Origin of the sequence: Rhabdothermincola salaria (assembly GCF_021246445.1) — a bacterium.
GTDB lineage: Bacteria > Actinomycetota > Acidimicrobiia > Acidimicrobiales > Acidimicrobilacustridaceae > Rhabdothermincola_A > Rhabdothermincola_A salaria.
In genome coordinates this window covers 922,747-977,875 of sequence record NZ_JAJQXW010000001.1, presented here as the reverse complement: position 1 = coordinate 977,875, position 55,129 = coordinate 922,747, and the positions used below count along the sequence as shown (strand labels likewise).

Here is a 55,129-nt window from a genome sequence, read left to right as displayed (position 1 = left end):
GGCGGTCGTGGGCACCGGCGCCAGCGCCGTGCAGTTCGTGCCCGAGATCGCCCCGGTGGCCTCGCTGGTCACGGTGTTCCAGCGCACCGCACCGTGGGTCGTGGGGCGAGAGGATCGGCCCGTGCCGGGCTGGAAGCGGCGGCTCTACCGACGGGTCCCGGTCCTGCAACGGCTGCACCGCTGGCGGATCTACGCCCGTCAAGAGCTGCTGGTGCTGGCCTTCCTCGGCCACCCTCGCGTCACCGACCGGGTGAGACGGATGGGCACCGAGCACATCGCCGAGTCCATCCACGATCCCTCGTTGCGGGCCGCGGTCACCCCCACCATCACGCCGGGGTGCAAGCGGCTCCTCATCTCCGACGACTGGTACCCCACGCTGGCCCGCTCCGACGTCGAGCTCGTCACCGACCCCATCCAACAGGTGACCGCCACCGGGGTGCGCACGGTCGACGGCGTCGACCACCCGGCGGACACGTTGATCCTCGGCACCGGGTTCGCCGCCACGGACTTCCTCGCGCCCATGCGGGTCGTGGGCCGGGGTGGGGTGGAGCTCTCGGAGGCGTGGCGCGACGGGGCCGCCACCCACCTCGGCATCACCGTCGCCGGTTTCCCCAACCTGTTCCTGCTCGCCGGCCCCAGCACCGGTCTCGGGCACAACTCGATCGTCTTCATGATCGAGGCCCAGCTCCACCACGCGGTCACGGCGCTCGATCACCTCCGACGCGCGGACGCCGACGTGGTGGAGGTGCGAGCCGACGTGCAGGCCGAGGCCTACGCCGACGTGCAGCGCCGCATGCGGGGCACGGTGTGGGCGTCGGGCTGCGACAGCTGGTACCGCTCCGCCGATGGTCGGGTGGACACCCTGTGGCCCGGATCCACCCTGTCCTACTGGTGGCGCACCCGGCGCTTCGACCCCGGGGCCCACGAGGTGCGCCGGGCCGGTCCCGGTGCGGTCGGGGCCCGATCGGCCGATTCGGAGACCGTGGCGCGAGACGGCTAGGGTGTCGCCTCCACGGGCTGTGGCGCAGCTTGGTTAGCGCGTCGGTCTGGGGGACCGAAGGTCGTGGGTTCGAATCCCGCCAGCCCGACCAACATTCCGCAGGTCAGCCGCCCGCAGGGGCGGCGGCCTCGGCCCCCGAAACAGCCCGATGTCAACGGTCTGTCGACACCGTCCTGTGAGCCCCTTGTCCCGCCGGTGTCGCTGGGCATGCGTCAGCTCGAGCACGCTGCGGGGACTGATCGATCCAACCTCGTCGTCGACGGAGACGTCGACGGTCTCGCACTGCCGTGGGCACACGGTCTCGAGGTGCAGGTCATGAACCGCTCGGTTCGAGATGAGCAGACGGGGGAGCTGGTCGACCTCGCTGTTCAGCTCGGCGATTCGCTCGCCCGTCGTTGCTCCTCGTCGGCGAAGCCGGGTTTCGGCGCCACGGCTCCCATGAGTCACAATCTCCTTCGTGGTCAGGAACGCCTCGAGACCGATCAGTTCGGCGCGGCTTCGCCGATGACTCGACGGCAGATCATGGGGCCGGTGGGTTCGGCACGCCGGGTGACGATCGTGGCGGCGCTGGCCGTGATCGCCGCAGTCCTGCTCGGCCCGTCTCCCGCGCACGCGCAGGAGAACCCGCTGGAGCCGCTGGACACGTCAAGCCCGCAGGCCACTTATCTGTCGTTCGTGGCACAGGTCGAACTCCTCGAAGAACTCCTGCTCACGTACGAGCAGGACCGCTCCGAAGCAAACCAAGCGGCGTTCGACTCGGCGCTGGAGAGGACCGAGCAGCTGTTCGACTTCTCCGAGGTGTCCGAAGCGAATCAGGGCGAGGCGATCGTGGTCTCCTTCACCAGCCTGGCTGACATCCTGAACCGCATCCCGCCACCGGCTGTCGACGAGATCCCCGACGCCGCAGAGGTCGAGGCTGCCGCTCGGGCAACCGAAGAGTTCACGTTCCCCGAAACCGACGCTCCGTTCCTCTTCACCGGCGGTGGAATCACGGGCTACACGCTGCCGGGGACGGAGATCAAGATCACGCGCGTCGACGAGGGAGCGCGCGCCGACGACTACGTCTTCTCCGCAGAGACCGTCTCCCGGCTCCCCGGTTGGCGCAAGGACGTCGACGGTCTCCCGCCCAACGAGGAGGTGGAGGTCCGCAACTGGGTTCAGGAGGAGGCCAATTTCACAGGCCATCTCGTACCGCGCTCCCTCGTCGATTCTCTCCCGGATGGGTTCGACCGCGACTTTCTCGGCTCGCCGCTGTGGAAGTTGATCGTCGACGTGGTCGTCCTCGGCTTGGTCGTAGTGACCATCGGGCTCTGGCAGCGGTGGGTCGGGAGCCGGGGCACACCAGGCACACTCAGCGGGTACGTGCACCAGCTGACGACGCCGGTCCTACTGCTCATCCTGATCGGGGTCGCTCGGCGATTCATGGACGAGCAGGTCAACCACAGCGGCAACGCCGCAACCATCGCCAATGTCCTCGTGACGTTGGTGATCTGGGCGTCGATGGCTTGGGCGTTCTGGGTCGTCACCAAGCTCGCCGTCGAATGGATCATCGCCACGCCGGCGATCCGCGACGAGAGCATCGACGCACACCTGTTGCGCCTCCTCGCCAAGGTGGTCAGTCTCGGTGGCGCGTTCTCTCTCGCACTCATGGGCTTGTCCCGCGTCGGGGTCCCAACCATCGGGCTGGGGGTTGGCGCCGGCGTCGCCGGCCTCGCCGTGGGACTCGCGGCGACGAGCACACTCGAGAATCTGCTCGGCGGCATCACCGTGTATCTGGACAAGCCGTTCCGGGTCCACGACGACATTCGAGTCGACGACGAGTTCGGCACCGTCGAGGCGATCGGCCCACGATCGACGCGGATTCGACGGTTGGATGACACCCAGGTGACCTTGCCGAACGCCGACCTCAGTCGGGCCAAGGTGACCAACTACAGCGAGCGTAACCACATCCTCTTCGTCCACACGGTAGGTGTGCGATACGAAACCACGGTCGACCAACTGCGGACGATCGTCAGCGCGATCGATGCCCGATTCCGATCTCACCCCATGGTGCTCGACAAGACGGACTTCCCACGGGTGCGCGTCTGCGGGTTCGGGGCGTCGTCGATCGACATCGAAGTCCGCGCCCACATCGGCACCGACAGGTACAGCGTGTTCACCGAAGTGCAGCAGGAGCTGCTGTTGCTGATCCACGAGATCATCGAAGCCGCCGGCAGCGGATTCGCCTTCCCCTCCACCACGACCTACCTCACCGATGACGCAGGCCTGTCCAAACGTCGAGACAGCGAACTCCTCGGCGGCCACGACGGGAGCGTCGCCACGTCGGCGGCGCACCGGTGAGGGCCTGCCGCCGCGCCGGCTGCCGCGCATCGCCTGATGGTCGAATCCCGTGGGACCGGAGGGGGGGGGGAGCCGTCCGCGAGACCTGCGCACAGGCCAAGACGACGCGGAGGCTCCATTCGACGAGCGGGTTGGTCAGAGGGCTGCCGGCCCGCTTGTGCAGATCGAAGGCCGGGGCGGCCACCCCATGTGTGGCGGCACCACCGGTCGGCGGCTCAGCCAGCCGATGACACCCAGGTCTCACGGCACGCCACCAGCAGGTTCGGCGCATCGGGGCCCTGGTCGATGGCCTACACGCAGATCGTGTGCGGTCCCGACGACACCGGGAAGGTCACGTCGAAGCCCCGGTACGCCCCGAACTGGGGGAGGGCGAGCGCCACGTCGGGGCGATGGCGGTCGGCGGTGAACGCTCCGCCCCAACGGTTGTCGACGTAGAGGTGGATGTCGGTCGTCGTGCTGTCGGGGTCGGCCGCCCACCCGACGATCCGCGCTCAACCAGGGCCGACGCTCACCGAGTCCAGCGGCCGCTGTATGGGGCTTCCCGGGAACGAGGCGGCCGCACGATCGATGAGGTCGAGGTAGGCCGCGCAGCCCAGCGCCGAGTGGTGCACGTTCCCCGGAGCGACGAAGTAGTCCATCCGTCCAGCCGACTCGCTGGCCCAGTCGGCGTAGAGCGTCGTACCCGGGACCCGCCCGGATGCGGCCAGCTCGACCACGGTGATGAGGTTGATCCACGGTCCTACGACCCGGTGGTCCCCGTCGGGCCCCCAGTAGCCGTTGGTGGTGGTCACACCCACCCAGACGAGGAACGGCACGTTGCGCAGGATGTCGAGGGTCACGCGCACGTCGCGGCGGTACTCGTCGTAGGTCTGCAGCCCCTCGCTGATCTCGCGGATGTCGTTGGCGCCCAGCGCAATCACCACGACCTGTGGGTTCGTGGCCGCGACCTTGCGGATCGTGCCCTCGTGGTCCTGCACCGTGTACCCGCCGAGCGCGGTGACCGACACGTGCCAGCCCTCGTAGAGGAAGCGGTCGTTGGCCTGGCGTTCGATGTCACAGACGAGGCTGTCGCCGACGATGGTCAGCTGGGGGCCGTCCGGCGACCCCTGGTAGGGGTTGGGGTCGCACGAGGCGACAACGAGGAGCGAGAGCACGAGCAGGGCGAACAGCCCGGGTCGGCGCCAGCGGTGGGAGCGAACCGCCGAGGGTGCGCCGCCACCCCTTGCCTGACGCTCGGTCAGGGAACCCCGGGCGGATGGGCGGGCGCGCATGATGCACCTCCGACACTGCGTCGACCAGCGCCGCCCGCTCGGACGGCGGAAGGGCCGGTCGCCTACTTCGACTGTCGATCCCGGCACCCGTCCTCACCAGGGTCCTGGGTCATCTCCTTTGCCAGATCGGCTCGAACGGCGCCCGCCCCGGCGGGCGGTCGCTGGGCTCCGAGGTCGCCGGAAAGCGGCGACGAGGGGGCCGGGTGAGAGTCGAGCGGGCCGATCCCCGACGCTGGTCGTGGACAGGTCGATGCCGAGCGAGCACGCTGGGAGCGGTCGGATGACGATCTGTCGTGGAGGATGTCGTGGTCGCCATGTCCGAGTTGCAGGCCGCCGTCGCACCGCTCGCGACCGAGTGGCGCGAGCAACGAGCCGAACGCCTCACCCGCCGCCACCTCGACCCTGCCGACTTCCGCGCCCTGGCCGACGCCGGCTTCCTCGCCGCGTGTGCGCCGGTCGTCGCCGGTGGGGGCTTCGAGGACGTCGTCCGCTCCGTTCGCCCCTTGGCCGGTGCCTTGCGAGATCTGGGCGGGGCCGACCCCGCCGTGGCGCTGGTGGCCGCCATGCACCCCGCCGTCCTCGCCTACTGGGCGGCGACCGCAGAGGGGGACGCATCGGAGTGGGCCGAGCAGCGACGGGCCGTCTTCGCATCAGCCGTGTCCGGGTCCCAGTGGGGCACGATCACGTCCGAGCCCGGCAGTGGCGGCGACATCTCGAGGACGCGGACGGTTGCGACGCCCGATCCGGCGGTCGACGTGGGCCTGCCGGGACACGGCTATCGCCTGGTGGGTCAGAAGCACTTCGGGAGCGGCTCGGGCATCGCCGACTTCATGGTCACGACCGCGGTCGCAGAGGGCGAGGACAGCCCGTCGCTGTTCGTCCTCGACACGAGCGACCGCTCCTGGGACGGATCCGGCGGCATGCGCCTCCTCGCCGAGTGGGACGGGACCGGCATGAAGGCCACCCAGAGCCACGCCATGGACCTCGAGGGGGCGCCAGCCGTCCGAGCGGCGTACCCCGGACCGCTCAGCGACCTGACGCAGAACAGCGGGGCCTACATCTCGTGCCTGTTCACGGCCGTGATCCTGGGTCTTGTCGACGAGGCGGTGGCCACCGCGCGTCCGACGATCGCCGCCAAGGCGCAGGACCTCCGCGCCTACGAGCAGGTGGAGTGGACTCGAGCCGAGACTGAGCACTGGCTCATGGTCCAGGCCTTCGAGGGTGGCGTCCGGGCGACGGAGACGGGAGACCCCACCGTCGCCATCCACGGGGCGCTGCGGGCCAAGCAGGCAGGGGCCGAGCTGGCCGAGGACGTCGTGCGCCGCCTTGGTCGGGTCCTCGGGGGAGGGACCTATTCGCAACGGTCGCCCTTCGCTCACTGGTTCGAGGACGTGCGCGCCCTCGGCTTCCTCCGTCCACCGTGGGGTCTCGCCTACGACGGCCTGTTCGCCACCTCGCTGTCCTGACCCGGGTCGCCCCCCGGGGCCGACGGTGAAGGTCCCGCGTCGTCCCGATCACGGGGATCGTCGTCCCCGGCCGCATCCGGCGCATCGCCCAGGGCTCTGCTCATCGACGGCCCGGCCTGCAAGGTGACGATCGGCCAGGGCATGGAGAGCCCGGCTCGGTCGAAGGCGGCCTTCGTCGCCAGCACCACCTGGTGCTGGGTGCGGCGGACCTCGATCTGGTGCGGGTCGCTCCAGAACCAGAGCTCGAGGGTGATCGTCGACTCCCCGAACTCGCACAGCAACGCCTCCGGAGGTGGCTCGCGAAGGACGCCGGGGCACGAACGCAGGGCCGTCAGGGCCGTGGCCGTCACCACCTCGAGGTCGTCGTCGTAGCTGCAACCGACGGTCAGCTCGCTGCGCACCGCCGGGTGCGCGGTCTGGATGACGACCGCCCCCTGGTAGACGTCGCGGTTGGGGATGAGGACGCGGCGGCCGTCGAACGTGGTGATCGAGGTCTCCCGGATGGTGATGCCCTCGACGGTGCCGTGGTGGTCGTCGACCTCGATCTGATCGCCCGAGATGAAGGGCTGGCGGACGATGAGGAGCAGACCGGCCAACAGGTTGGACAAGATGTCCTGGAAGGCGAAGCCGGCCGCGACCGAGACGATGCCGAGGCCGGCGACCATGTCGACGGGATCGATGCTCGGGAAGCCGACAACGAGGGCGACCAACATCCCCAGCCCGACGATCACCCAGCCGACCAGTCGGGACATGACGGCGGCGAAGCTGGGCGTCCGCGTGCGCCGCCAGCGGTAGGCGAGCAGGTGGCGGACGCCGACCGAGACCCCCCACATGACGAGGAGCACCCCGACGGCGATGCCGATGCGGGGCAGTGAATCGACGGCTCGGTCGATCCAGCTCTGGGCTTGTTCCTGCACGTCGGCGATCTCGTCGCCGGCCTGGGCGAGCAGCCACCGGTGGGTCATGGCAGCAGGGTCGGCATCGGCTGGGCCACGGGGTTCACCCTCCAGGGTGGGGCTCGGACAGGCGTCGGTCGCCCCCGGGTGGGAGCGGTGTTGACGAGGTCCTACCCCTCCCGAGCGGAGCGAACCCCCACCTCGGGGTCCGGTCGCCATCCGATAGTGTCGATCCGACCGAGGGTGCGGCTCGACTGGGCGCCCCCGACCAGATCTGCGCTGCGGGGTGCCCGTCGGCACCCCGCCGTCGCGCTCGCCGCCGTCGTCTGCTGCTAGGAGCCCCCATGACCCCCGATGCCACCACGAGCGGCGCCGACGACGCCGAGGTCGTCGAGGAGCTCAGCGACGCCGAGGCGGCGGTCGAGAGGGCGTCGATCCGGGCGCAGCGCCTGGACAAGGTGGCCGCCCTGCGCGAGCGCGGGATCGATCCCTACCCCTACCGCTTCGACCGCGACCGCACCATCGGGGAGCTGCGGGCCGAGTTCGAGGGCCTCGAGGACGGGGTGGAGACCGACGTCGAGGTGCGCGTCGCCGGCCGCTTGATGCTCAAGCGGGAACAGGGGCGCCTCACCTTCGGTCAGCTGCGAGACCGTTCCGGGGAGGTGCAGCTGTTCGTGTCCGCCGGGGTGCTCGGCAAGGAGCGGATGCCCGACTTCAACGACCTCGATCGAGGCGACTGGGTCGGGGTCGAGGGCACGGTCATGGTGACCAGGAAGGGCGAGCTGTCGGTCAAGGTGACCGACTTCGTCCTGCTCTCCAAGGCGGTCCGGCCCCTCCCGGACAAGTGGAAGGGCCTGTCCGACGTGGACACGCGCTTTCGTCAGCGCTACGTCGACCTCACCGTCAACCCCGACGCTCGGCGGGTGTTCGAGGTGCGCGTCGCCGCGGTCGATGCCGTCCGCGCGGTGCTGCGCCAGCGGGAGTACCTCGAGGTGGAGACGCCGATGCTGCACCTCCAACAGGGCGGGGCCACGGCCCGGCCGTTCGTCACCCACTACAACGCCCTCGATCTCGACACCTACCTGCGCATCGCCCTCGAGCTCCCGCTCAAGCGGCTCCTGGTGGGCGGGTTCGAACGGGTCTTCGAGATCGGCCGCGTGTTCCGCAACGAGGGCATCGACACCCGCCACAACCCCGAGTTCACCATGCTCGAGGCCTACGAGGCCTTCGGTGACTACAACGAGATGATCGAGCTCACCGAGGCGCTGGTGGGGGCGGCCGCCCAGGCCGCCAACGGCACCACCACCGTGGAGTGCCGGGGACGCACGATCGAGCTGGCCGGACCGTGGCGCAGGGTCACCATGGTCGAGCTCATCGCCGAGACCGTCGGCGTCGACATCCACCCGGCCATGCCGGTGGCGGAGGCGCGTGCCGTCCTCGACGGCCTGGGCCTGGCCTGGGACGACTCGTGGGGCGCGGGGCGCTGCACCCACGAGGTCTACGACGAGCTGGTCGAGCCCAAGGTGGTGGAACCGACGGTCGTGCTCGACCACCCTCGCGAGACGTCGCCGCTGGCCAAGCCCCATCGAGACGACCCGACGTTGGTCGAGCGCTTCGAGGTGATCGTCGACGGTCGCGAGCTGGCCAACGCCTACAGCGAGCTCAACGACCCCGCCGAGCAGCTGGCCCGGTTCCGCGAGGAGGCGGCCCACAAGGCCGCCGGCGACCCCGAGGCCGCCGACGTCGATCTCGACTACATCCGGGCCCTGGAGTACGGCATGCCCCCGGCCGGTGGGATGGGCATGGGCATCGATCGCCTGGTGATGCTGCTGGCCGGCGTGGAGAGCATCCGAGAGGTCATCTTGTTCCCGACGTTGCGCCCCGAGGTCGGCTTCACCGACGCCGACGTCGACCCCGCCTGACCCCCTTGCGGTCCCGCCCCGGGCCACTACCGTCACGACCATGTGCGGCCGCTTCGTCTCTGCCTCCCCGCCCGGGGAGATCGCTCGGTACTTCGATGCCGAAGCCCCCGAAGCGGCCCTCGAACCCAGCTACAACGTGGCCCCGACCAACGACGTCTACGTCGTGCTCGCCGACGGCCGGACCCGGCGGGTCACCCCCATGCACTGGGGCCTGGTGCCGCGTTGGGCCAAGGACCCGTCGGTGGGCAACCGGATGATCAACGCCCGAGCCGAGACCCTCGCGTCGAAGGGGGCGTTCAAGCCGGCCTTCCAGAAGCGGCGGTGCCTGGTCCCGGCCGACGGCTTCTACGAGTGGAAGGCCGTCCCGGGCCAGAAGCGCAAGCAACCCGTCTACATCCACCGACCCGACGGCGAGCCGTTGGCGTTCGCCGGCCTCTGGGAGGTGTGGCGTGACCCCGGCGCCTCGGACGCCGAGCGTGAGGCCGGCGGGGGGTCGCTGCGGTCGTGCACGATCATCACCGGCGAGCCCAACGAGACGGTGCGTCCGGTCCACGACCGGATGCCGGTCATCCTGCCCCGGTCGCAGTGGGACACCTGGCTCGACCCCGACGTGCACGATCTCGAGGTCCTCGGGCGGCTCCTGGTGCCGGCGCCGCCCTCGTTGGTGGCCCTGCGACCGGTGAGCACCGAGGTCAACAACGTGCGCAACAAGGGCGCCCACCTCGTCGACGAGGTCGACCCGGTCCCGGAGGGTGAGCTCCCCGGGCAGTCCAGCCTGCTCTGACGGGCGAGCCGTCCTACTGCCCGCGCTCCACCTCGGCCCGCAGTGCATCGGCGACGGCGTCGAGCTCCTCGGCCGGGACGTCGCCCTGGGCCTTGGCGAAGTCCATGTCGCGCTCGCTGCGGATGGGCAGCACGTGCAGGTGGGTGTGGGGCACCTCCAGCCCGGCGATCATCAGGGCCACCCGATCGGCGCCGAAGGCCCGCTTCTGGGCCTCGCCGACCTTCTTGGCCACCACCATGAGGTGGGCGACCACCTCGTCGTCGAGATCGGTCCAGTGGTCGACCTCGGCGACGGGGACGACGAGGGTGTGGCCCTTCGTGATGGGGGCGATGGTGAGGAAGGCGGCACAGGTCTCGTCACGGTGGACGAAGCGCCCCGGGAGCTCGCCGGTGAGGATCTTGGTGAAGATCGTGGTCATGGGACGGTGATCGTAGAGTGCGAACCATGCCCGCGTCCCCGCCTCCGGACCCCGTGCGACGCGGCGCACGCCCGGTCAGCGCCCAGGCCGCCTCCGAGAAGCACGCCATCGAGGTCCACCGCGACGACGTGGCCGGGGAGGACCGCATCGTCACCGTGCCCAACGTCATCACCTTCGTCCGCCTGGCGCTGCTCCCCGTTTTCGTGTGGCTGCTGCTCGGCCAGGGGGACCAGGGCGCGGCCGCCTGGCTGCTCGCCGGACTCGGGGCAACCGACTGGGTCGACGGGTACATCGCCCGCCGCTGGCACCAGGTGTCGACGCTCGGGAAGGTGCTCGACCCGGTGGCGGACCGCCTGCTGTTCTTCGTCGCCATCGTGGCCATCATCATCGACGGCGCCGCCCCGCTGTGGTTGTGCGTCGCCGTGCTGGTCCGCGAGGGACTGGTGGCCGGTGCCACCCTCACGCTGGCCGCGCTGGGTGCCGTTCGGATCGACGTCACCTGGTTCGGCAAGGCCGGCACGTTCGCCTTGATGTTCGCCTTCCCGCTGTTCCTCGCCGGAGCCAGCACCATGTGGTGGGCCGACGAGGCCGCGGTGATGGCCTGGGCCTTCGCCGTCCCGGGCCTCGTCCTCAGCTACTACGCGGCGGTGATGTACGTCCCGGCCGGGATCCGCGCCCTGCGGGAGGGCCGAGCCGCCCGGGCAGGGTAGGTTCGCAGGCATCAGGCCGCCGTGGGGCGGCACCTGCGCCGAGGGAGGACGTTCATGAAGGCGGTCATCATGGCGGGTGGCGAGGGAACCCGGCTCCGGCCCCTCACCTCCAACGCTCCGAAGCCGCTCCTGCCCCTGGTCAACCGGCCGATGATGGAGCACGTCATCGACCTGCTCAAGCGCCACGGCATCGACGAGATCGTGGTGACGGTGGCCTTCATGGCCAACGCCATCCGCGACTACTTCGGCGACGGCTCCGACTTCGGCGTGAAGATCGCCTACGCCACCGAGGAGACCCCCCTCGGGACCGCCGGCTCGGTGCGCAACGCCATGGAGCACCTCACCGAGCGCTTCCTGGTGATCTCCGGCGACGTGCTCACCGATGTGGACCTCTCCGCCATCATCGACGTCCACGAGGCGAACCAGGCGATGGCCACCATCGGACTGGCCCACGTCGACAACCCGCTCGAGTTCGGCATCGTGATCACCCGTGAGGACGGCAGCATCGAGCGGTTCCTCGAGAAGCCCACGTGGGGGCAGGTCTTCAGCGACACCATCAACACGGGCATGTTCGTGCTCGAACCGGAGATCTTCGACTACATCGAGCCCGATCGCTCGGTCGACTTCTCCAGCGAGGTGTTCCCGAAGCTCCTCGCCGAGGGCAAGCCACTCTTCGGTGCCATCACCGAGGGGTACTGGGAGGACGTGGGCACGCTCGAGGCCTACGTGCGGGCCCACAAGGACATCCTCGACCGCAAGGTGGAGGTGGAGATCCCCGGGTTCGAGATACGTCCGGGCGTCTGGCTGGCGGAGAACGCCGAGGTGAACCCCGATGCCACCATCGCCGGGCCCGCCGTGATCGGGGAGAACTGCCGCATCGAGGCCGGCGCCGTGATCGGGGAGTACTCGGTGCTCGGCGCCAACGTCCGCGTGCGCAACGACGCCTTCCTCGAGCGCACGGTCGTGAACGACAACGCCTACCTCGGCGAGGCCGTGCGCCTGCGGGGCACCGTGGTGGGTCGCTCGTGCGACCTGCGCAAGGGGGTGCGCACCGAGGAGGGCGTGGTCATCGGCGACGAGTGCTTCCTCGGCGAGGAAGCCAGCCTGGGCTCGGGGGTGAAGGTCTACGCCTTCAAGACCGTCGAGCCCGGCGCCGTCGTCAACGAGTCGATCGTGTGGGAGTCGCGTGGCGCCCGCAGCCTGTTCGGCCGGATCGGCGCGTCGGGGTTGGCCAACGTCGACATCACCCCCGAGTTCGCGGTGCGGGTGGCCATGGCCTACGGCGGTCTGCTCAAGAAGGGCACCACCGTCGTCACCTCCCGTGACTCCAGCCGCTCGTCCCGCATGCTCAAGCGGGCGCTGATGGCCGGACTCAACAGCGTGGGGATCAACGTCGAGGACCTCGAGGTGGCGTCGGTCCCGGTGACCCGCTTCGTGATGCGCCGTCCGAACATCCGCGGTGGCCTCACCGTGCGCCTGGTGAAGGGCGACCCGCAATCCGTGGCGGTGCGCTTCTTCGACGAGGACGGGCTCGACATCACCGAGGACGTGCAACGCAAGATCGAACGCCTCTACGCCCGCCAGGACTTCCGCCGGGTCTTCCCGGGCGAGATCGGCGACATCGGCTTCGCCTCCCGGGCCCTCGAGCACTACGCCGACGCCCTCGGTGCCACCGTCGACATGAGCCGCATCCGAGCCGCCCGCTCCAAGGTCGTGATCGACTACGCCTACGGCTCGGCGTCCTTCGCCATGCCCAACGTGCTGTCGAAGCTCGGCCTCGAGGTGCTCGCCGTCAACCCGTTCATCTCCACCGCCGGAGTGCTGCGCGACGACCTCGACGGGCACGCCACCGCCGTCGCCGACCTGGTCCGCAGCTCCGGCAGCCAGCTCGGCGCGGTGATCGACCCCGATGGCGAGCAGCTGCGCCTGGTCGACGACGAGGGCCACGTCCTCACCCATTCCGAGAGCCTGCTCTCGTTGCTGACGCTGCTGCCCGGCACGCTCTTCGGCGACCGGGTGGCCCTGCCGGTGAACACCTCGCAGGCCGCGGTGCGCATCCTCGAGGAGCACGGCATCAAGATCCGCTGGACCAAGCTCTCCAACCCGGCCCTCATGGACGCCGCCACCGAGGCCGGGGTGGGCTTCGCGGGCAACCAGTCCGGCAACTTCATCCTCCCCGGCTTCATGCCGGGGTTCGACGCGGCCGCGACCCTCGTGAAGGTCCTCGACCTGATGGCCTTCCACGAACGGAAGCTGTCCGACGTGGTGGCCGGGCTCCCTCGCGTGCACGTGGTCCACGACACCGTGGTCACCCCGTGGGATCAGAAGGGGGCGGTGATGCGCACGCTCATGGAGCAGAGCAAGGACCGCGACCTCGTGCTCGTCGACGGCGTCAAGGTGCTCCACGACGGCGGGTGGGCCCTCGCCCTGCCCGACCCCGAGGAGCCGGTCACCCACATCTGGGCCGAAGGCTCCTCGGCGGACTCCGCCCGTCGCCTGGCCGAGGAGTACGCCCGTCGGATCCGCCAGATGGTGCGGTGAGGCGGCAAGTCTCATCCTCGTGTCGAGGGTTCGGCGGATCGGGTAGCGTGCGGCCATGTTGATCCCGGAGGACCTGCGCTACTCCACCGACCACGAGTGGGTTCGAGTGGAGGGCGACCGTGTCCGCGTCGGCATCACCGACTACGCCCAGGACGCGCTCGGCGATGTCGTGTACGTCGAGGTGCCCGAGCAGGGGGCCACGGTGGACGCGGCCGCCAAGGTCAGCGAGGTCGAGTCCACCAAGTCCGTGTCGGACATCTACGCCCCTGTGGCCGGAGTCGTGGTCGAGGTCAACCAGGGCCTCGACGATGCGCCCGAGCGGCTCAACGACGACCCCTACGGCGACGGGTGGATCTGCGTCATCGAGGTGAGCGACCCCGAGCAGCTCGACGGCCTGCTCGACGGCGACGCGTACCGGCGGTTGATCGAGGGGTGACGTGGTGAGCGAGGTCTTCTGCAACAACTGCGGGCACCGCAACCCACTCGGGTCGAACTTCTGCTCGTCGTGTGGCGCGATCCTCGAGACCGTCGCACCGGAGAACACCACGATCACCTTCCACCCGTCGGCCCCCGCCGACCCGGTCGAAGACGACGTCGCGCTCGACCTCGAGGAGGTCCCCCGCGACACCGGCGTGCTGGTCGTCAAGCGGGGGCCGAAGGCAGGGAGCCGCTACGCCCTCGAGACCGCCTGCACGACGGCCGGCCGGCACCCCGACAGCAACATCTTCCTCGACGACATCACCGTCTCGCGTCGCCACGCCGAGTTCCGGCGCGACGACGACGACCACTACATGGTCTGCGACACCGGCTCGCTCAACGGCACCTACCTCAACCGGGAGCGCATCGAGGAGGCACCGCTGGCCAACGGCGACGAGGTGCAGATCGGCAAGTTCAAGCTGGTGTTCTTCCAGGGTGCCGGCGAGGAGTGATGGGCGCCGACCGCACCCACCTCTCGATCGGTGAGGTCCTGACGCTGCTGCAGCCGGACTTCCCCGACATCACCATCTCCAAGATCCGCTTCCTCGAGAGCCAGGGCCTGCTCGACCCCGAGCGCACCCCGTCGGGCTACCGCAAGTTCCACGACACCGACATCGACCGGCTGCGTTGGATCCTGACCCAGCAGCGCGACCACTTCCTGCCCCTCAAGGTCATCAAGGACCGTCTGGCGGCCGGCGACCTCGGTGACGGGTCGCCGGAGGGCGTCCTGCCCCTGGCCGCGGACGGCGCCCCCGCACCCGGCTCACCGCCCGTGGGTGACCAGGCATCGGCCCCGGAGTCCTCCGAGGTCACCGAGGTCACCGAGCCCGCAGAGGCCCAGGTGGTGCCCGCCACCGTCGACGAACCACCGGAGCCCTCCGCCGACGAGGGGCCCGGGTCCACGGCCGATGCACCCGAACCCGCCCGAGCCCCCCTCACGTTGCTGCGTCGGGCCGGTGTGGTGATCGACGACGAGCCGACCGGGCACCCGGCGCTCGGCGACGCCAGCGATGACGCCGAGCCCGACGACCACGACCGGGCCCGGGCCGTCGCCCGCCTGGTCGAGGCCCCCGAGAGCGCCTCGACCCCTGCCGAGCGGGCCCGCCGGGGTCGACGTCGTCACCCCACCGGGCACACGCCGGGCGACGAGGTGCCGCCCGCCGAGCCCGACGACTCCGACGACGACGCCCCGATCCGCCTGGCCGACGACGCGTCGGTGACGCTGTCGCTCGACGACCTGTGCGCGGCCACCGGTCTCACCCCCAGGCAACTGGGGGAGCTGGAGCGCTACGGGCTGCTCGGGGCCCGCACCATGGGCTCGGTCGACTACTACGACGAGGACGCGCTCATCGTGGCCCGCCTGGCCGTCAGCTTCGGCCGCTACGGCATCGAGCCCCGCCACCTGCGCATGTACAAGGTGGCCGCCGAGCGCGAGGCCGGGTTGTTCGAGCAGCTCATCACCCCGTTGCTCAAGCAACGTCGACCGGCGGCCCGGCAGGAGGCGGTCGAGATGCTCGAGGACCTCGCCGAGCTGGCCGACGATCTCCGGGCGGCCATGGTGCGCGCCGCGCTGCGCGAGTACCTCGGGCGCGCCTGAGGGCCCTCGACCCGACCGACCCACCACCCCGGCCCGCGCATCGGACCGGATTGGGCGGTCCCGGTGCCGCCCCGGCCCGGTAGGGTGCGAAGGATGGTCGAGATGGAGTTGGTCGCCGTTCGCATCGAGTTGCCCGGCAACATCCCCGTCGTCGTGCTGCGTGAGCGCGAGGGCGAGCACCGGCTGCTGCCGATCTTCATCGGCCAACCCGAAGCGGCCGCCATCGCCTTCGCCCTCGACGGCGTGGTGACCCAGCGCCCCATGACCCACGACCTGATGCGCGACGTCGTCGCCGAGCTCGGGGCCGTGGTCGAGCGGGTGGTGATCACCCACCTCGAGGAGGGCACCTTCTACGCCGACCTCCACCTCCAGACCGGCGATCGCCGGGTGCAGGTGTCGAGCCGTCCCTCCGACGCCATGGCGTTGGCCCTGCGGGTGGAGTGCCCCATCTTCGCCACCGAGGAGCTCCTCGACGAGGCCGGGTTGCCCGAAGAGGTCGACGAGGACGGCGACGAGGCCGGGGGCGAGGACGTCGTGGAGCAGTTCCGGGAGTTCATCGACTCGGTGAACCCGGACGACTTCGCCTCCTGAGCGGTCCCTCCGGGCCCGGCCCTTCCGTGGCCGAACGGCGGCGATCGTTGACCGGGCGTCCCGCACGTCGTACCCTCCAGCTCTCACGGGCGTAGTTTCACCGCTGTCATGACGACCTCAGGTGGAGCCAGAGGCCCTGTCACCCTCCACGTGAGCGTGATCACCCACCGGGCACGGGCCCTCGAGGAGCAACGATGAGCACCAAGGACGAGGGCTTCAGCGGCGCCAAGGCCGCAGAGATCGTGGGGATCAGCTATCGCCAGCTCGACTACTGGGCCCGCACCGACCTGGTGAGGCCCTCGCTCGTCGACGCCGCCGGGAGCGGCAGCCGCCGCCGCTACAGCTACACCGACCTGCTCGAGTTGAAGGTCGTCAAGAGCCTCCTCGACGCCGGGATCAAGCTCGAGAACGTCCGCGACGTCTTCGGCTACCTGCGCGACCACCTCGGTGCCGACATCACCACCGCCAACCTGGTGATCCAGGGCAGCTCCTCGGTGGTGATCCAGGACGACGGCGAGCTCATCGACCTGGTGAAGAAGGGCCAGGGCGTGCTCAACATCCTCGCCCTGGGCGGCGTGCGCGACGAGGTCGATGCCCGCATCCACGAGCTGCACCCCACCACATCGGCCGGGGCCACCGTCACGTCGCTGGCCGCCGGGTCCTGATCGCCCCACCCCTCCGTCGCCGCCCCGCGCCGCCCCTCGCTCGCTGATCCGCCGATCCCGTCCGGGATCGGCGGTGCCGCGTGACACGCGGGGGAGGGGAGGGGCGTCGGGGGGGGCGACGAGCGCCGCCGGTTCCGGCCGACGGGTGCACCGGTCCGTCGGTCTCGGCCCAGAGGCCAGATGACGACCGCTGGCCCGGCGGACGGACGACGGGGCGTGACCCCGTTCGGGGGGAACCATCCGCGCCGGTGAGATGAACCACGTTCATACTGTGAACATGGTTCATCTGAAGGTCGTCCCCGACGACCGGCGTGAGCGCACCCGGGAGCTGAAGCGGCAGCGGATCCTGGCTGCGGCCGGCGCGGTCATCGACCGCGAGGGCCTGGCCGGGGTCACGATGCAGGCCGTCGCCGACCAGCTCGACTGCGCCGTCGGCACCCTCTACACCGCCTTCGCCTCCAAGGCGGCCCTGCTGGCCGGGCTCCAGGCCGAAGCGGTGGCGACGCTCGAGCACTCGTACCGGGCCGGTCGGGCCCGGTGGGACGAGGACCTCGCCACCGAGGACGTCGAGGACAGCACCCGTCCTCTCGTGGAGCTCCTCGCCCACGCCGGCTTCCTGGCCGCCGCCGCCGTCGTCTACCCCGACGAGGTCGCCCTCGTCCGCGAGCTGCTCGGCGAGGCGCCTCCGACCGCCCCGCCGCTCGAGCGGGCCCTCGCCGGCGAGCTGCTGCCCGTGGTCCACCGAGTCCTCGACCCGGTGGTCGGGCGTCTGGGTGACGCCGTCGACCACCAGAGCCTCCAGCCCGGCGACCCCGTGGCGCGTGCCCTCGTCTGGCACGCGTCGCTGCTCGGGGTGCTCCGCCTCGATCGGCTGGCACCCCTCGACCGCCACCTGTTCCGCGCCGCGCCGCTCGCCCGCTCGCTCGCCGAGGGTCTCCTGGTGGGCTGGGGCGGCGACGGGGGAGAGGTCGAGGTGGCCTCCACGTGGGTGGAACGACTCACCGCCCGCGGCCCGCTGGCCCCGCCTCCGCAATGAGGATGTCGGCCCGGGGTGGGTGGCCTCGGGCCGGGCGGGGGAGCGGGAGCGGGAGCGGGAGCGAGCCCAGGGGTAGGGTCGACGGGTGACCGATCGCCGCTCGCCCCTCGACGCCACCCACCGTGCCCTCGACGCCAAGATGGTGCCCTTCGGGGGCTGGGAGATGCCGCTGTCCTACCCGGAGGGCACCCTGGCCGAGCACCGGGCGTGCCGGCACGGGGCCGTCGTGTTCGACGTGTCCCACCTCGGCACGGTGCGGGTGGCCGGCCCCGGTGCCCTCCTCACCCTGCAGCGGGCTCTGACCAACGACCTCACCCGCATCGATCCGGGGCGGGCGCAGTACACCCACCTGCTCGACGCCCACGACGCGTCCGTCGTCGACGACATCATCGTGTTCTGGGTGGGGCCGGAGACCTTCGACGTGATGCCCAACGCCTCGAACACCGAGGGGGTCACGCGGGCGCTGGCCGAGGAGGCTGCCGCCCTGGGTGCTGAGGTGACGGCGACCGACGTCACCGCCGAGCGCGCCGTGTTGGCCGTCCAGGGCCCCAAGGCGCGCGAGCGTCTGGCGCAGGTCGTGCCCGCCGCCGCTCGCGTCCGGCGCTTCGCGGTCGCCTCCGTCGAGTGGGAGGGGATCGATCTGACCGTGGCGGGCACCGGCTACACCGGCGAGGACGGCCTCGAGATCGCCGTCCCGGCCCTCGATGCCGGGGGCCTGTTCGACGCCCTCGTGGCTGCCGGCATCGAGCCGGCGGGCCTCGGCGCGCGCGACACGTTGCGCCTGGAGGCCGGCCTGCCCCTGCACGGTCACGAGCTGGGCCCGGGCATCACCCCCCTGCAGGCCAACCTCGGGTGGGTCGTGGCCTGGGAGAAGGGGCCGTTCCGGGGACGCGATCCGCTCGAGGTCGAACGCGACGCCGGACCGGGCCGCCGGCTCCGGGGCCTGGCCACCGAGGGTCGGCGCCCGCCCCGCGAGGGGCAGCCGGTGCTCCGTGGCGGCGAGACGGTCGGGGCCGTGACGAGCGGGAACTTCTCTCCCGTGCTGGGCCACGGGATCGCGTTGGCCTTCCTGCCCCCCGAGACGGTGGAGGGCGACGAGCTGGCGATCGACGTGCGTGGCACTGCCGTGGCGGCCCGGGTGGTCCCGCTGCCGTTCGTCGACAGCCGGGCCTCGAAGGGCGCCAGCGCCCTGTGACCCCTCGCCGCGGGTGAGCGCCCGTCGGGCTCAGACGTCGGCGAAGGCCTCCACCGGTGGGCACGAGCACACCACGTTGCGATCTCCGTAGGCGCCGTCGATCCGGCTCACCGGCGGCCAGTACTTCCCCAGGCGAGCGGTGCCGCCGGCGGGCCATCCCGCCAGGCGACGCGGGTAGGGGTGGGTCCACTCGTCGTCGGCCACGTCGGCGGCCGGGTGCGGGGCGTTGAGCAGTGGGTTGTCGTCGGCCGGCCACGCCCCCGAGGCCACCTGCTCGATCTCGGCGCGGATGGCGAGCATGGCGTCGCAGAAGCGGTCGAGCTCGAGCAGGCTCTCGCTCTCGGTGCTCTCGACCATCAACGTGCCGGCCACCGGGAACGACATGGTCGGCGCGTGGAAGCCGTAGTCGATCAGGCGCTTGGCCACGTCGTCGACGGTGATGCCGGTGGCCTTGGTGATGGGTCGCAGGTCGAGGATGCACTCGTGGGCCACCAGGCCGTGGCGACCGCTGTAGAGGATGGGGTAGGCCTCGCCGAGGCGTCGGGCCACGTAGTTGGCGCTCAGGATGGCCACCGCAGTGGCGTGGCGCAGGCCGTCGGGACCCATGAGGGCCACGTAGGCCCAGGGGATGGGCAGGATCCCGGCCGACCCCCACGGGGCGGCCGACACCGCGCCGATGGGTGCGTCGTGCCCGTCGGTTCCGGTCGGCCCGGCGGCGGCGACCACGGGGTGTGACGGCAGGAACGGCGCCAGGTGGGAGCGGACCGCCACCGGCCCCACGCCGGGACCGCCGCCGCCGTGGGGGATGCAGAACGTCTTGTGGAGGTTGAGGTGGCTCACGTCGGCGCCGAACCGGCCGGGCTTGGCCACGCCGACCAGGGCGTTGAGGTTGGCCCCGTCGAGGTAGACCTGGCCGCCGGCGTCGTGGACGGCTGCGCAGATGTCACCGATGGCCTCCTCGAACACGCCGTGGGTCGACGGGTAGGTGACCATGAGGGCGGCCACCCGGTCGGCGTGGGTGGCGAGGACGGTGCGGAGGTCGTCGAGATCGACGTTGCCGTCGGTGTCGCAGGCCACGACGGCCACGCGCATGCCGGCCATGGCGGCGCTGGCGGCGTTGGTGCCGTGGGCCGAGGCGGGGATGAGGCACACGTCGCGGTGCTCCTCGCCCCGGCTGCGGTGCCAGGCCCGGATGGCCAGCAGACCGGCGAACTCGCCCTGGGAGCCGGCGTTGGGCTGCAGCGAGACGGCGTCGTACCCGGTGACCTCGCACAACCAGCGCTCGAGGTCGTCGGTGAGGGTGCGGTAGCCCTGGGCGTCGGTGGCGGGGGCGTAGGGGTGCAGGTCGGCGAAGCCGGGCCAGGAGATGGGTTCCATCTCGGTGGTGGCGTTGAGCTTCATGGTGCACGAGCCGAGGGGGATCATGGCCCGGTCGAGGGCCAGGTCGGCGTCGGCCAACCGGCGCAGGTAGCGCAGCATCTCGGTCTCGCTGCGATGGGTGTGGAAGACCGGGTGGGTGCAGAACTCGCTGGTACGGCGTTGCTCGGTGGGGAGCGCATCGGCGGTGGCGGCATCGACGGCCGTGACGTCCGGGGCGTCGGTGACACCGAAGGCAGCCCAGACCGCCTCGACGGTCGCGATGGTCGAGGTCTCGTCGAGGCTGAGCCCGACGTGGTCGTCGTCGATCGACCTCAGCTCGAGGTCGAGGTCCCGGGCGGCCGTCAGCACGCTGGAGGCCCGGCCCGGGACCCGCACGGTGAGGGTGTCGAAGAAGGCGGTGGTGACGACGTCGGCGCCGGCCGTCCGGAGGCCGGCGGCCAGGACGCTGGTGAGGCGGTGCACCCGGGTGGCGATCCGGGCCAGGCCCTCGGGGCCGTGCCAGACGGCGTACATCCCGGCCATGACGGCGAGCAGCACCTGGGCGGTGCAGATGTTCGACGTGGCCTTCTCGCGGCGGATGTGCTGTTCACGGGTCTGCAGGGCCAGCCGGTAGGCCGGACGACCGGCGGCGTCGACCGACACCCCCACCAGCCGGCCGGGCAGGGTGCGCTTGTAGGACTCCCGGGTGGCCAGGAAGCCGGCGCTCGGGCCCCCGAACCCCATGGGCACACCGAAGCGCTGGGAGGAGCCGACCACGACGTCGGCCCCCAGCTCTCCGGGCGGGGTCATCACACAGCAGGCCAGCAGGTCGGTGGCGACGACGACCAGCGCTCCGGCCTCGTGGGCCGCGGCGATGACCGGCTCCAGCGGACGGAGCTCTCCGCTGGAGCCCGGGTGGGAGACCAGGACACCGAAGGTGCCGTCGGGCAGCGGTGCGGCCGGGTCGGCGACCACGACCTCGAGCCCGAGCGGCTCGGCCCGGGTCTGCACCACCGAGACGGTCTGGGGGTGGGTGTCGGGGTCGACCACGAACACCGAGCCGGCCTTGGGGTTCACCCGGTGCACGAGCGCCATGCCCTCGGCCGCGGCGGTCGCCTCGTCGAGCATCGACGCATTGGTGAGCTCGGTGCCGGTGAGGTCGCAGACCATGGTCTGGTACGTGAGCAGCGCCTCGAGGCGGCCCTGGCTGATCTCGGGCTGGTAGGGCGTGTAGGCGGTGTACCAGGCCGGGTTCTCGAGCACGTTGCGGCGGATGACCGGGGGCGTCACGGTGGCGTACCAGCCCGTGCCGATGAGGGAGGTGCGCACGGTGTTGGCGTCGGCCAGGGTCCGGAGGGCGGCGGTCACCTCGGGCTCGGAGCGCGCCGGGGGCAGCTGCAACGGGGCGTCGTCGCGGATCGACGAGGGCACCACGGCGTCGAGGAGGGCGTCGAGCGACTCGAGGCCCAGCTGCTCGAGCATGGTGGCCACGTCGCCGGCGTCGGGCCCGACGTGGCGGTCCACGAAGGCGCGGGCGTCGTCGAGGTCGCTCAGGCGGAGGCCGGTGGGGGGTGGGGCGTCGGTCACGGTCGGGTCCTCTCGGTGCCGGCGGGCGCGCCGGATCGGGTGGGGGACCCCGCTCTGTCGTTGGACCTGAGAGTTTTCGCCCGGCGCCCGTGGGCGTCGTGACCTTCCCCGTCGGTGAGCCCCTCGCGAGGCTGCTCTCCAGAGTTGCCTGGTGCGTGCGGTACGGGTGCCTGAGAGTTTCCGGGGCGGTTGCTCCTTCGGCGCCCGGCCGTGGCCCGAGGGCCGCGACCGGGTCTCTCCCGCACGCGGTGGTCGGCGTCGGTTGTGCGACGAGGGTACAACCCCCGAAGCGTCGACCGGTGACCGCGCGGGCGCCGGTGGGCGGCGTCAGTCGAGCAGGTCGGGCTGCTCTCGCACGATCACCTCGTGGAGGGGCTGGAAGGAGAACCAGCCGGCGAAGTGACCGCCAACCTGGGTCTGGGTGAGGGCGGCGGCGTCGGCGTCGATCGAGATGGGGTCGCCGGCGGCCATGGCCAGCAGCTGGGCCTGACAGGTGCGCTCCATGGTGATGAACCACCACGCTGCCTCGTCGACGGAATGGCCGACGGTGAGCAGCCCGTGGTTGCGCAGGATGGCGGCCTTGTGGTCACCGAGGGCGGCCGCGATGCGCTTGCCCTCCATGGGGTCGAGCACGACGCCGGTGAAGTCGTCGAACAGCACGTGGTCGCCGTAGAAGGCGCACGCGTCCTGGGTGATCGGGTCGAGCAGGCGACCGAGTGACGAGAAGGCCTTGCCGTGGACGGAGTGGGTGTGGGCGGCGGCCACCACGTCGGGACGGGCGGCGTGCACCTGGGAGTGGATGGCGAACGCCGCCTGGTTGATGGCGTGGTCGCCGTGGACGATCCGCCCCTCGTGGTCGACGCACACCAGGTCCGAGGTGCGGATCAGCCGGAAGTCCATGCCGAAGGGGTTGAGCCAGAAGCGGTCGTCGAACTCGGGGTCGCGCACCGTGATGTGCCCGGCCACGCCCTCCCCGAAGCCAAACCGGCCGAAGAGGCGGAAGGCGGCGGCGAGGCGCTCCTGGCGGTGGCGCCGCTCGGCGGCGGGGTCGTCGAAGGTCGCCGGGGTGTAGAGCAGCGGCTTGCGTTCGTCGAAGAGCTCGTCGTTCGTGGTGTGGTCGCCCATCGCAGCCTCCTCGCCTCGAGGGTGGGGTCGATCCCCCGAGCCCCGTCTCGGTCCCGAGTGTAGGAGCGTGGTTGACGGCGGGTGGGCGGGCGTGCTCGGATGGCGAGCGCTACACGAACACGTGCCCGGTGAGGGGAAGTCCGGTGAGAGTCCGGCGCTGTCCCGCAACCGTGTGTCGAGGGGTGACCCTCGGCGAGTCGGATCACCTGACCGGTCACGAGAGCTCTGCATGCACCGTCGCGGACTGCGGTGCCGAGCCCGGGAATCTGCGAGTCGGTCGAGCGGGCCGAGCGTGGGGGAGCGGGGGAGGCGTCTCGTCCGCCCCGACCGATCGAGGATCCCCATGACCCTGTTGCACCCGACCCGACGACGCCTCTTGGTGGTCGTCGTCACGATCGCCGCCGTGCTCGGCGCGCTGGTCGTGCCCAGCCCCACCTCGGCGTCGTCGCCGGCGGCCGGGCCGGCCACCGCCTGGTTGGCCGGCCTCGTGGGTCCCGACGGGTCGGTGGAGAACCCCTACGACCCCGGCGTGCCCTCCGTGAGCTGGACGGTGAACGTGGCCTTGTCGTTGGCCACCACCGGCACGCAGCCCGAGGCGCTCGACGCCGCCATGGGCTACCTGGAGGCCCGTGTCGACGACTACGCCGTGGTGGGGGGCGTCGACAACCCGGGTCGACTCGGCTACCTCACCATGCTGGCCGTCGCCACCGAGCGCGACCCCCGGGCCTTCGGGTCACCCGGCACCGATCTCGTCGGGCGGACGCTGGCCACCTACGAGGTATCCGAGACCGGCCTGTTCGGTGTCCCCGACTCCTATTCGTCCGCGACGCTGCAGTCGCTGGCCGTGCTCGGCCTGGTCGCGGCCGGCGAGACCGTCCCGGCCGGCTCGCTCGGATGGCTCGCCGACCAGCAGTGCGGTGCCGGTGAAGGGCCGGCCGAGACCCTCGGGGGCTGGCAGGGATACCGGGCGCCGGAGGGTGCCGGGCTGGCCGACTGCGTGGTCGTCGGTGATCCCGAGTACCTGAGCCCGGACAGCAACAACACCTCCTTCGCGGTGCAGGCCCTGGCGGCCACGGACGCGCTGGGGCTGCTCGACACCGACCCGGGCACCTTCTTCAGCCAGCTCCAGGAGGACGACGGCACCCACCGCGGCGGCTTCGCCTTCGACCTGTTGAGCTTCGGCGCCGACCCGAACTCGACCGCCGTGGTCCTGCAGGCCCTGGTGGCGCTCGGCGAGCCGTTGGGCGAGTGGGCGGTCGGGGGCCAGGACCCCCTCGTGTCGCTGGAGACCTGGGTCATCGCCTCGGGCGCCGATGCCGGAGCCCTGTCGTCGCCCTTCAGCGACGGCTTCGCCGACGTGTTCGCCACCTACCAGGGGGTGTGGGGTCTGGCCCTGGCCCCGTTCCCGCTGCCGGTGCCACCGCCGCCCCCCGCCAGCACCACCACCACGACGAGCACGACGAGCACGACCACCGAGGTCGCTCCGGCGAGCACCGCGCCGACCCCGTCGGGGCCAGGTGTGGTGGTGACGCCCCGTTTCACCGGCTGATCGGGGATCACCCACGGGACCCGACCCCGCCGCTAGATTGCGTCAGGTGACGGAATCCAGCGCGGGGCCGGGTCCCGGCCGACAGGGGAGCGATCCGGCGCGGCGGTGCCGTTGGTGCGGCCGCAACCTGCCCGAGCGCCGCGGTGCGGGGCGTCCGCGGCGCTACTGCCGGGCCGGGTGTCGCCAGCAGGCGTACCTGGCCCGCAAGCTCGCCGGGGCCCACGGCCTCGGCGACGCCGACGTCATCGTCGATCGTGAACGGCTCGAGGACCTCCAGGGCCGGCTGTACTGCCTGCAGGCCGCGCTCGAGGACGTCGAGCGCGACCTCGAGCGATCCTCGGACCCGCGGGAGGTGGCCGAAGCCCTGGCCTGGCTGCAGGAGAACGCCCGACCGCTCGCCGAGGTGTGGATCGAGCCCCGCACCGGGGCCGAGGATCCCGACGTCCGACCACCGGGTGCGATCGCTCAGGGGGCGTCGTAGACGAGGTCGCCGTCGGTCCAGGCGTCGACGCCGGTCAACGGGCCCGGCCCCTCGGTGAACTGGCACGGCCAGCGTCCCTCGAGCGTGCGCTCGCACAGCAGGCGGCGGCCTTCGAAGACGAACGCCTCGTACCGGTCGGGATCGTGATCGAAGACGATGCCGTCCATCACCCACCACTCGGCGGCGGCGCCGAACGGCACAGCCGGTTCGGCGCCCAGGCCGTCGACCACGACGCACGGTCGGCTGGCGCCCTCGGTGAGCTCGCACCACAGGGTGCCCTCGGGGGTCTCGGCCGCCTCGAGGCCGGGCGCCTCGCACTCGGGTCCGCCCGTCACGACCACCAGGTCGGCTCGGACGGCGGCGGCGTCATCGCCGGGGGACAGCTCGGGCGCGTACCAGGTGCGCACGAGGTCACGGTCGAGGGGCGACAGCGACCAACCAGGGGCACCCTCGCCGCCGCCGTGGACGATGGAGGTCGGGCAGGCGACGTGGCCGATCCCCAGTGCGTGCACGAGCTCGTGGACGATGGTCTCGTTGCGGGCGGCCTGGCCGATGCTGGAGTCGATCGCCACCCGGACCTCGGTGAGCAGGCCGTCGCCCGTCCACGTGGATCGGGTGACGCCGAGGACGTGATCGGTGATCTCCTGGAGGTCTGCGGGCCACTCCGGCCGTGGTGCGAACAGCACGTCGATGTCGGGATCGGGGTGCGAGCCCACCTCGAGCACGAGGTCGGCGGCCGCGCCGAGCTCGGCGGCGGCGGCGGAGAGGATCTCGGAGTCCCGGGGGGTGATGGAGCCCCTGACCGTGACCGTGAGGCGCCCTGACGGCCAGCGCACCAGGCCGTTGGCCTCGGCCGCCTCGGTGACGGCGTCGGCGACGGCCGCGCTGGCCTCGAGAGGGGCACGGGGGCCCGTGGTCGTGGTCGTGGTGCTGGCGGTGGTCACCTGGCTGGTGGGGGCCACCGCGGTGGGTTGGGCGGGGCCGGCGCACGCGGCGACGACGGCGAGCCCGGCCACCACCAGCGCCGACCACCGAGGTGTGGGCCGGGGCGCTCGGCCCGGCCGGCGTGATCGGCCGGGGTGCATGGGGTCAACCTAGCGACGGGATCGCTGAGCGGTGCCGCGCCCACACCACGGGGGGCGCGCCACCAGCTGCGGTCATTGCGTCAGGTGACGTTATGGCCGGATTGTGGTGCCCTCGGGCGGAGGAGCCGGTCTGTGCTCGAGCGCCCCGGCGAGGCGGTCCTGCGGTGGGCTGTCGCGGGCGTCCACGGGCACCCACCGGCCTCGGCCCCCAGCCGTGGTCGGCGGGGCGGGGCCCCTCGGCGACGGATGTCTCGGCCTGGTCTCGCATCCGGCCGAGGCACGGCGTCAGGAGCCAGTGCGCTCGCGGCGTGAGGGGCGCAGCGTGATGACCCGTTCGTGGTGGGGTGGTGAGCCGATGTCGGCGCCGGTCAGGTCGGCGGCGGCGCCACCCGGGCACTGACCGGGATAACTAGACATAACGAGGATTATCGGCACTCCGGAGGGATCGGTCGTCGTCCGGATCGTGCCCCGTGCACCTCGAGAATCCGCAACCTGGCGGGGTGTGGACGCCCCCCCGACGCGCTGACCCGACAGCCACGGGTGGGGTCGGTGGGTCAGGTGAGCTGGTCGGGACGGGTCGAGAGCTCTCCGGCCAGATGGCCGGTGTCGTTGAAGCGCCGCACGATCCAGCGGTCGCCGAGGATGACCAGGTGGCTGATCGACGCGTTGTCGGCGCCCGAGAAGGCCAGCGACCGCGACCCGCTGGCCTCCGCCAGCACCGCGCCGATGGCCCCGCCATGGCTCACGGCCACCACCCGCTGGTCGGGGTGGGCTGCGTGGATCCGCTCGATGGCGCCCCGTACCCGGGCCCGCAGCGCGGCCACCGGCTCGGCCCCCGGGATGGCCCCCCAGTCCTGGTCACGGTCCATCCGGGCCAGGGCCGGGTGGCCTTCGGCCACCTTCTGGCGGAACAGGCCTCCCTCCCACTCCCCGAGGTGGACCTCGCGCAGATCGGGCTCGACCCGGGCCTCGACGCCGACGCGATCGACCAGCGGGGCGATGGTCTCCACCGTGCGCCGCAGGGTGGTGACGTACACGGCGTCGACGGACTCGCCGGCGAGGCGCTCGGCGATCCGATCGGCCTGCCACCGGCCGAAGTCCGACAGCGGCGGGTCTCCCTGTCCGTCGACCAGGGCGAACGGCGCACCGGGGCGGAACGGTGCCGACTGGCCATGGCGCACCAGCAGCACCTCGGTGGCGCCGGCCGGCGCGCTGAAGGGTCGCTGGTCGAACTCGGGCGTCTCGCCGTCGGGGGTGCTCATCGCCCGACGAGCATAGGGTGCGGGGCTCGGGTCACCGGGGCGAGCGGTCGAGCGCTGCGGTCGGCTGCGGTAGCGTGTCAGACCTATGTCTCGCAGGATCGAAGTCGAGCTCACCAGCACCCGTGACGACGGCACCTGGACCTGGCGTGCCGCCGGGGCCAAGCAGCCCAAGGGGGATCTCGACGGCACCCTGCTCTACGACGGCGCCAAGGTCGGCGACGTCGTGCGCGCCGATGCCGACTTCTTGATCGACGGCATCGTGATCACGGCCGTGCTCCCGCCCAAGGGGGCCCGCAAGGAGCCCGAGCGCCTCGAGATCCTCGGCCCGCCCCGGCGCGACGAGCAGCTGGTCACCACCACCCTCGCCCCCAAGGGGCGCGGCGAGCGGCGAGGCCGCGACGGTGATCGACGCGAGGGTCGCGGTCGGCGCGACCGCCCCGAGGGCGAGCGCAGTCGAGGGGACCGCGGCGACCGCAGCGGCGAACGGCGTGAGCGCGGCGGACGCAGCGATCGTCCCCGCCCCGAGCGTCCGGCTCCCGAGCCCAAGCCCAAGCCCAAGCGGCTCCGGGCCGGCCGGGTGCATCGCAACGAGGCGTTGGCCGCCCTTCCCGAGGAGCAGCGGCCCGTCGCCGAGCAGGTGCTCCGGGGTGGCATCCCGGCCGTGCGCCAGGCCGTCGAGAAGCAGAACGAGACCAACATCGCCGAGGGCAAGCCCGAGATCAGCGCTTCTCCCCTGCTGGCCATGGCCGAGGACCTGATGCCCGCCCTGCGCGCCGCCGAGTGGCGCGACAAGGCCGAGGCGGCCCTGGCCGAGGTGGCCGAGCTCGACCTGCGCGACCTGCGCTCCGTGGTCGTGGCCGCCGATGCGGGGGCCCGTGACGAGGAGAGCCGTCAGCTCGCCGAGCAGCTCCGCACCGCCCTCACCGAGCGGGTCGATGCCGAACACGCCGCCTGGTTGGCCGAGATCGACGAGATGTTGCGCGAGGGCCGCTCCGTGCGGGCGCTGCGACTGAGCTCGCGACCGCCCAAGGCCGGCGCCCCCTTCCCCGCCGAGCTGGCCACCCGCCTGGTGGAGGCCGCGGGGACGTCGATGACCGCCGAGACCGGTCCCGACCGCTTCGCCACGGTCATCGATGCGGTGGCCTACTCGCCGGTGCGATCCCAGGTGACGGCCCAGGCCGTCCCCGCCGAGCCCACCGACGAGCTCCTCGCCGCCGTCAAGAAGGCGGCGTCGCGGGTGCCGCAGATCGCCGCCCAGTTCGGTGTCGAGGCGCCGCCCCAGGCGCCGAAGTCGGCCCGTCCCGGACGGCCCCGGGCCAAGGGCAAGGGCGGGCCTCGCAAGCCGCCTCCGCCCGCCCCGGCCGCGGGGGCCGCCCCGGAGGCTCCCGTCGAGGATCGCCCCGTGGCTCCCGACCAGGCTCCGGCGGAGGGTGCCACCGCTCCCCCGGCGCCCTCGGACGCGCCGCCCAGCCTCGAGCCCGGTGCGGCGGCGCCGGCGAGCCTCGATGCCGGCGAGCAGCCGGCCGGCACGCTCGATGCCGGCGAGCAGCCCGCAGGGACCCTCGGCGCCGGGGCGGCGCCGGCCGAAGGCGACTCGTCGCCGTCCGTGCCTCCCACTGCCTCCGAGCCTGCCGCGGAGACCGCTGCCGAGCCTGCCGCGGAGACCGCGGCCGAGCCTGCCGCGGAGACCGCGGCCGAGCCTGCCGCGGAGACCGCGGCCGAGCCTGCCGCGGAGACCGCGGCCGAGCCTGCCGCGGAGACCGCCCCCGAGCCCGGGCCGGACACGACCACCGGCGAGTGACCCACCCGGCGTGAGCCGGCTGCGTTAGACGGCGTCGAGTCCGAGCACGACCAGCAGCTCTTCGGGGCGCCGCGCCACGATGTCCCCGGGGCCGGGTTGGGCCCGGGGGTTCCAGCCGGCGAGGACGAACGGGACCCCGGCCCGCGACGCCGTGGCCCGGTCGTGGGAGGTGTCGCCCACGAAGACGGCCCGGTCGGCGTCGACTCCGAGGCGATCGAGCACCGGGCCCACCTCCTTGGGGGCGCCGGCGAAGGCGTCGGTGAACATGGCCACCTCGGGCTGCCAGCCGAGGCGGGCCAGTTCGGCCCGCCCGGAGATCGGGTGCTTGTTGGAGCACACCGCCCACCGCGGCACGCAGGCCAGCACGTCCTCGACACCGGCGAACGGCTGCACCACCTCGGTGTCGTAGCGGGCCACGTACTCGTCGACGGAGACACCCAGCCGCTCGCACTCCGCGCCCACCACCGATCCCATGCGCACGTCGCTGAGATCGACCCCCATCTCGGCGAACGGGGCCAGCAGGGCGGCGTCGGAGTCGAGCAGGGTCCCGTCGAGGTCGAACACGACCAGGTCGCGTCCCGTGAGGACCTCGGTCACGTCGTCAGATCCACGTGCGGCTGGCCCGGCCGCGGTACTGGCCGCTGCGAGCGTCCTGGTCCCAACGGGCGCCGCACGAGCCGCACTGGCAGGAGTCGAGGCCGAACGAGGCGAGGAAGAGGCGCTCGACCTCGCAGTCGTTGCAGTAGGGGCACTCGAGGGGCCGCCGGGAGGATGCGGAGCTCGTCATGGGTGTGGGGCGATCCTACCTTCGCTGGTCGACGAGGCGGTCGATGCGGTCTTCGTCGTACGCCCCGCTCGTTCAGCCCTGGCTAAGGTCGGCCCCATGGTTGACTACGAAGTGCGGGGCCACGTCGCCCTGCTCACCCTGAACCGCCCTGAAGCCCGCAACGCCATCAACGGTGATGTGGCCCAGGCGATGGACGCTCACCTCGACACGCTCGAGGCCGACCCCGACGTCTGGGTCGCCGTCCTGGCCGCCAACGGGCCGGTCTTCTGCGCCGGCGCCGATCTGAAGGCCATCAACAGCGGCAAGGCCGCCGAGCTGGCCACCGCCAAGGGAGGGTTCGGCGGCATCGTGGACCGGCAGCGCCGCAAGCCGATCATCGCCGCCATCGACGGGCTGGCCACTGCCGGCGGATGTGAGATCGCGCTGGCGTGCGACATGATCGTGGCGTCCACCCAGGCCGCCTTCGGGCTCGCCGAGGTGAAGCGCAACCTGGTGGCAGCCGGTGGCGGCCTCTACCGCCTCCCCAAGCTGGTCGGCAAGAACGTGGCCCTCGAGGTGGCCCTCACCGCCGAGAACCTCACCGCCGAGCGGGCCTACCAGCTGGGCATGGTCAACCGGGTGACCGAGCCCGGTCAGGCTCTCGAGGGCGCCATGGCCATGGCCGAGACCATCGCCGCCAACGCCCCGCTGTCGGTGTGGGAGAGCCGCGACCTGGTCCTGATGGCCGACTGGGAGGACGAGGCCACCATCAAGAAGGCCACGGGTGACGCCTTCGGACGTGTCCTGGGCTCCGAGGACACCAAGGAGGGCCTCGAGGCGTTCATCGAGAAGCGCCCACCCGAGTGGAAGGGCCGCTGAGGGTCGACGACACCACGGCGACCCCACCCGCGACGGCCCCGGCTCTGCGAGCCGGGGCCGGGCGCGTCGGGCCCACGGTCCTCGTCACACGATCGTGTCGAGGACCCCGTTGTCGTGGAGGAACTCGGCGAGGCCGTCGACCAGGTTGAGCTGGGCGACGTCGCCGAGTGGCACCCACGCCGCCTCGGCGGCGTCGTCGCCCGCCCGTGGTTCCCTGTGGTCGAGCACCGTCGCCACGAAGTCGAGGATCACGTGGTGGTGTCCCTCGGCCCGGTCGTCGAGGACCTCGACCCACCCCAGCAGCTCTCCGCAGATGCACTCGAGCCCAGTCTCCTCGGCGACCTCGCGCACCACGGCCTCGGCCAGCGTCTCGCCGTGCTCGACCCGACCGCCGGGCACGGACCACTCCCCCGCCGCCGGGCCGTGGCCCCTGCGCACCACCAGCAGCATGCCGTCGTGCACGACGACGGCGGCCACGCTGAGCTCGGGCCGGGCCGTCACGACAGGCGTCGGTGAACGACGATGGCCCGGGCCACGAGACCGAAGCGCTCGAAGAAGTTCTTGGTGTCGCGCATGCCGGGCAGGGCCAGCGCGTCGATGCCGAAGGCGCCCTCGGCACCCGCCCACTCGACCACGAGGTCCATCATGGCCTCGCCGACCCCGACGTGGCGGGCGTCGGGCAGCACGTAGATGTCGTCGAGCGTGGCCAACCGTGAACCGTCGTCGAGGCCATCGACCCGGGCGGTGGCGTAGCCCACGACGCAACCGTCGAGGGTGCCGCACACGACCAGATGGCCGGGATCGTCGAGGGCCGTCGACAGGGGCGGCTCGAGGGGCGGTCGGCGCCCGACCGTGCGGGCCCACGTGTCGCCGCCGCGCAGGGGGGCGAGCTCGCCGACGGCGGCCTCGGCGAGGGCCACCAGCACCCCGAGGTCGTGACGAGTGGCCTGGCGGGCGGCGTGCACGGTGTCAGCCGTCGGGGTGTTCGAGTTGAGCCACCCGGTTGAGGATCGTCTTGCGCCCGCGATGGTCCCGCTCGTAGCGCCCCACTGCCTCGAGCTCGCTCGGTTCGAGGCCGTCGAGGCGGGGCAGGACCTGCGACGCCGACAGGTTGTCGTAGTCGGGGATGGCCAACGAGTCGACCTCGATCGACGGTCCCCCCTCGTCGACCACGCCGGCCTCGACCGGGTGAGCGTCGGAGGGGGCCACCGAGACGGTCCCGATCGAGCCCGGTTCGAGGGGGGGTCGATCGTCGGCATCGGCGGGCTCGGACCGCGCCCGTGCGTCGTCGTGGCCCCGCTCGCGCTCGTCGAGCGGGGCCAGGCCGGTGAGGCGGAGCAGGCCCATCGCCTGCTCCTGGGCGTCGACCACCGCCGACTCGACCCGGGTGCTCCCCCACTTCACCGCGAACTCTCCGACCATCTTGGCCACGCCCACCTGGGAGCGGCCCCGCTCGATGAAGGTGGGCAGCAGTGAGCGGGCCTCGAGCGCGAACCCGAGAGGAGCGAGCACGCAGTAGTCGACGACCTGATCGACCGGGGAACGGGGGGTGTCGTCGTCGCGGCGCTCGTCGGCCATGGATCAGCTCACCATCTCTCGCTGGAGTCGCTCGATCGCCGGGCAGTCGGCCTCCCCGACCGGACAGGTCATGCTGGAGGGCGGACCGAACTGGCTCGGGTTGACCACCAAGAAGCAGCCGGTGCACGTGAACTCGTGGGCCTTGCGAGGCGTGACGCCTTCGGCGACGTCGCCGGTCGGACGAGGTTCGGGGGCGGCCTCTTCGTCCTCGTCGTCGTCGTCCTCGGCCGCCGCGATGCGCACCTTCAAGATCTCGTCGAGGTCGGCTTCGACGTCGTCGGGATCGACCTCTTCGTCCTCGTCGTCGTCGTCCTCGCGCTTGGCCTTCGCCTTGGCCGGTGCGTCGTCGTCCTCTTTGCTCTCGTCGGTGTCGTCGGAACCCTCCGAGTCGTCGGTCTCGACGACCTCGTCGGTCTCGAGGTCGTCGCCGAGGTCCTCGTCGGTCTCGAGGTCGTCGCCCTCGAGCTCCTCGTCGTCCAGGTCCTCGTCGTCGATCACGTCGTCGTCAGCCATCTCGTCCTCGGCATCGGGTCGCCGGTGTTCCCGCACACGGCGAAGGGGGGTTGGTGCGGCGGATGATAGGCAGATCCGGCCCCTTGGTTTCTACCCGAGGTTCTCGCCGGTGCCGCGCGAGGGTCAGGAGGTTTCTCGGCGAGCCTCGGCTCGGCGCTCGGCGTGCAGCCGTTCGAGCTCGGCTTCGGCGGAGTGGTCGACGAAGCGCATCATCTCGGCGACGGCGCTGTGACCGGCCTGTTCTTCGATCAGGCGGTGCATCTCCTGGCCCACCAGGCGGTAGGCGGGGTGCCCCTGGGGGGTGGTGCGCAGCTCGATGAGGTGCATCGCCTCGCGAGCGTTCATCTGCATGACGAACCGGACCTTGTAGGCCAGGGCGACGGCGTAGGAGGCCTCGGACGGGACGTCGGGGACCAGGGCGTCGTAGAGGGCGGCGGAGCGGTCCATGGCGTCGTCGAAGCGCGCCCCCACCCCGGCGGTGTCGACGGCCTCGGGTCGCGTGTAGCCGTGACGGGGGGTCAGGGCCTGCCACTCGATGGTGAGCATCCGATGGCGCTGCAGGTCGCGGAACGCCCCGTAGTCGGCCAGGACGTCGAAACGGTACGTCGGACGCTCGAGCGCTCGGCCCGGCTTGTGGCGCCGGTTGGCCCGGTCGCCCTCGTAGGCCCTCAGGACGGCCAGGCGCTCGTCGGCCCCCATGGCCCGCACCCGGGCCTCTATCTGGCTCTCGGGCAGCGAGACGAACGGATAGAGGGCACTGGCGACGAGCTTGACCTCGGCGTCGGGGTCGAAGTCGACGAGGGTGACGACCGGAGCCGGCTCCAGGTCGGTGCCGGCGGGGAACAATCGATCGGCGAGGTCCTCCATCTGCTCCCGGCTGGACTCCAGGTATCGGCTCCACGCCACCCCCCGGTCGTCGAGGTCGACCCGCTTGAGGAACGACGGGATGACCTTGCGCAGCTCGGTGAGCATGAGGTCGGCGTAGTGGCGGGCCTCGGGCAGCGGATGGGACCGCATGCGCAACAGCAGCTGCTCGTAGCCCTGACCGGTGCCGTAGATGCCGACGTTGGACAGCGAGGAGGCGGGCAGCAGGCCTCGGAGGGAGTCGAACGCCTTGGCCCGGATCGCCTGGCGGTAGACGAAGTCGCTGTCGGCCGGGTCCTTGGGCACGGTGTCGCGCAGGTGGTCGACCACCACCGGCAACAGCTCGGCATAGGTGTCGAACATCCGGTCCATGTCGCCGATGTAGCGAGTGGCCTGCCGGGACTGCATCACGCCGGCCGGCCGGTGGTAGCGGTAGCGGCCCCCGATGCGGCTGTCGTAGGCGATGTAGCGGGTGGACTGCTCGAGGTAGGACATGAGGCGTCCCCACTCGAGCACCTTGGTCAACAGGTTCGAGGCCTGCTCGCAGGCCAGGTGCACGCCACCGAGCTGGGCGACGGAGTCGTCGCCGTACTCGAAGAAGACGCGGTCGTAGAGCTCCTCGGCCCGCCGGAGGCCCACGGTGGCGTCGATCGAGGCGTCTCCGGTGATGTCCAGCTCGCCCACGAACTCGTCGAGGAACAGACGTCGCAGGCTCTTCGGTGAGCGCGAGTAGCGGGCGAACAGCGCTCCCTTGACGACCTCGGGCAGGTTCACGAGGGCGAACACGGGGTCGTACAGGTTGGTGAAGTACCGCCGGAGGACGTCCGCCTCCTCCGCGGTGAACTCCTCGGCGACGTAGAGGCTCACGGGCGGCGAGCGTACGGCGTGCCCGAGGTCTGGCCGCGGACCCTAGCGGGGGCCATCGTCACGGCTTGCGGGGCCGTCCTCGGTGAGGATCCCGGGACGAGCCCAGAGGTCGACGATGGTCATGGCCATGGCCTTGGCGCCGTCGAGCACGGCCGCATCGCCCTCGGGACCCGCCGCGAAGTGGGCGAACTCGGGGGTGTGGATGCTCACGCCCTCGGGGGCCACGGCGATCATCGGGTGGATGCTCGGCACCTCCTGGGAGACGTTGCCCATGTCGGTGCTGCCGCACACCTGCAGGCCCTCCTCCGGGTCGAGCAACAGTCGGCCCAGGTGGGCGGAGTTGGCGGCGTAGAGGTCCTCGAGACGCGTGTTGCTGCGCAGCTCGGCGTACGCCGGCTCGAGCCACTCGTGGGTGACGTCACAACCGGTGGCCATGGCCCCGCTGCGCAGGGCGTCGAGCACCCTGCTCTTGAGCGGTTGGAGGCGCTCCAGGGTGCCCGAGCGCACGTACCAGAGCATGGCGGCGTGGGCCGGCACGATGTTGGGCTTGTCGCCACCGTCGGTGAAGACGCCATGGATGCGCTCGTCGGGCCGGATGTGCTGGCGCAGCGCGGCGACCGCGTTGTAGCCGAGCACGGCTGCGTCGAGGGCGTTGCGGCCGTTCCACGGGAAGGCCGCGGCGTGTGCGGCCTCACCGGCGTAGGCCACGCGCAGGCGCTGGATGGCGATGGTGGTCATCTGGCGCAGGTCGTGGTCGGCGGGATGGACCATCAAGGCGGCGTCGACGCCGTCGAGGGCGCCGGCGGCCGTCATCAGCACCTTGCCGCCCCCTCCCTCCTCGGCCGGGGTGCCGAGCACCCGGAGGGACCCGCCGAGGCGCTCGGCCACCGTGGCCGCGGCCAACCCTGCGCCGAGGCCGGCGGCGGCGATGATGTTGTGCCCGCAGGCGTGGCCCAGGCCGGGCAGGGCGTCGTACTCGAGCATCACCGCCACGGTGGGCCCGCCCTCGCCGCGGCGGGCGTCGAAGGCGGTCTCGAGGCCGTAGGCCGCACGGGTGGTGTCGAGGCCGGCCTCCTCGAGCACCGTGGTCAGCAGGTCGTGGGCGTGGTGCTCCTCGAAGTTCTCCTCGGGGTGGGCGTGGATGTCGTGGGAGACCCCGATCAGCTGGCCGGCCCGCCGATCGATCTCGGCGCACACCTGGTCCTTCAGCTCACGCACGTCCATCGCCCTGACGCTACCTCCCGCTCTGACCGACGCCCCAGGCGGCCCGTCCGGACCGGGCGGCGGGTCACACGACGACGGTGAGGGCATCGGGCTCGATCCTCACCGCCAGGGTGCGGGCCCGTCCGACGGCTCGACCGTCGAGGTGCACCGTGAGGGCGGGCTCGAGATCGAAGGTGGCGGCCGCGGTGCGCGTCGTTCGCAGCGAGGGGTGCGGCAGGTGTGTCCCCGTGGGAAGCCTCCGCCACGCCTTCCACCGGTCTCCGAGGGCCATGGTGGCGTCGGTGATGTCGAGCAGTCCGTCGTCGGGGTGGGAACGGGGGCCGAGATCCCAGCGGCCGTGCCACTGGGCGTTCATCACGGCGATCACCCGCCCGAACCACCACGAGCGGCGAGCGACGAGGTGGGCCACGAACCAGTGGAGGTGGCCGTCGACCAGGGCGGCGCCGAGGTCGACGGGGAAGGTCATGGCGTCCGCCGATCGCAGGCGCTCGACGTCGCCCTTGCCGCCCAGGGTGCGACAGAGGTCGCCGCCGAGCAGGCCCAGGGTGGGGATCGGGTCACCGCGACGTCGCGCCTCCGTCACCACCTCGCGTGCCTGGGCGTCGCTGTGCACCAGGACCCCGTCGGCCGGCAGAGCCCCAGGGGCGCCCCACGCCTCGCCCTTGCGGATGGTCATCGGCCGGTGTCCTCGGCCACCCCGTCGACCCCCCGGTCGGGGGCGCCGGCGGTCTCGTCGTCGCCTCCCCCCGTGGCGTCGTCGGTGTCGTCACCGGTGGTGATCGCCGACGAGGCGGCCACCACACCGCGGTGGACGAGGTCGGCGGCGGACCGCGCCGTCGCCGCGGTCGTGGGGTCGGCGGCGGCCTCCCCCAACTGGCGTAGGAGGTCGAGCAGCTGGCGGATGGTGCGGACGAAGTCGCCCCCCGACAGCTCGTCCTCGCCGAGCACGTGGACCAGGTCGTCGCCCGCCGCCCAGGCGTGGGCGAGGGCGAAGAAGCCCCAGTCCGGGGTGCGGGTGACGGGCAGGCCCAGCTGGGCCTCGTCGCGACCGATCTCGACGGCGAGCTGGTCGAGCTGGTGGGCCCGGTGGGCGACGGCGCGGGTGGGGAACCAAGCCTCGAGATCGGGGCCGGACTGGCGCGACTCGTACACGAACCCGGAGGCGAGGCCGGCGAGGGTGGGGGCGTCGATGCCGTCGAAGAGGCCTTCCTCGAGGGCCTCGGCGACCAGCAGGTCGGTCTCGTGGTAGATGCGCACCAGCTGCTCGCCGCGGCGGGTCAGGGCCCAGCCGTCGAGGTGGCCCCACGCCTCGAGCATCTGCAGGACCCGGTCGAAGTGGTCGACCAGCGTGTCGGTGCGACCCCGGACCTGGTGTTCGAGGTGGGCGACGTCGCGTTCGGTGCGATCCACCTGGCGGTGGGCCCGGTCGCGGGCGGCCCCCTTCAGCCCACCCCCGTGCAGCTTCTCGATCGCTCGCTCGAGGTCGGCCCGGCGGCGCTGGAGCCGGTGCTGCACCCGCACCACCTCGGCGTCGGCCTGGTACTGGGCGAAGCTGAGGTTGAGCAGCCGGTGGGCCTCGTCGGCGCCGTAGCGACGCACGAGGTTCGCGGCCATGTTGTACGTCGGGCGGAAGGCACTGGTGAGGCGGAAGCTGCGGCTGGCCGCCAGGCCCGCCACCTCGCCGAAGGTGACGAACGGCGACCAGAGCACGACGGCGTGGCCGTGGTCGTCGATGCCGCGTCGCCCCGCCCTTCCGGTGAGCTGGGTGTACTGCCCGGGCGTGAGGAACTCGTGGCGTTCGCCGGTGAACTTGGTGAGCTTCTCGATGACCACCGTGCGGGCCGGCATGTTGATGCCGAGGGCGAGGGTCTCGGTGGCGAACACCACCTTGACCAGGCCCTCCACGAAGCAGGCCTCCACGGCCTCCTTGAACGGAGGCACCATGCCGGCGTGGTGGGCGGCCACCCCGCATTCGAGGGCGTGGCGCCACTGGTCGTGGTCGAGCACGGCCAGGTCGGCGTCGGAGAGCCCGGCGACGTGGCGGTCGACGATGGTGCGGATCCGCGACCGTTCGGCATCGTCGGTGAAGCGCAGCCCGGCGGCCATGGAGGCGGTGACGGCGTCGTCGCACGCGGCCCGGGAGAAGATGAAGTAGATGGCGGGCAGGAGGCTGTCGTCGGCCAACAGGCCGACGACGTCGGTTCGCCGGGGGGTGGCATGCCGGCGGCGAGGCCGTCCGCGGCCCCGACGGGCATCGGGTCGGGACGGCTCGGCGTCGTAGCGGCTCCCGTCGGGGTTGGCTCGTCCCCCGACGAGGGTCGGGAGGCGGTCGAGGGTGCCGTGGAGCCGGTCCTCGACCAGGTACCAGTTGTCGAGGGTGACCGGGCGGGTCTCCTCCACCACCACATGCGTGGGACCACGGACCGTCTCGATCCAGTGGGCCAGCTCCGTCGCGTTCGAGACGGTGGCCGACAGGCACACCAGGCGGACGCCGACGGGGAGGTGCACGATGACCTCCTCCCACACCGGGCCCCGATAGGTGTCCTGGAGGTAGTGGACCTCGTCGAGGACGACCCAGGCCAGGCCGTCGAGCGCCGACGACCGGCTGTAGATCATGTTGCGCAGCACCTCGGTCGTCATCACCACGACCGGGGCGTCACCGTTGACCGAGGTGTCGCCGGTGAGCAGACCGACCTGGTCGACGCCGTGCCGGCGGACCAGGTCGTGGTACTTCTGGTTCGACAGGGCCTTGATCGGGGTGGTGTAGAAGGCCCGCCCGCCCTCGGCGAGGGTCCGGGCGACGGCGTGCTCGGCCACGACGGTCTTGCCGGAACCGGTGGGGGCGCTGACCAGCACCGATCGGCCGTCGTCGATGGCGGCGATGGCCTCGATCTGGAAGGGGTCGAGCGAGAAGGCCCGCCCGGTCGGGGTGGTCACGCCGCGGTGCCGGCTCGCTCGGCCTTTCGGCGCCGCAACCGGAGGAACAGCGCGCCCACACCGATGCTCATGAGGTAGAGGACGGTCATCGGCACCGCCAGCGCCATCATGGTGATCGGATCGCCGCTGGGGGTGATGACCGCCGCGGCGACGACGTTGAGCACGATGGCGATGCGCCACCAGCTCAGCAGCTTGCGGGGGGTGAGGATGCCCACCATCTGGAGGGCCACGAGCAGCACCGGGACCTCGAAGCCGATGCCGAAGCCGATCATCATCCAGACGATCAACATGATGTAGCTGTCGACGGTGTAGTACGGCTCGATGTCGTCGCCGCCGACCCCGATGAGGAACTCGAGCGCCGGGTTCAAGGTGTAGTAGGCCAGCGACGCCCCGAGCGCGAAGAGCACCAGCGACGTCACCGTGAACGGGATTGCGTACTTCTTCTCGTGGGGGTACAGGCCCGGCGTGACGAAGCGCCAGAGCTGCCAGAGGATGACCGGCATGGCGAACACGATGCCGAGGTAGCCCGCGACCTTGAGGCGGGTGCTGAAGGCCTGGAGCGGGGCGTTGGCCACGATCCGGCCACCCCGGTTCTCGACGAGGTCGCGGAACGGCGTCTGCAGGATGTCGAACACCCAGGGGAACAGGATCCACCCCAGGATCGCACCCAGTCCCACGGCGATCATGACCTTGATGAGGCGGGAGCGGAGCTCGGCGATGTGCTCCCAGATCGTCATGTGGCCGCTGGTCGTGCGCGGCTCGGCGTCGGGGTTGGCGCTCACCACCGGCCCCGGGGGTCAGGCCGCACTGGAGTCGTCGCGACCGTCGCCCGGGGGCGAGACCTCGGTCGCGTCACCGTCGTCGGCCGGACCCTCCGGTGTGCGGGGGGCGGTGGGCTCGGGGGGTGGCCCGATGAGCCGGGGACCGGCATCGGAACGCTGCACCGCGTCATCGGTGCCGCTCAGGTCCATGGCGCTGCGGACCTCCTCCTGGAAGCCGGCCGTCATGCGACGGGCCTCCCCGAGGAAGCGCCCCAGCTTCTTGGCGGCGTCGGGCATCCGTTCGGGGCCGAGGAAGAGGAGCGCGATGAGGAGGATGACGAGGATCTCTCCACCACCGACGTTGAACACAGCGACAAATCCTAGCGCCGTCGCCTCCGAGGGCCCCTTCGGGCCCGACGATCAGCGGCGGCGACGATCCTGGCTCTCGGCGGCATCGAACGCCGCCCACAGCTCGTCGTCGTCGCCGAGCAGGCTCTGGAAGCCCTGGAGCTCCGCCGAGGTGATGGGCGCCCCGCCGGCCTCGTGGTCGGCCACCTCGACCGTCGGCATCGACAGCTCGTAGGCGACGCCGGAGGCCAGGAGCAGGTCGATCGTGCGCGGTTCGGCGGGCTTGACGACGGTCGTCTCGCAGCGTGGGCAGACGAAGGCGTAGCTGCTGCGGCGCTCGGTGGCGCTGACCCGTACCTGCACGTCGGCCGTGCTGAGCTCCACGTCGCCACAGGTGGGGCAGGTCGCTCGGATGGTCGCCATTTCGTCGTGCTCCTCGTCGTGTCGGCCCCTTGTGGACCCATGGTTGTTCTCGGCCACGAGGAGCGCTCGCTTGAGCGCGACGCGTGGGCCGAATGGCTGGAGCAGGGTGCCGCCGGGCATGCTCGCGGGGTGCCTCGATTCGCCTCGGTTCGACGCCCTCCGATCGGCTTCGCCCATCGCGGCGCCCGGGCCCACGCCGCCGACAACACCCTCGAGGCGTTCCGCCTGGCGCTGCGGCTGGGGGCCACGGGCCTGGAGACCGACGCCTGGTCGAGCGCCGACGGCCAGGCCGTGCTCGACCACGACGGGGTCGTGGGCGGGCGGATGCGCCGCCGGCCCATCGCCGCCCACCGCCGCGACGAGCTCCCCGGGCACCTGGTCACGTTGGCCGAGCTCTACGCCGACTGCGGCACCGACTTCGAGCTCTCCGTCGACGTCAAGGACGAGGCGGTCGCGGCCGAGCTGGTGGCCAGCGCCCGTGACGTGGGCGCCGAGGAGCGCCTCTGGCTGTGCCATCCCGATTGGGAGCTGGCGGCTACCTGGAGGGCCCTCTCCCCCAGTGTCAAGCTGGTCGACTCGACCCGTCTCAAGCGGATGGAGGGAGGCGCCGAGCGTCATGTGGCCCGGGCGGCGGCGGCCGGCCTCGACGCCGTCAACCTGCACCACAGCGACTGGACCGGGGGTCTCGTGGCCCTCGTGCACCGCTTCGAGATGCTGGCCCTCGGATGGGACGTGCAGTTCGACCGCACCATCGACAACCTGCTCGACACCGGCATCGACGGCGTGTTCTCCGACCACGTCGACCGCATGATGGCGAGGATCCACGCGCGCGCCTGATCCGACCTGGCCGAGCCGGCGCCGGACGACCGGACCTGGTCGCTGCCGGCCGATCGGCCCGCCGACGGCTGGATCAGAAGAAGGAGAAGCGCCCGAGGGGCCAGACCCTCACGAAGGACTCGCCCACGATGCTGGACTCGGTGATGGGCCCGAAGAACCGGCTGTCCTTGGAGTCCGGACGGTTGTCGCCCATGACCCAGACGTGGCCGGGCGGGACGAGGCAGGGGTCGGCGTCGCTGCAGCTCAGCGGCGTGGTGGCCGTGCTGGTGACGACCCCGGGGTCGAGGTACGACTCGTCGAGGGCCTGGCCGTCGACGAAGACGGTGTCGTCCTTGATGACGATGGACTCGCCGGGGAGACCGACGACCCGCTTGATGAGATCCGGGATCTCGCCCGCCGTCTCGGTGGGAGGTCGTTCGAACACCACGATGTCGCCTCGGGAGACGTCGCCGAACGTGTAGGACAGCTTGTTGACCAGCACCCGATCGCCCTCTTCGAGGGTCGAGGCCATCGACAACGACGGGATGAAGAAGGCCTGCAGCACGAAGGCCTTGATCACGAGGGCCAGCACGACGGCGCCCACGATGACCACGAGCCACTCGGCGATGTTGGCGCCGACCGGGCCGAGGAGCTTGGCGAGCCCACGCCGAGGGGCTTCGGCCGGTGGCGGCAGCGGGCCCCCCGCGACCGGGTGTTCGGGTGGCGGCGACACGGTCACCGCGGGACCACGGAGACGTCGGCGAGAGGGGGGACGAACAAGAGCACGGCTCGGTGAGCCTACCCGCCGTACCGGCTGAGGACCCGGCGGGCGGCGGTGCCGGCGACGTCGCCGAGGTCCTCCGGGGCGGCGACCACGGTGGCCTCGGGCCCGAGGCGCACCAACAGGCGCTCGAGCCACGGCCGGGCCACGACGGCCAGGGTGACGCGCAGGCCCCCGGATGCCAGCTCCTCGATCTCCTCGACCGGGTACTGCTCGGCCACCCAACGGGCCTCCGGGGCCAGGTCGAGGGTGACGCGAGGATCGTCGGGACCGGGTCGGAACACCTCGACGGGACGGGGGTCGGGGGGTGGCTCGAAGGTCTCCTCGAGCACCGTCGCCTCGGCGATGCGGTCCACCCGGAAGACACGGACGTCGTCGCTGAGGTGGCACCAGCCCTCGAGGTACCAGCGTCCCTGCTCGGCGTGCACGCGCCAGGGGTCGACCTCGCGGTGGGTGAGCTCGTCGCGCCCGTAGCTGTAGTAGTCGAGGGCCAGCCGGCGGTGCTCGCCGACGGCCACCTGCAACCGGGGCAGCACCGACCCGGCGCCCTCCCCCAGCTCGACGTCGACGAGGGCGCCGGCGTCGCCGCCCATGGTGGACGAGAGCTTCTCGAGACCTCGGGCCAGAGGCCCGTCGCGGTCGGCGCCGGGGACGTTGAGCAGGGAACGTCCGGCGGCCAGCAGGGCCAGCGCCTGCTCGGCGGTGAGCCGGAGGGGGCGGGTGAAGAAGTCCGGGAGGCGCAGCCGGACCCGGTCGCCATCGAGGATGACGTCGATCAGGGCATCGGGCGTGTAGGGGTGCAGGCCCACCATGAACGCGGTGTCGAGGCAGTCCTGCAGCTGGCCCCGGTCGAGGTCGAAGCGGGCACAGATCTCGTCGATGGTGGCGCCGTCGTCCTGGGCCGCCACCCAGGGGACGATCGCCAGCATGCGTCGGAGGCGTTCGGTGGCGGTGAGGCGGGGGGTCCGGGCGGTCACGACGCCTCACCGGCGAGCGCGCCCACCCAGGCGACCAGGTCGCGGCGCAACGCGTCCGGGCCGACCAGCTCGGCGCGGTCGAGGAAGCTCAGGACGAAGCCCCGGAACGCCGGCCACGACGTGACCGGGACCCGGAAGGTCACCGACCCATCGGGGTGGTCGGTGGCATCGACGTCGTCGCCCAGCTGCTGGCGGGCCCACCGGGCCCGGTCGGCGTCGACGAGGAGCTCGGCGACGACCGGCTCGCCGTCGCCGTACAGCCAGGGCTGACCGGGTCCGCCCTCGACCCGGGCGGCCGGTCGTTCGAAGGCTCCGGGGCCACCGAGCTCGACGGGGCCGTCGATGCGGTCGAGGCGGAAGTTGCGCTCCCCCTCGCGGAGGTGGTCGTGGCCGGTGAGGTACCACCGACCTCGACGGTTGTCGAGGCGCCAGGGATCGACGACGCGCTCTTGCCCCCCCTGCGAGGTGACGTAGGTGAAGGTGACGGTCCGCCGCTCCATGACCGCGGTGAACAGCGGGACCAGCGCCGGATCGGCGGGCAACGAGGCCACGGTGGCCTGCGGGAGCGGGTGGTGGTCGTCGCGCACGACGCCACCCAGCTTCCAGAGGGCCTCGGTGCCGTCGGAGCCGGCATCGTCGTCGCCGAGGCGGACTGCTTGCAGCGCCAGACGCAGCGCGGCGAGCTCGTCGGGGGCCAGCCCGGGGTCGGGGAGCTCGTACGCGGCCCGGTCGATCCGGTATCCGGTGTCGGGCGGGTACGAGTCGGGGATCTCCTCGACGGTGATGGGGACACCGAGGTCGCGCAGCTCGGCCTTGTCGCGCTCGAACGCCTTGCGGAACGCGACCTTGTCGGAGGGGTAGCCGGCCACCCGCTCGGCGATCCAGGCTGCGGTGACGGGTCGCTCGGCGGCGAGCAGCGCCGCCGCCAGGTTCATCATCCGTTCGAGCTTGTCGCTGGTGGCCATGGTCGTGAGCTCAGAGGGAGGCGATGAGCTTCTCGACGCGCTCGTCGTGGCTCTTGAAGGGGTCCTTGCACAAGACGGTTCGCTGCGCTTGGTCGTTCAGCTTCAGGTGCACCCAGTCGACGGTGTAGTCGCGCTTGCGCTCCTTGGCCCGTCGGATGAACTCGCCGCGCAGCCGGGCCCGGGTGGTCTGCGGCGGGGTGTCGACGGCCTCGTCGATCTCGGCATCGGTGCACATGCGATCGACCAGGCCGCGATCCTGGAGCTTGTAGAACACGCCCCGGCTGCGGCTCACGTCGTGGTACTGCAGGTCGAGCAGCGAGACCCGAGGGTGGCTCAGCGCCAGGTCGTTCTTGGCCCGGTAGGCCTCGACCAGCTTGTACTTCACGACCCAGTCGGCCTCTCGGTCCAGGCCGAGAGGGTCCTTCTCGATCTGGGTGAGGGCGTGCTCCCACATGTTGAGGGCCTGCACCTCCAGCGGTGACAGATCGCGCCGCTCCGCGTACTTGAGGGCCCGCTCGAGGTACTCGGATTGGATCTCGAGCGCGCTGGCCTCCCGGCCGTTGGCCAGGCGCACCTTGCGGGTGCAGGTGATGTCGTGGCTGATCTCGCGGATGGCCCGGATGGGGTTCTCGAGCGTCATGTCGCGCAGCACGACGTTGGGTTCCTCGAGCATGCGCAGCAGCACGGCAGTGGCTCCGACCTTCAAGAAGGTGGCCGACTCGCTCATGTTGGAGTCGCCCACGATCACGTGGAGGCGTCGGTAGCGCTCGGCGTCGGCGTGGGGCTCGTCGCGGGTGTTGATGATCGGCCGGCTTCGGGTGGTGGCCGACGAGACGCCCTCCCAGATGTGCTCGGCTCGCTGGGAGATGCAGAACATGGCGCCGCGGGCCGTCTGCAGCACCTTGCCGGCGCCGGCGTAGATCTGGCGGCTGACCAGGAACGGGATGAGCGCGTCGGCGTAGTGGGTGAAGTCGTCGTGGCGGGAGGTCAGGTAGTTCTCGTGGCATCCATAGGAGTTGCCGGCGGAGTCGGTGTTGTTCTTGAACAGGTAGATGTCGCCCTTGATGCCCTCCTCGGCCAGGCGCTGCTCGGCGCTGGTGAGGAGCTGTTCGAGGATGCGCTCGCCCGCCTTGTCGTGCACGACCAGATCGTGGATCGAGTCGCACTCCGGCGTGGCGTACTCGGGGTGCGAGCCCACGTCGAGGTACAGCCTCGCCCCGTTGGCCAGGAACACGTTGGAGGAGCGGCCCCAGGAGACGACCCGGCGGAACAGGTAGCGCGCCACCTCGTCGGGGCTGAGGCGCCGCTGGCCGCGGAGCGTGCAGGTGACCCCGTACTCGTTCTCGAGACCGAAGATCCGTCGCTCCATGCAGGGCACGCTACCGACCGACGGGCAGGGTCAGTCGCCACCCTCGGCCGGCGCCCCCGCCGGATCGGCGGTCGCCTCGACCGCGGGCAGCAACGAGAGGAGCTCGTGCCGCTCGACGCGGCGGAAGGCCCGCCGCCGGGTGGTGCGCTCGAGGAGGGCCACTTCGAGCTCGTCGGGTCCGAGCGCCCGGTCGGGGCCGCCCAGCGCGGCCACAGCGGCGCGCACCGCGCCCTGGAGGTCGAGACCGTCGCTCCAGAGCTCGCCCAGGCGGGTGGCGATGGCCTCGGCTTCGCCGCCGAGCACCGTGTAGCGGTTCTCGTCCATGACCGTGCCGTCGTAGAGGATGTGGAACAGCTGGTCGCCGGCGGGCTCGGCGCTCACCTCGGCCACCAGGATCTCGACCTCCATCGGCTTCATCTCGTGGGTGAAGACCTGGCCGAGGATGGAGGCGTAGTTGTTGGCCAGGCTGCGGGCGTCGACGTCCTCGCGGCTGTAGGCATAGCCCTTGAGGTCCGCGGCCCGCACCCCCGCGATGCGCAGCTGGTCGAACTCGTTGTACTTGCCGACACCAGCGAAGGCGATGCGGTCGTAGATCTCGCTGACCTTGCGCAGCGTCGAGGACGGGTTCTCGGCCGCCACCAGGATGCCGTCGGCGTAGACGACGGCCGCCAACGAGCGGCCCCGGGCGATGCCCTTGCGGGCGTAGTCGGCCCGGTCCTTCATGACCTGCTCGGGGGCGACGTAGAAGGGCATGCTCATCAGACGTCGTCCCCTGTGTCGGTGCCCGTCTCGGGGAGACGGCCCGGGATGGCGGGCTCGCGGGCGGCGAGGACCTCGATCAGGTCACCGAAGCGCTCGGCGATCTCGGCCTCGGTCACCTTCTCGAACCCGGCGGCGGTGATGGTGGCGACGGTGGGATAGATGCCGCGCACCAGGTCGGGGCCACCGGTGGCCGAATCGTCGTCCGCGGCCTGGAACAGCGCGGTGACGGCCAGGTCGAGCGCCTGGGCCCGCTCGAGGCCCTCCCGGAAGCCGATCTTGACCACCGTGCCGGCGTGGAGGCTGCCCGAACCGGTGGACGCGAAGTTGGACTCCTCGTAGCGACCGCCGGTGACGTCGTACTGGAAGAGCCGGCCGGTCCCCCGCAGCACGTCGTAGCCGGCGAAGAGCGGCACCACGGCCAGACCCTGCAGGGCCGCACCGAGGTTGCCCCGCACCATCTGGCCGAGCTGGTTGGCCTTGCCCTCGAGGCTGAGGGCGCTGCCCTCGACCTTCTCGTAGTGCTCGAGCTGCAGCTGGAAGAGCTTGACCATCTCCATCGCCGGTCCGGCGGCACCGGCGATGGCCACCCCGCTGTGGCGGTCGGCGGGGAAGACCTTCTCGATGGCTCGGTGCGAGATGAGGTTGCCGGACGTGGCCCGTCGGTCACCGGCCATCACCACCCCGTCGGCGTAGCGGATGGCGACCACGGTGGTGGCGTGGGTGATGGGCATCCGGGCGGCGACGTCGGAGGTGGGCGCCTCCGGAGCCAGGCCTGACCGGCGCAACAGCCCGGCGAAGTCGGGTCCGGGGTCGTCGGGGGGTGAGAAGAACGGCATGGTCACGAGCGCCGAGGCTAGTGCCGGGCCGGGTGTCCGGCGGGCTACTGCCCGCCCTTCTGGACGAAGCTGCGCACGAAGTCCTCGGCGTTGGTCTCGAGGACCTCGTCGATCTCGTCGAGCAGGTCGTCGAGCTCGGCCTTGAGCTTCTCGCCCTTCTCGGTGCTGACAGGGGCCTCGTCGACCTCGACGTCGGCCTTCTCGGTGGTGGTCTTGCGGATCTGCTCTCGCTCGGCCATCGCGTTGTCGTCCTTCGTTCGAGAGGGGTCAGGAACCCAACCGCTCGAGGAGCTCGGCGGAGGTGTCGCTGTCTCGGATCACGCTACCCACGTGGGCCTCGGTTCCGCGGGAGGGTTCCATCATCGGGACCCGACGCAGCGGCTCGCTGCCGATGTCGAACACCATGGAGTCCCAGTTGGCCGCGACCACGTCGTCGGCGTACTTCTGCAGGCACTTCCCGCGGAAGTACGCCCGGGTGTCGGTGGGTGGCTCGGTCATCGCCGCGTCGACCTCCTGATCGGTGGTCAGGCGCTCGAGCCCGACGCGGGCGGCGAGCGAGCGGTCCGGGCGCAGGTCGTGGTACTGCAGGTCGAGGGCCGCCAGCCGGGCGTCGCCCCAGGCCAGCTCGTGGCGCTGGCGATAGGCGTCGACGAGGCGGTACTTGGCCACCCAGTCGAGCTGGCCGGCCAGGGCCATGGGGTCGGACTCGAGCCCGGTGAGCACGGCCTCCCAGCGCCGCAGGACCTCGGCCCCCACGTCGGCCCCCACGGCCTCGAGCCCGCCGTCGTCGGCGTACTTGCGGGCCCGGGCGTAGAGCTCCCACTGCACCTCGAGGGCGGTCACGGTGGTGCCGTCGGCGAGGGCCAGCGGCGTGGAGAGGCCCAGGTCGTAGCTGACCGCGCGCAGGGACGGGACGGGGGTGGCGAAGACGAACTGCCGGGGTAGGACGTCGTCCTCGATCATGGCCAGCACGAGGGCGGTGGTGCCGACCTTCAAGAACGTGGCCACCTCGGAGAGGTTGGCGTCACCGATGATGACGTGGAGGCGCCGGTACTTCGACGCGTCGGCGTGGGGCTCGTCGCGGGTGTTGACGATGGGGCGCTTGAGCGTGGTCTCGAGACCGACCTCCTCTTCGAAGAAGTCGGCTCGTTGACTGATCTGGAACGGCACCTCGTCGGGTCCGAGGCCCGCCTCGCAGCCCACCTTGCCCGCCCCGCAGAAGATCTGGCGGGTGACGAAGTGAGGGGTGACCTGGCTCACGATCCGACCGAAGGGCACCTCGCGGTCCATCAGGTAGTTCTCGTGGCAGCCGTAGGAGTTGCCCTTGCCGTCGGAGTTGTTCTTGTAGATGACGATCTCCTGCCCCGGGGGCAGGGACCGGTTGGCCGCCGCCATCGACCGTTGCAGGATGCGTTCGGCGGCCCGGTCGAAGACCACGACCGAGCGGGCGTCGGCGCACTCCGGGGTCGAGCACTCCGGGTGGGCGTGGTCGACGTAGTAGCGGGCGCCGTTGGTGAGCACGGCGTTCACCAGGTTGGTCTCGACCTCCGGGGCCATGGCCTCCAGCGGCGACCAGCCCCGCGCGTCGGTGCCGGGCTGTTCGTCCTCGAAGTCCCAGTCGACCTTGGGTGCGGGACCGGGCGTCCCCGGCGCCTCGGCGATGTCGTTGAGGTACGACGTGATGAGGATCGAGGAGGCGGCGATGGGGTTGGGGTCGTCGGTGCCGCGCATGACGATGCCGTACTCGGTCTCGATCCCGCAGATCTTGGCGATGGCCATGGTCGCCTCAGAGGTACTGGCCGGTCGCGACCCGCTCGATGGATCGACCGCCCTGGGGGTCGGTGTCGGCCTTCTTGACCAGGGTGCGGACGTAGACGATGCGCTCCCCCTTCTTGCCCGAGATCTTGGCCCAGTCGTCGGGGTTGGTCGTGTTGGGCAGGTCCTCGTGCTCCTTGTACTCCTGGTGGATCGACTCGATGAGGTCGTCCACCCGGATGCCGCGCACGCCGTCGGCGAGGAAGCGCTTGATCGCCAGCTTCTTGGCCCGGCGCACGATGTTCTCGATCATGGCGCCCGAGGAGAAGTCCTTGAAGTACATGACCTCCTTGTCGCCGTTCTGGTAGGTGACCTCGAGGAACTGGTTGGCCTCGTCGTGGCGGTACATCTCGGCGACGGTCTGCTCGATCATGAGCCGTACCGCCTTCTCGGGATCGCCCCCGCCGAGCTGGTCGACCTCGTCGACGTCGAGGGGCAGGTCGGCGGTGAGGTACCGGGCGAAGATCTGGGCGGCCGCGCCCTCGTCGGGACGCTCGATCTTGATCTTCACGTCGAGGCGTCCGGGGCGCAGGATGGCCGGATCGATGAGGTCCTCGCGGTTGGAGGCGCCGATCACGATGACGTTCTTGAGGGTTTCGACGCCGTCGATCTCGGCGAGGAGCTGCGGCACGATCGTGGACTCCATGTCCGAGCTGATGCCGGTGCCGCGGGTGCGGAACAGGGAGTCCATCTCGTCGAAGAAGACGATGACGGGCCAGCCCTCCTCGCTCTTCTCGCGAGCTCGCTCGAACACGAGGCGGATCTGGCGCTCCGTCTCGCCCACGTACTTGTTGAGCAGCTCGGGGCCCTTGATGTTGAGGAAGTAGCTGCGGGCCTCCTGGTCGCCGGAGACCTCGGCCACCTTCTTGGCGAGGGAGTTGGCGACGGCCTTGGCGATGAGCGTCTTGCCGCATCCCGGCGGGCCGTACAACAAGATGCCCTTGGGGGCCGGGAGCTTGTGCTCGGCGAACAGGTCCTGGTGCAGGAAGGGCAGCTCGACGGCATCCATGATCTGGTCGATCTGGCCGTCGAGGCCGCCCACGTCGGCGTAGGAGACGTCGGGGACCTCCTCGAGGACGAGCTCCTCGACCTCGGGGCGGGGCAGCTTCTCGAGCAGGAGGGCGGCGCGGGGGTCGAGCAGCACCGAATCGCCGGCTCGCAGCCGGGGTCCGGCGAGGAGGTCCTCGCAGATCTCGACGACCTGCTCCTCGTCGGCGCGCCCGAGGATCATGGCCCGACGACCGTCGTCGAGCAGCTCCTTGAAGGTCACCACCTCGCCGGTGCGCTCGTGAGCCCGGGCCAGTACGACGTTGAGGGAGTCGTTGAGCACGACCTCCGAGCCACGGGCCAGGTCGACGTGGTCGAGGTCGGGGTGCACCGCGACGCGCACCTTGCGTCCGCCGGAGAAGACGTCGACGGTGCCGTCGTCGTTGCGGCCGAGGAAGGTGCCGTAGGCCGCGGGTGGCTGGGTGAGCTTGTCGACCTCGTCTCGCAGGGCGGCGATGTGCTCACGTGCCTCTCGCAACGTGTAGGTCAGCTTCTCGTTCTGCGAGACGGCCTGGGCCAGCTGGCCCTTGGTCTCGAGGAGGCGCTCCTCGAGGGTGCGGACGCGCTTGGGGGCGTCCTGGAGGCGTTGGCGCAGGGAGGCGACCTCCTCCTCGAGCGTGGCGATCTGGTCCTGCACGGCGGCCAGTTCGTCGTTCTCGGTGGTGTCGTCGTCCGGTGCGGGCACGGCCCACCTCCTCGGTCACGGCGTGGTCGTCGACCCTATCCCGGTCCCTGCCCAGACCGGCGGAGCGGCGGCACGGTTCACACGGCGGTGACACGGACTTGCACGGGCGCATGGCCGCCGGGAATGCTCACCGGGCCGTAAGCTGCGCTCGCCCCTCAGAATTTCTCCCGACAATGCCGGGGAAATCCCCCGGAGGTGCACTAGAGTGGCCGTCGAACGGCCCCCGCCTCTGCGGCGGACGCCACCCCACCCCGACTCCCTCACGAAGAGGTACATGGCGAATGAAGGTCTGGATCGACCAGGATCTCTGCACCGGCGACGGCCTCTGCGAAGAGATCGCCCCTGACGTGTTCACCCTGCTCGACGACGGCCTCGCCTACGTCAGGGAGGGCGACAAGGTGTTCTCCGACCCGGGCGGCGCGGCCGGCATGGCCAACATCCCCGACGGACAGCTCGACGCCGTGATCGAGTCCGCCGAGGAGTGCCCCGGCGAGTGCATCTTCATCGAAGCCGAGTGAGCGGCGGGCGTCCGGCGCCCGCCCGACACCAGCTGCATCGGTACTGACCACGAGGGAGGCACTGCCTCCCTCGTGTCGCGCCCGGTCCCGTCGCCGTCGCCGTCGCCGTGGCGCTCGGGCCACCGGTCACCCCAGGCAGGCCCCGGTGGTGACGGTGGCGCCCACGGCCGCGTCGGCGAGCACCGGTTCCAGCTCCGGGGTGGCGAGGGCGTAGGCGACGTCGGGCTGGTCCCGAGCGATGGCGAAGGCCACCCCGACCACCCGGCCGGTGGGGTCGACGAGCGCCGAGCCGGAGTCCCCGGGCCGTAGGGCGGCGGAGAGCTCGAGGACCTGGCGGCGGGTGGTGGTGGCGTCGTAGATGTCGCGCCCGGTCGCCTCGAGGGGGCGGGCCACCTCGAACGGGGCGATGCGCAGCGGCTCGCCGCCGGGGTGGCCGAAGACGCCCCCGATGGTCCCGGCCGCGGCGGCGGCCTCCACGACCGTCAGCGCCGGTCGGTCGAGGCCGTCGACATCGAGCACCGCGAGGTCGCGGTCGGGGTCGAAGGCGATCACACGTGCATCGAGGCGGCGACCGTCGTCGCGGATGACCTCGGTGCGAGCCTGTCCGGCCACGACGTGGGCGTTGGTGACCACCGTCTCGGGTGCCGCCACCCAACCGGAGCCGTCCTGGACTCGGGCGCAGGCCACGCCCTCGATCATCAACACCGAGCGGGCGACGGTCTCGCTGGTGGCCTGGTCGAGTCCGGTCGCCTCCGGCGGCGGGCCGAGATCGGGAGTGGGCCGCAGCGCCTCGAAGACCTCCGGGAAGGAGTCCTCGCCCACGAGGCTCCGCAAGGCGGCCATGGCGTCGGGCGGCTCGGGGAGGTTCTGGTCGACCGCACGGGCGACCCACGAGGTGGTGACCGGCCGGGAGATCCACGGCGGCGACACCGCCAGCACCGGAAGCATCAGCCAGACCAGCGCGACCAGGCCCACGACGCCGGCGATGGCGCCCATGGCGCCGTCGAGACGGCCGACGACGCCGTCGGGTCGTCGGGGACGCAGCCGACCCCCGACGAGGAAGCCCAGCGCCTGGCCCAGGGAGGCCCCGACCAACAACAGCCCCACGGTGAGCACGAGCACGATGCCGGCATGAGAGGGGTCGATCCTGGAGACCAGGGCCGGGGCGAGCCGGACGGCGAGGATCAGCCCCACCGCCAGTCCGATCCACGACACGACCCGGGTGATGAAGCCCAGCCGGTAGCCGCCGACCGCGACGGCCACGCCGACGACCACCAGGGCCACGTCGAGGAGGTTCACGGCTCGGCTCGGATCGCGACGAAGGGGCTCAGCCGCGCAGGAGGCGGGCGTGGGTGAGGAAGCCCGTGTGGGCCACCATCCGGTGATCCGGGCGCACCGCCTGGCCTTCGACGTGCCAGGTGCGGTTGAGCACCTCGACGGTCTCGGCCATCTCGAAGGCGCTGGCCTCGAGCGCCTCGCGGAGCTGCATCACCTGCACGATGCTCGGCGTGTAGGCCAACAAGATGCCGCCGGAGTGAAGCGCCTTCTCGGCGTGGGGGACGATGCGCCAGGGTTCGGGCAGGTCGAGGACGACCCGGTCGAGGTCGGTCTCGTCGATGCCGTCGTAGCAGTCGCGCAGCTCCACCCGGTACCGGCTCATGGCCTCGTCGCCCAGGAAGGAGGCGACGTTCTCCTGGGCCCGGGCGGCGAAGTCCTCCCGGAGCTCGTAGCCGACGATGTCGGCGCCGGCCCGGAGCATGGCCATGGACAGGGCACCGGACCCGATGCCGGACTCCAGCACGCGGGCCCCCGGGAAGAGGTCGGCCAACATGAGGATCGGTCCGAGGTCCTTGGGATAGATGACCTGGGCGCCACGGGGCATCTTGAGCACGAAGTCCGACAGCGTGGGGCGGATCGCCAGGTAGGGCAGGTGGCGGGTGGAGCGGACCGTCGATCCCTCCTCGACCCCGATCACCGCGTCGTGCGGCACGAAGCCGGCGTGGGAGTGGAACTCCCCTCCGGCCTTGAGCGTGACGAGGTAGCGGCGCTTCTTGTGATCGATGAGCAGGACGCGGTCTCCGGCGCCGAACAGGCGGCTCACCGGGCGCCGGCCCGCGTCGGTCCCAGCTCGACGGGCACCGCGGTGGCCGTCGAGGGGTCGGGCCGGGCCCCACCGGCCCGTTCGACCAGGCGGCAGAACGCACACGTCTCGGCGGTGGTCGGAGCCCCGCAGGTGGGACAGGCGCGCAGACCTTCACGATCGGTCTCGGCCTCGTCGGCGAAGCGTTCGGCGGCCCGCGCGAGGAACCCGAAGTAGAAGGAGTGCTTGGCCCCGGGTGAGGCCTTCTCGATGTCGTTCAAGGCTTCCTTGTAGGTGAGGTGACGGTTGCCGGCGGCCATGGGGCACTCGTCGACGAGGTAGTCGATGCCCCGCACGACGCAGTAGGCGGCCATCTCGCGCTCGGTGAGGCGAACCAGCGGCTTGACCTTGCGGGGGAAGCCGTCGCGTTCGGCCAGGACGGGGAGCTGGCGGCCGAGGTACTCGGTGTGCCAGTGCAGGGTGTTGCCGAACAGCACGGCGGCCTCGTCGTCGAGGTTGTGGCCGGTGACGAGCACGTCGTAGCCCTCCTCGACGGCCACGGCGTCGAAGAGGTGGCGCTTGGAGAGCCCGCACGCCGAGCACGGCGCCCGGCGGGCGGCGCGGGCCCCGGTGGGGATGTCGTAGCCGAAGCGCTCGGGGAGGTCGACCTCGAGCAGCTTGAGCCCCCGGGCGGCGGCGAAGTCGCGGGCATGGCGCCCCGACACGTCGCTGTACTCGCCGATGCCGAGACCCAGGTAGAGGCCGTCGGCGTCGTAGCCCAGCTCGGTGAGCAGGTCCCAGACGGCGAGGGAGTCCTTGCCGCCCGACACCGCGACCAGTGCCCGCTCCCCCGGCGCGATCATCTCGAACTCGTCGATGGCCTTGACGACCTGACGACGGCACTGCTCGAGGAAGTGCTCGGCGCAGAAGTTGGCGTTGTGGCGGCGGATGTCGATGATCGCCGGTTCCCGACAGGTCACGCACTTCATCGGAAGCCTCCCGAGATCACGGGACGGACCTCGACCGACTCGTCGTCGGCCAACGTGGCGTCGCCCGCCACGAGCTCTCCGGCGCGGATGACGAGCACGGACTCACGGTTGAGGTCGAGGCGGTCCAACAGGTTGATCACGGTGATCGGGCCCGGGACCTCGATCTCCCGCCGGGGGTTGCGCAACAGCACCTTCACGTCCCCATGATCGCAGGCCGGGGGCCGACAGCGAACTCCGCCCCCCTCGGGTGGGCAGACGAGCGAGTCAGCCCCCGTGGCCGGTGACGGCGTCGAGGGTCGCCGCCGTCGCCTCGGCGTCGCTGCGCTCCGCCCGTCGGGACGCCTTCTTGACCGCCTTGGCGGCCTTGCGGCGCTGCCGGCGGGTCGGCGGGGCACCGTCGTGGCGGATGACGATGGTCTCGCCCGGTTCGAGCACCTCGCGCATCACCGTCTCGGGTGAGGGCCGGCGCGCCCACTGCAGAGCGCGGAGGCCCCAGGCCAGGCCACCGATGACCAGCCAGGGGCGGCTGTCGCCGAACACCCCACGCGTGAGCCCCAGCCGTCGGGCGGTGTCGAGCAGCGGCATCAGACCCTGCGGATCTCGACGACCGTGCGCCGCTTCTTGCCCCGCCGGTTGCCGAGCACGAACGCGACGACGACCACGGTGACGGCGACCGCGGCGATGGCCATGCCGAGGTAGTCGCGCGCCTCGGTCTCCATGGTCTCGACCTCGCCCTGGATGTCGCGGAACTTGGCCTCGATGTCGTCGCGGGTGATGGGCGCGCCCGGCGTGGAGGTCGTGGTCATCGTGCCTTCCCTGAGCTGGGTTCGACGGGCGTGCCGAGCCCGCCCTTGGTGATGCGGCTGGCCACGACGCCGGTGACGGCGAGCAGGCCCACCATCACGATGAGGTACGGCGCCCAGGACCAGAAGCCGGCGAACACGTCGCCGGTCTGGGTCTGCAGCGCCCGCAGGGCCGCCAGGGCCAGCAGGACCGTGCCGAGCGACAGCAACATGATGCCGCCGAGGCCGAAGCCGAGGAACCGGCCCACGTTGCGCAGAGGATCGATCGTCTCCTGCTTGGCGTACGAGACGAGCAGGTCCTTGAGCTCTTGCAGGGTGTCGGGCACCGATGTCTTGTTGGCCACGCAGCTCACCTCGTCGACGGGGAC

The 55,129-nt window shown here is 71.5% G+C and carries 57 protein-coding genes, 1 tRNA gene and 3 riboswitches (2 of these 61 running past the window's edge); of the genes, 21 read left to right on the top strand and 37 right to left on the bottom strand.

All coding sequences use genetic code 11. The features are described from left to right. The 3 genes from LUW87_RS04535 to LUW87_RS04525 form a co-directional block, all read left to right on the top strand. A protein-coding gene (locus LUW87_RS04535; protein ID WP_232669886.1) for a flavin-containing monooxygenase crosses the window boundary here: on the top strand, positions 1 to 1,000 show its 3' portion. The gene continues 497 nt to the left of window position 1, outside the view; only the last 1,000 of its 1,497 coding nucleotides appear in the window; its start codon lies off the left edge, out of view; the stop codon is at positions 998 to 1,000. 13 nt (positions 1,001 to 1,013) lie between these two features. Continuing rightward, positions 1,014 to 1,091: transfer RNA gene (locus LUW87_RS04530), tRNA-Pro, on the top strand. A 116-nt stretch (positions 1,092 to 1,207) separates the two neighbouring features. Further along, positions 1,208 to 3,340, top strand: a complete 2,133-nt coding sequence (locus tag LUW87_RS04525) for a mechanosensitive ion channel family protein (RefSeq protein ID WP_232669885.1) — start codon at positions 1,208 to 1,210, stop codon at positions 3,338 to 3,340. A gap of 491 nt (positions 3,341 to 3,831) precedes the next feature. On the opposite strand, the gene LUW87_RS04520 is transcribed toward LUW87_RS04525, so the two are convergent. Then, complete coding sequence (locus tag LUW87_RS04520; protein WP_232669884.1) at positions 3,832 to 4,611, bottom strand: SGNH/GDSL hydrolase family protein; 780 nt, start codon at positions 4,609 to 4,611, stop codon at positions 3,832 to 3,834. Positions 4,612 to 4,925: 314 nt separating this feature from the next. Between LUW87_RS04520 and LUW87_RS04515 the strand changes: the two genes are divergently transcribed. Next, positions 4,926 to 6,077 carry an acyl-CoA dehydrogenase family protein gene (locus tag LUW87_RS04515; RefSeq protein ID WP_232669883.1) on the top strand — a complete coding sequence of 384 codons (1,152 nt, stop codon included), beginning with the start codon at positions 4,926 to 4,928 and terminating at the stop codon, positions 6,075 to 6,077. On the opposite strand, the gene LUW87_RS04510 is transcribed toward LUW87_RS04515, so the two are convergent. Further along, positions 6,044 to 7,042 carry a mechanosensitive ion channel family protein gene (locus LUW87_RS04510; RefSeq protein ID WP_232669882.1) on the bottom strand — a complete coding sequence of 333 codons (999 nt, stop codon included), beginning with the start codon at positions 7,040 to 7,042 and terminating at the stop codon, positions 6,044 to 6,046. The genes LUW87_RS04515 and LUW87_RS04510 overlap by 34 nt on opposite strands. A gap of 275 nt (positions 7,043 to 7,317) precedes the next feature. On the opposite strand from LUW87_RS04510, the gene lysS reads away from it, so the two are divergent. Both lysS and LUW87_RS04500 read left to right on the top strand, forming a co-directional pair. Then, positions 7,318 to 8,895 (top strand): lysine--tRNA ligase, encoded by a 1,578-nt coding sequence (gene lysS / locus LUW87_RS04505; protein ID WP_232669881.1) that lies wholly within the window; start codon positions 7,318 to 7,320, stop codon positions 8,893 to 8,895. A 40-nt stretch (positions 8,896 to 8,935) separates the two neighbouring features. Continuing rightward, positions 8,936 to 9,679, top strand: a complete 744-nt coding sequence (locus tag LUW87_RS04500) for an SOS response-associated peptidase (RefSeq protein ID WP_232669880.1) — start codon at positions 8,936 to 8,938, stop codon at positions 9,677 to 9,679. 13 nt (positions 9,680 to 9,692) lie between these two features. Here LUW87_RS04500 and LUW87_RS04495 read toward each other — a convergent pair whose 3' ends face one another. After that, positions 9,693 to 10,097 (bottom strand): HIT family protein, encoded by a 405-nt coding sequence (locus LUW87_RS04495; RefSeq protein WP_232669879.1) that lies wholly within the window; start codon positions 10,095 to 10,097, stop codon positions 9,693 to 9,695. A 26-nt stretch (positions 10,098 to 10,123) separates the two neighbouring features. Between LUW87_RS04495 and LUW87_RS04490 the strand changes: the two genes are divergently transcribed. The 9 genes from LUW87_RS04490 (at position 10,124) to gcvT (ending at position 18,909) form a co-directional block, all read left to right on the top strand. Beyond that, positions 10,124 to 10,807: a CDP-alcohol phosphatidyltransferase family protein gene (locus LUW87_RS04490; RefSeq protein ID WP_232669878.1), complete on the top strand. Its 684-nt coding sequence runs from the start codon at positions 10,124 to 10,126 to the stop codon at positions 10,805 to 10,807. Between the two features lie 54 nt (positions 10,808 to 10,861). Then, entirely contained in the window at positions 10,862 to 13,348 is a 2,487-nt protein-coding gene (locus LUW87_RS04485; RefSeq protein WP_232669877.1) for a sugar phosphate nucleotidyltransferase, read from the top strand. 55 nt (positions 13,349 to 13,403) lie between these two features. Then, positions 13,404 to 13,784 (top strand): glycine cleavage system protein GcvH, encoded by a 381-nt coding sequence (gene gcvH, locus LUW87_RS04480; protein ID WP_232669876.1) that lies wholly within the window; start codon positions 13,404 to 13,406, stop codon positions 13,782 to 13,784. 4 nt (positions 13,785 to 13,788) lie between these two features. Then, positions 13,789 to 14,277 (top strand): FHA domain-containing protein, encoded by a 489-nt coding sequence (locus LUW87_RS19085; protein ID WP_346742396.1) that lies wholly within the window; start codon positions 13,789 to 13,791, stop codon positions 14,275 to 14,277. Continuing rightward, on the top strand, positions 14,277 to 15,422 hold the full coding sequence (locus tag LUW87_RS19430; protein WP_232669875.1) for a MerR family transcriptional regulator: 1,146 nt from the start codon (positions 14,277 to 14,279) through the stop codon (positions 15,420 to 15,422). The genes LUW87_RS19085 and LUW87_RS19430 overlap by 1 nt, the downstream gene beginning before the upstream one ends. A gap of 93 nt (positions 15,423 to 15,515) precedes the next feature. Then, entirely contained in the window at positions 15,516 to 16,013 is a 498-nt protein-coding gene (locus LUW87_RS04465) for a bifunctional nuclease family protein (RefSeq protein ID WP_346742395.1), read from the top strand. 194 nt (positions 16,014 to 16,207) lie between these two features. Further along, a complete protein-coding gene (locus LUW87_RS04460) occupies positions 16,208 to 16,678 on the top strand; it encodes a MerR family transcriptional regulator (protein WP_232669873.1) in 471 nt (156 codons plus the stop codon). Between the two features lie 277 nt (positions 16,679 to 16,955). Then, positions 16,956 to 17,714, top strand: coding sequence for a TetR/AcrR family transcriptional regulator (locus tag LUW87_RS04455; RefSeq protein WP_232669872.1), 759 nt, complete (start codon positions 16,956 to 16,958; stop codon positions 17,712 to 17,714). A gap of 85 nt (positions 17,715 to 17,799) precedes the next feature. Further along, positions 17,800 to 18,909 carry a glycine cleavage system aminomethyltransferase GcvT gene (gene gcvT / locus LUW87_RS04450; protein ID WP_232669871.1) on the top strand — a complete coding sequence of 370 codons (1,110 nt, stop codon included), beginning with the start codon at positions 17,800 to 17,802 and terminating at the stop codon, positions 18,907 to 18,909. A gap of 30 nt (positions 18,910 to 18,939) precedes the next feature. Here gcvT and gcvP read toward each other — a convergent pair whose 3' ends face one another. Together gcvP and LUW87_RS04440 are read right to left on the bottom strand one after the other, a co-directional pair. Then, the gene (gene gcvP / locus LUW87_RS04445; protein WP_232669870.1) at positions 18,940 to 21,855 is read right to left on the bottom strand and encodes an aminomethyl-transferring glycine dehydrogenase; all 2,916 of its coding nucleotides are present in this window, start codon (positions 21,853 to 21,855) and stop codon (positions 18,940 to 18,942) included. A 44-nt stretch (positions 21,856 to 21,899) separates the two neighbouring features. Continuing rightward, positions 21,900 to 22,003, bottom strand: a riboswitch (glycine riboswitch). Then, positions 22,004 to 22,107, bottom strand: a riboswitch (glycine riboswitch). It lies immediately after the preceding riboswitch. A gap of 75 nt (positions 22,108 to 22,182) precedes the next feature. Continuing rightward, a complete protein-coding gene (locus LUW87_RS04440) occupies positions 22,183 to 22,980 on the bottom strand; it encodes a class II aldolase/adducin family protein (RefSeq protein ID WP_232669869.1) in 798 nt (265 codons plus the stop codon). Between the two features lie 107 nt (positions 22,981 to 23,087). After that, positions 23,088 to 23,241, top strand: a riboswitch (adenosylcobalamin (AdoCbl) riboswitch). Positions 23,242 to 23,323: 82 nt separating this feature from the next. On the opposite strand from LUW87_RS04440, the gene LUW87_RS04435 reads away from it, so the two are divergent. Then, entirely contained in the window at positions 23,324 to 24,529 is a 1,206-nt protein-coding gene (locus tag LUW87_RS04435) for a hypothetical protein (protein ID WP_232669868.1), read from the top strand. Between the two features lie 46 nt (positions 24,530 to 24,575). After that, entirely contained in the window at positions 24,576 to 25,010 is a 435-nt protein-coding gene (locus LUW87_RS04430) for a hypothetical protein (RefSeq protein ID WP_232669867.1), read from the top strand. Here LUW87_RS04430 and LUW87_RS04425 read toward each other — a convergent pair. The 3 genes from LUW87_RS04425 to LUW87_RS04415 form a co-directional block, all read right to left on the bottom strand. Beyond that, the gene (locus LUW87_RS04425) at positions 24,995 to 26,095 is read right to left on the bottom strand and encodes a hypothetical protein (protein WP_232669866.1); all 1,101 of its coding nucleotides are present in this window, start codon (positions 26,093 to 26,095) and stop codon (positions 24,995 to 24,997) included. The two genes, LUW87_RS04430 and LUW87_RS04425, sit on opposite strands and share 16 nt — an antisense overlap. 285 nt (positions 26,096 to 26,380) lie before the next feature. After that, positions 26,381 to 26,530 carry a hypothetical protein gene (locus LUW87_RS04420; protein WP_232669865.1) on the bottom strand — a complete coding sequence of 50 codons (150 nt, stop codon included), beginning with the start codon at positions 26,528 to 26,530 and terminating at the stop codon, positions 26,381 to 26,383. A gap of 119 nt (positions 26,531 to 26,649) precedes the next feature. After that, positions 26,650 to 27,357: a histidine phosphatase family protein gene (locus LUW87_RS04415; protein WP_232669864.1), complete on the bottom strand. Its 708-nt coding sequence runs from the start codon at positions 27,355 to 27,357 to the stop codon at positions 26,650 to 26,652. An 85-nt stretch (positions 27,358 to 27,442) separates the two neighbouring features. Here LUW87_RS04415 and LUW87_RS04410 point away from each other — a divergent pair, with 85 nt between their 5' ends. After that, a complete protein-coding gene (locus LUW87_RS04410; protein ID WP_232669863.1) occupies positions 27,443 to 29,158 on the top strand; it encodes a hypothetical protein in 1,716 nt (571 codons plus the stop codon). 24 nt (positions 29,159 to 29,182) lie between these two features. Here the strand turns inward: LUW87_RS04410 and LUW87_RS04405 are convergent, their stop codons facing one another. Both LUW87_RS04405 and LUW87_RS04400 read right to left on the bottom strand, forming a co-directional pair. Further along, positions 29,183 to 29,755 carry an HAD family hydrolase gene (locus LUW87_RS04405; RefSeq protein ID WP_232669862.1) on the bottom strand — a complete coding sequence of 191 codons (573 nt, stop codon included), beginning with the start codon at positions 29,753 to 29,755 and terminating at the stop codon, positions 29,183 to 29,185. A gap of 4 nt (positions 29,756 to 29,759) precedes the next feature. Further along, the gene (locus LUW87_RS04400) at positions 29,760 to 29,945 is read right to left on the bottom strand and encodes a hypothetical protein (protein WP_232669861.1); all 186 of its coding nucleotides are present in this window, start codon (positions 29,943 to 29,945) and stop codon (positions 29,760 to 29,762) included. Positions 29,946 to 30,041: 96 nt separating this feature from the next. Between LUW87_RS04400 and LUW87_RS04395 the strand changes: the two genes are divergently transcribed. Then, positions 30,042 to 30,803, top strand: coding sequence for a crotonase/enoyl-CoA hydratase family protein (locus tag LUW87_RS04395; protein ID WP_232669860.1), 762 nt, complete (start codon positions 30,042 to 30,044; stop codon positions 30,801 to 30,803). An 84-nt stretch (positions 30,804 to 30,887) separates the two neighbouring features. Here the strand turns inward: LUW87_RS04395 and LUW87_RS04390 are convergent, their stop codons facing one another. The 11 genes from LUW87_RS04390 to LUW87_RS04340 all read right to left on the bottom strand — a co-directional run bounded on the left by LUW87_RS04390 (position 30,888) and on the right by LUW87_RS04340 (position 40,318). After that, complete coding sequence (locus LUW87_RS04390) at positions 30,888 to 31,304, bottom strand: NUDIX hydrolase (RefSeq protein ID WP_232669859.1); 417 nt, start codon at positions 31,302 to 31,304, stop codon at positions 30,888 to 30,890. Further along, the gene (locus LUW87_RS18245) at positions 31,301 to 31,768 is read right to left on the bottom strand and encodes a GNAT family N-acetyltransferase (RefSeq protein WP_232669858.1); all 468 of its coding nucleotides are present in this window, start codon (positions 31,766 to 31,768) and stop codon (positions 31,301 to 31,303) included. The genes LUW87_RS04390 and LUW87_RS18245 overlap by 4 nt, the downstream gene beginning before the upstream one ends. Before the next feature lie 4 nt (positions 31,769 to 31,772). Then, a complete protein-coding gene (locus tag LUW87_RS04380) occupies positions 31,773 to 32,381 on the bottom strand; it encodes a hypothetical protein (RefSeq protein WP_232669857.1) in 609 nt (202 codons plus the stop codon). Positions 32,382 to 32,384: 3 nt separating this feature from the next. After that, positions 32,385 to 32,894 (bottom strand): hypothetical protein, encoded by a 510-nt coding sequence (locus tag LUW87_RS04375; RefSeq protein WP_232669856.1) that lies wholly within the window; start codon positions 32,892 to 32,894, stop codon positions 32,385 to 32,387. Between the two features lie 123 nt (positions 32,895 to 33,017). Beyond that, a complete protein-coding gene (locus LUW87_RS04370) occupies positions 33,018 to 34,625 on the bottom strand; it encodes an FAD-dependent thymidylate synthase (RefSeq protein WP_232669855.1) in 1,608 nt (535 codons plus the stop codon). 42 nt (positions 34,626 to 34,667) lie between these two features. Next, the gene (locus LUW87_RS04365; RefSeq protein ID WP_232669854.1) at positions 34,668 to 35,849 is read right to left on the bottom strand and encodes a M20 family metallopeptidase; all 1,182 of its coding nucleotides are present in this window, start codon (positions 35,847 to 35,849) and stop codon (positions 34,668 to 34,670) included. Between the two features lie 64 nt (positions 35,850 to 35,913). Next, entirely contained in the window at positions 35,914 to 36,525 is a 612-nt protein-coding gene (locus LUW87_RS04360) for a diacylglycerol/lipid kinase family protein (RefSeq protein WP_232669853.1), read from the bottom strand. Then, positions 36,522 to 38,786, bottom strand: a complete 2,265-nt coding sequence (locus LUW87_RS19075) for a DEAD/DEAH box helicase (protein ID WP_232669852.1) — start codon at positions 38,784 to 38,786, stop codon at positions 36,522 to 36,524. The genes LUW87_RS04360 and LUW87_RS19075 overlap by 4 nt, the downstream gene beginning before the upstream one ends. Then, positions 38,783 to 39,568 carry a twin-arginine translocase subunit TatC gene (tatC, locus tag LUW87_RS04350; RefSeq protein ID WP_232669851.1) on the bottom strand — a complete coding sequence of 262 codons (786 nt, stop codon included), beginning with the start codon at positions 39,566 to 39,568 and terminating at the stop codon, positions 38,783 to 38,785. Before tatC ends, LUW87_RS19075 begins: the two co-directional genes overlap by 4 nt. Positions 39,569 to 39,583: 15 nt before the next feature. Next, positions 39,584 to 39,916, bottom strand: coding sequence for a Sec-independent protein translocase subunit TatA/TatB (locus LUW87_RS04345; RefSeq protein WP_232669850.1), 333 nt, complete (start codon positions 39,914 to 39,916; stop codon positions 39,584 to 39,586). Positions 39,917 to 39,967: 51 nt separating this feature from the next. Continuing rightward, on the bottom strand, positions 39,968 to 40,318 hold the full coding sequence (locus LUW87_RS04340) for a hypothetical protein (protein WP_232669849.1): 351 nt from the start codon (positions 40,316 to 40,318) through the stop codon (positions 39,968 to 39,970). Positions 40,319 to 40,447: 129 nt separating this feature from the next. Between LUW87_RS04340 and LUW87_RS04335 the strand changes: the two genes are divergently transcribed. Next, positions 40,448 to 41,155 (top strand): glycerophosphodiester phosphodiesterase, encoded by a 708-nt coding sequence (locus LUW87_RS04335; protein ID WP_232669848.1) that lies wholly within the window; start codon positions 40,448 to 40,450, stop codon positions 41,153 to 41,155. A gap of 73 nt (positions 41,156 to 41,228) precedes the next feature. On the opposite strand, the gene lepB is transcribed toward LUW87_RS04335, so the two are convergent. Genes lepB through arc form a run of 9 tightly spaced genes read right to left on the bottom strand, consistent with a single transcriptional unit; the run spans position 41,229 to position 50,371 of the window. Then, positions 41,229 to 41,873: a signal peptidase I gene (lepB, locus tag LUW87_RS04330; protein ID WP_232669847.1), complete on the bottom strand. Its 645-nt coding sequence runs from the start codon at positions 41,871 to 41,873 to the stop codon at positions 41,229 to 41,231. A gap of 59 nt (positions 41,874 to 41,932) precedes the next feature. Next, positions 41,933 to 42,892 carry a helix-turn-helix transcriptional regulator gene (locus LUW87_RS19070; protein ID WP_232669846.1) on the bottom strand — a complete coding sequence of 320 codons (960 nt, stop codon included), beginning with the start codon at positions 42,890 to 42,892 and terminating at the stop codon, positions 41,933 to 41,935. Then, positions 42,889 to 43,857, bottom strand: a complete 969-nt coding sequence (locus LUW87_RS04320) for a helix-turn-helix transcriptional regulator (protein WP_232669845.1) — start codon at positions 43,855 to 43,857, stop codon at positions 42,889 to 42,891. The genes LUW87_RS19070 and LUW87_RS04320 overlap by 4 nt, the downstream gene beginning before the upstream one ends. A gap of 10 nt (positions 43,858 to 43,867) precedes the next feature. Continuing rightward, positions 43,868 to 45,226 carry a Pup--protein ligase gene (pafA, locus tag LUW87_RS04315; RefSeq protein ID WP_232669844.1) on the bottom strand — a complete coding sequence of 453 codons (1,359 nt, stop codon included), beginning with the start codon at positions 45,224 to 45,226 and terminating at the stop codon, positions 43,868 to 43,870. 30 nt (positions 45,227 to 45,256) lie between these two features. After that, on the bottom strand, positions 45,257 to 45,985 hold the full coding sequence (gene prcA / locus LUW87_RS04310; RefSeq protein ID WP_232669843.1) for a proteasome subunit alpha: 729 nt from the start codon (positions 45,983 to 45,985) through the stop codon (positions 45,257 to 45,259). Further along, positions 45,985 to 46,830 carry a proteasome subunit beta gene (prcB, locus tag LUW87_RS04305; protein ID WP_346742394.1) on the bottom strand — a complete coding sequence of 282 codons (846 nt, stop codon included), beginning with the start codon at positions 46,828 to 46,830 and terminating at the stop codon, positions 45,985 to 45,987. The genes prcA and prcB overlap by 1 nt, the downstream gene beginning before the upstream one ends. A 38-nt stretch (positions 46,831 to 46,868) precedes the next feature. Beyond that, entirely contained in the window at positions 46,869 to 47,063 is a 195-nt protein-coding gene (locus LUW87_RS04300; RefSeq protein WP_232669842.1) for a ubiquitin-like protein Pup, read from the bottom strand. A 28-nt stretch (positions 47,064 to 47,091) separates the two neighbouring features. Next, positions 47,092 to 48,603 carry a depupylase/deamidase Dop gene (dop, locus tag LUW87_RS04295; protein WP_232669841.1) on the bottom strand — a complete coding sequence of 504 codons (1,512 nt, stop codon included), beginning with the start codon at positions 48,601 to 48,603 and terminating at the stop codon, positions 47,092 to 47,094. 7 nt (positions 48,604 to 48,610) lie between these two features. Beyond that, positions 48,611 to 50,371, bottom strand: coding sequence for a proteasome ATPase (gene arc / locus LUW87_RS04290; RefSeq protein ID WP_232669840.1), 1,761 nt, complete (start codon positions 50,369 to 50,371; stop codon positions 48,611 to 48,613). A 281-nt stretch (positions 50,372 to 50,652) separates the two neighbouring features. Between arc and LUW87_RS04285 the strand changes: the two genes are divergently transcribed. Then, on the top strand, positions 50,653 to 50,889 hold the full coding sequence (locus LUW87_RS04285) for a ferredoxin (protein WP_232669839.1): 237 nt from the start codon (positions 50,653 to 50,655) through the stop codon (positions 50,887 to 50,889). Between the two features lie 126 nt (positions 50,890 to 51,015). On the opposite strand, the gene LUW87_RS04280 is transcribed toward LUW87_RS04285, so the two are convergent. The 7 genes from LUW87_RS04280 to LUW87_RS04250 form a co-directional block, all read right to left on the bottom strand. Then, positions 51,016 to 52,188: a MarP family serine protease gene (locus LUW87_RS04280; protein ID WP_232669838.1), complete on the bottom strand. Its 1,173-nt coding sequence runs from the start codon at positions 52,186 to 52,188 to the stop codon at positions 51,016 to 51,018. A gap of 28 nt (positions 52,189 to 52,216) precedes the next feature. Then, a complete protein-coding gene (locus LUW87_RS04275; RefSeq protein ID WP_232669837.1) occupies positions 52,217 to 52,990 on the bottom strand; it encodes a tRNA (adenine-N1)-methyltransferase in 774 nt (257 codons plus the stop codon). Next, entirely contained in the window at positions 52,987 to 53,958 is a 972-nt protein-coding gene (locus LUW87_RS04270; protein ID WP_232669836.1) for an adenine nucleotide alpha hydrolase family protein, read from the bottom strand. Before LUW87_RS04270 ends, LUW87_RS04275 begins: the two co-directional genes overlap by 4 nt. Beyond that, entirely contained in the window at positions 53,955 to 54,155 is a 201-nt protein-coding gene (locus LUW87_RS04265; protein WP_232669835.1) for a MoaD/ThiS family protein, read from the bottom strand. Before LUW87_RS04265 ends, LUW87_RS04270 begins: the two co-directional genes overlap by 4 nt. A gap of 67 nt (positions 54,156 to 54,222) precedes the next feature. Further along, complete coding sequence (locus LUW87_RS04260; RefSeq protein ID WP_232669834.1) at positions 54,223 to 54,543, bottom strand: hypothetical protein; 321 nt, start codon at positions 54,541 to 54,543, stop codon at positions 54,223 to 54,225. Then, positions 54,543 to 54,764 (bottom strand): hypothetical protein, encoded by a 222-nt coding sequence (locus LUW87_RS04255; protein WP_232669833.1) that lies wholly within the window; start codon positions 54,762 to 54,764, stop codon positions 54,543 to 54,545. Before LUW87_RS04255 ends, LUW87_RS04260 begins: the two co-directional genes overlap by 1 nt. After that, positions 54,761 to 55,129, bottom strand: partial view of a phage holin family protein gene (locus tag LUW87_RS04250; RefSeq protein ID WP_232669832.1) — the 3' portion only. 6 nt of this gene lie beyond the right edge of the window; the window shows 369 of its 375 coding nt (coding positions 7-375); its start codon lies off the right edge, out of view — the gene reads right to left on this strand; its stop codon occupies positions 54,761 to 54,763. Before LUW87_RS04250 ends, LUW87_RS04255 begins: the two co-directional genes overlap by 4 nt.

What these genes read in the sequence shown, in the direction of transcription:
- LUW87_RS04525 (WP_232669885.1), top strand. Translation starts at nt 1,208, where the DNA reads ATGCGTCAGCTCGAGCACGCTGCGGGGACTGATCGATCCAACCTCGTC.
- LUW87_RS04520 (WP_232669884.1), bottom strand. Translation starts at nt 4,611, where the DNA reads ATGCGCGCCCGCCCATCCGCCCGGGGTTCCCTGACCGAGCGTCAGGCA.
- LUW87_RS04515 (WP_232669883.1), top strand. Translation starts at nt 4,926, where the DNA reads ATGTCCGAGTTGCAGGCCGCCGTCGCACCGCTCGCGACCGAGTGGCGC.
- LUW87_RS04510 (WP_232669882.1), bottom strand. Translation starts at nt 7,042, where the DNA reads ATGACCCACCGGTGGCTGCTCGCCCAGGCCGGCGACGAGATCGCCGAC.
- lysS (WP_232669881.1), top strand. Translation starts at nt 7,318, where the DNA reads ATGACCCCCGATGCCACCACGAGCGGCGCCGACGACGCCGAGGTCGTC.
- LUW87_RS04500 (WP_232669880.1), top strand. Translation starts at nt 8,936, where the DNA reads ATGTGCGGCCGCTTCGTCTCTGCCTCCCCGCCCGGGGAGATCGCTCGG.
- LUW87_RS04495 (WP_232669879.1), bottom strand. Translation starts at nt 10,097, where the DNA reads ATGACCACGATCTTCACCAAGATCCTCACCGGCGAGCTCCCGGGGCGC.
- LUW87_RS04490 (WP_232669878.1), top strand. Translation starts at nt 10,124, where the DNA reads ATGCCCGCGTCCCCGCCTCCGGACCCCGTGCGACGCGGCGCACGCCCG.
- LUW87_RS04485 (WP_232669877.1), top strand. Translation starts at nt 10,862, where the DNA reads ATGAAGGCGGTCATCATGGCGGGTGGCGAGGGAACCCGGCTCCGGCCC.
- gcvH (WP_232669876.1), top strand. Translation starts at nt 13,404, where the DNA reads ATGTTGATCCCGGAGGACCTGCGCTACTCCACCGACCACGAGTGGGTT.
- LUW87_RS19430 (WP_232669875.1), top strand. Translation starts at nt 14,277, where the DNA reads ATGGGCGCCGACCGCACCCACCTCTCGATCGGTGAGGTCCTGACGCTG.
- LUW87_RS04465 (WP_346742395.1), top strand. Translation starts at nt 15,516, where the DNA reads ATGGTCGAGATGGAGTTGGTCGCCGTTCGCATCGAGTTGCCCGGCAAC.
- LUW87_RS04460 (WP_232669873.1), top strand. Translation starts at nt 16,208, where the DNA reads ATGAGCACCAAGGACGAGGGCTTCAGCGGCGCCAAGGCCGCAGAGATC.
- LUW87_RS04455 (WP_232669872.1), top strand. Translation starts at nt 16,956, where the DNA reads ATGGTTCATCTGAAGGTCGTCCCCGACGACCGGCGTGAGCGCACCCGG.
- LUW87_RS04440 (WP_232669869.1), bottom strand. Translation starts at nt 22,980, where the DNA reads ATGGGCGACCACACCACGAACGACGAGCTCTTCGACGAACGCAAGCCG.
- LUW87_RS04435 (WP_232669868.1), top strand. Translation starts at nt 23,324, where the DNA reads ATGACCCTGTTGCACCCGACCCGACGACGCCTCTTGGTGGTCGTCGTC.
- LUW87_RS04425 (WP_232669866.1), bottom strand. Translation starts at nt 26,095, where the DNA reads ATGCACCCCGGCCGATCACGCCGGCCGGGCCGAGCGCCCCGGCCCACA.
- LUW87_RS04415 (WP_232669864.1), bottom strand. Translation starts at nt 27,357, where the DNA reads ATGAGCACCCCCGACGGCGAGACGCCCGAGTTCGACCAGCGACCCTTC.
- LUW87_RS04410 (WP_232669863.1), top strand. Translation starts at nt 27,443, where the DNA reads ATGTCTCGCAGGATCGAAGTCGAGCTCACCAGCACCCGTGACGACGGC.
- LUW87_RS04400 (WP_232669861.1), bottom strand. Translation starts at nt 29,945, where the DNA reads ATGACGAGCTCCGCATCCTCCCGGCGGCCCCTCGAGTGCCCCTACTGC.
- LUW87_RS04395 (WP_232669860.1), top strand. Translation starts at nt 30,042, where the DNA reads ATGGTTGACTACGAAGTGCGGGGCCACGTCGCCCTGCTCACCCTGAAC.
- LUW87_RS04380 (WP_232669857.1), bottom strand. Translation starts at nt 32,381, where the DNA reads ATGGCCGACGAGCGCCGCGACGACGACACCCCCCGTTCCCCGGTCGAT.
- LUW87_RS04375 (WP_232669856.1), bottom strand. Translation starts at nt 32,894, where the DNA reads ATGGCTGACGACGACGTGATCGACGACGAGGACCTGGACGACGAGGAG.
- LUW87_RS04365 (WP_232669854.1), bottom strand. Translation starts at nt 35,849, where the DNA reads ATGGACGTGCGTGAGCTGAAGGACCAGGTGTGCGCCGAGATCGATCGG.
- LUW87_RS04360 (WP_232669853.1), bottom strand. Translation starts at nt 36,525, where the DNA reads ATGACCATCCGCAAGGGCGAGGCGTGGGGCGCCCCTGGGGCTCTGCCG.
- LUW87_RS04340 (WP_232669849.1), bottom strand. Translation starts at nt 40,318, where the DNA reads ATGGCGACCATCCGAGCGACCTGCCCCACCTGTGGCGACGTGGAGCTC.
- LUW87_RS04320 (WP_232669845.1), bottom strand. Translation starts at nt 43,857, where the DNA reads ATGGCCACCAGCGACAAGCTCGAACGGATGATGAACCTGGCGGCGGCG.
- pafA (WP_232669844.1), bottom strand. Translation starts at nt 45,226, where the DNA reads ATGGAGCGACGGATCTTCGGTCTCGAGAACGAGTACGGGGTCACCTGC.
- prcA (WP_232669843.1), bottom strand. Translation starts at nt 45,985, where the DNA reads ATGAGCATGCCCTTCTACGTCGCCCCCGAGCAGGTCATGAAGGACCGG.
- LUW87_RS04300 (WP_232669842.1), bottom strand. Translation starts at nt 47,063, where the DNA reads ATGGCCGAGCGAGAGCAGATCCGCAAGACCACCACCGAGAAGGCCGAC.
- dop (WP_232669841.1), bottom strand. Translation starts at nt 48,603, where the DNA reads ATGGCCATCGCCAAGATCTGCGGGATCGAGACCGAGTACGGCATCGTC.
- LUW87_RS04285 (WP_232669839.1), top strand. Translation starts at nt 50,653, where the DNA reads ATGAAGGTCTGGATCGACCAGGATCTCTGCACCGGCGACGGCCTCTGC.
- LUW87_RS04270 (WP_232669836.1), bottom strand. Translation starts at nt 53,958, where the DNA reads ATGAAGTGCGTGACCTGTCGGGAACCGGCGATCATCGACATCCGCCGC.
- LUW87_RS04260 (WP_232669834.1), bottom strand. Translation starts at nt 54,543, where the DNA reads ATGCCGCTGCTCGACACCGCCCGACGGCTGGGGCTCACGCGTGGGGTG.
- LUW87_RS04255 (WP_232669833.1), bottom strand. Translation starts at nt 54,764, where the DNA reads ATGACCACGACCTCCACGCCGGGCGCGCCCATCACCCGCGACGACATC.